Source organism: Pedobacter nutrimenti (assembly GCF_032678445.1).
Taxonomy (GTDB): Bacteria; Bacteroidota; Bacteroidia; order Sphingobacteriales; family Sphingobacteriaceae; genus Pedobacter; species Pedobacter nutrimenti_A.
Window position 1 is genome coordinate 403700 of sequence record NZ_JAVTSQ010000001.1, and the last position, 57671, is coordinate 461370.

Annotated in this window: 53 protein-coding genes (2 of these 53 running past the window's edge); 20 read left to right on the forward strand and 33 right to left on the reverse strand. The window is 40.4% G+C overall.

Going from position 1 to position 57671, the window contains the following annotated elements; translation table 11 throughout:
* The 3 genes in view from R2S08_RS01800 to R2S08_RS01810 are tightly spaced (at most 40 nt apart) and all read right to left on the reverse strand, a layout consistent with a single transcriptional unit that may run on beyond the window.
* Nucleotides 1-339 carry the 5' portion of a hypothetical protein gene (locus tag R2S08_RS01800; protein WP_316833594.1) on the reverse strand. It extends 51 nt beyond the left edge of the window, so the window shows 339 of its 390 coding nt (coding positions 1-339); it begins with the start codon at nt 337-339; its stop codon lies off the left edge, out of view.
* The gene (locus R2S08_RS01805) at nt 336-671 is read right to left on the reverse strand and encodes a hypothetical protein (protein WP_316833595.1); all 336 of its coding nucleotides are present in this window, start codon (nt 669-671) and stop codon (nt 336-338) included. The genes R2S08_RS01800 and R2S08_RS01805 overlap by 4 nt, the downstream gene beginning before the upstream one ends.
* Before the next feature lie 40 nt (nt 672-711).
* Complete coding sequence (locus R2S08_RS01810; protein ID WP_316833596.1) at nt 712-1242, reverse strand: hypothetical protein; 531 nt, start codon at nt 1240-1242, stop codon at nt 712-714.
* Nucleotides 1243-1363: 121 nt separating this feature from the next.
* Here R2S08_RS01810 and R2S08_RS01815 point away from each other — a divergent pair, with 121 nt between their 5' ends.
* Nucleotides 1364-3433, forward strand: coding sequence for a M13 family metallopeptidase (locus R2S08_RS01815; RefSeq protein ID WP_316833597.1), 2070 nt, complete (start codon nt 1364-1366; stop codon nt 3431-3433).
* A 76-nt stretch (nt 3434-3509) separates the two neighbouring features.
* Here R2S08_RS01815 and R2S08_RS01820 read toward each other — a convergent pair whose 3' ends face one another.
* Both R2S08_RS01820 and R2S08_RS01825 read right to left on the reverse strand, forming a co-directional pair.
* Nucleotides 3510-4838 (reverse strand): serine hydrolase domain-containing protein, encoded by a 1329-nt coding sequence (locus tag R2S08_RS01820; protein WP_316833598.1) that lies wholly within the window; start codon nt 4836-4838, stop codon nt 3510-3512.
* A gap of 27 nt (nt 4839-4865) precedes the next feature.
* Entirely contained in the window at nt 4866-5300 is a 435-nt protein-coding gene (locus R2S08_RS01825; RefSeq protein WP_316833599.1) for a DUF1810 domain-containing protein, read from the reverse strand.
* Nucleotides 5301-5410: 110 nt separating this feature from the next.
* Between R2S08_RS01825 and R2S08_RS01830 the strand changes: the two genes are divergently transcribed.
* Entirely contained in the window at nt 5411-6013 is a 603-nt protein-coding gene (locus R2S08_RS01830) for a class I SAM-dependent methyltransferase (RefSeq protein ID WP_316833600.1), read from the forward strand.
* Nucleotides 6014-6076: 63 nt separating this feature from the next.
* Here the strand turns inward: R2S08_RS01830 and R2S08_RS01835 are convergent, their stop codons facing one another.
* The 4 genes from R2S08_RS01835 to R2S08_RS01850 form a co-directional block, all read right to left on the reverse strand.
* Nucleotides 6077-7057, reverse strand: a complete 981-nt coding sequence (locus R2S08_RS01835) for a helix-turn-helix transcriptional regulator (protein ID WP_316833601.1) — start codon at nt 7055-7057, stop codon at nt 6077-6079.
* A complete protein-coding gene (locus R2S08_RS01840; protein WP_316833602.1) occupies nt 7011-7808 on the reverse strand; it encodes an SDR family oxidoreductase in 798 nt (265 codons plus the stop codon). The genes R2S08_RS01835 and R2S08_RS01840 overlap by 47 nt, the downstream gene beginning before the upstream one ends.
* Before the next feature lie 185 nt (nt 7809-7993).
* Complete coding sequence (locus R2S08_RS01845; protein WP_166643910.1) at nt 7994-8164, reverse strand: hypothetical protein; 171 nt, start codon at nt 8162-8164, stop codon at nt 7994-7996.
* Nucleotides 8165-8393: 229 nt separating this feature from the next.
* Nucleotides 8394-8555 carry a hypothetical protein gene (locus R2S08_RS01850; RefSeq protein WP_166643909.1) on the reverse strand — a complete coding sequence of 54 codons (162 nt, stop codon included), beginning with the start codon at nt 8553-8555 and terminating at the stop codon, nt 8394-8396.
* Nucleotides 8556-9156: 601 nt separating this feature from the next.
* Here R2S08_RS01850 and R2S08_RS01855 point away from each other — a divergent pair.
* The 4 genes from R2S08_RS01855 to R2S08_RS01870 all read left to right on the forward strand — a co-directional run bounded on the left by R2S08_RS01855 (nt 9157) and on the right by R2S08_RS01870 (nt 13768).
* Nucleotides 9157-10572, forward strand: a complete 1416-nt coding sequence (locus R2S08_RS01855) for an aldehyde dehydrogenase family protein (RefSeq protein WP_316833603.1) — start codon at nt 9157-9159, stop codon at nt 10570-10572.
* A gap of 33 nt (nt 10573-10605) precedes the next feature.
* On the forward strand, nt 10606-11409 hold the full coding sequence (locus R2S08_RS01860; protein WP_316833604.1) for an AraC family transcriptional regulator: 804 nt from the start codon (nt 10606-10608) through the stop codon (nt 11407-11409).
* A gap of 566 nt (nt 11410-11975) precedes the next feature.
* Nucleotides 11976-13007 carry a phosphotransferase gene (locus R2S08_RS01865; protein ID WP_316833605.1) on the forward strand — a complete coding sequence of 344 codons (1032 nt, stop codon included), beginning with the start codon at nt 11976-11978 and terminating at the stop codon, nt 13005-13007.
* A 74-nt stretch (nt 13008-13081) separates the two neighbouring features.
* Complete coding sequence (locus R2S08_RS01870) at nt 13082-13768, forward strand: hypothetical protein (RefSeq protein WP_316833606.1); 687 nt, start codon at nt 13082-13084, stop codon at nt 13766-13768.
* Nucleotides 13769-13771: 3 nt separating this feature from the next.
* On the opposite strand, the gene R2S08_RS01875 is transcribed toward R2S08_RS01870, so the two are convergent.
* The 15 genes from R2S08_RS01875 to R2S08_RS01945 all read right to left on the reverse strand — a co-directional run bounded on the left by R2S08_RS01875 (nt 13772) and on the right by R2S08_RS01945 (nt 32998).
* Nucleotides 13772-15049 (reverse strand): adenylosuccinate synthase, encoded by a 1278-nt coding sequence (locus tag R2S08_RS01875; RefSeq protein WP_316833607.1) that lies wholly within the window; start codon nt 15047-15049, stop codon nt 13772-13774.
* Nucleotides 15050-15161: 112 nt separating this feature from the next.
* Entirely contained in the window at nt 15162-15731 is a 570-nt protein-coding gene (locus R2S08_RS01880; RefSeq protein WP_316833608.1) for a Crp/Fnr family transcriptional regulator, read from the reverse strand.
* A gap of 185 nt (nt 15732-15916) precedes the next feature.
* The gene (locus R2S08_RS01885) at nt 15917-16660 is read right to left on the reverse strand and encodes an NUMOD1 domain-containing DNA-binding protein (protein ID WP_316833609.1); all 744 of its coding nucleotides are present in this window, start codon (nt 16658-16660) and stop codon (nt 15917-15919) included.
* 212 nt (nt 16661-16872) lie between these two features.
* Nucleotides 16873-18495: a hypothetical protein gene (locus R2S08_RS01890; protein WP_316833610.1), complete on the reverse strand. Its 1623-nt coding sequence runs from the start codon at nt 18493-18495 to the stop codon at nt 16873-16875.
* An 18-nt stretch (nt 18496-18513) separates the two neighbouring features.
* Nucleotides 18514-20304, reverse strand: coding sequence for a RagB/SusD family nutrient uptake outer membrane protein (locus R2S08_RS01895; RefSeq protein ID WP_316833611.1), 1791 nt, complete (start codon nt 20302-20304; stop codon nt 18514-18516).
* A 3-nt stretch (nt 20305-20307) separates the two neighbouring features.
* On the reverse strand, nt 20308-23424 hold the full coding sequence (locus tag R2S08_RS01900; protein WP_316833612.1) for a TonB-dependent receptor: 3117 nt from the start codon (nt 23422-23424) through the stop codon (nt 20308-20310).
* A gap of 81 nt (nt 23425-23505) precedes the next feature.
* A complete protein-coding gene (locus tag R2S08_RS01905) occupies nt 23506-24849 on the reverse strand; it encodes an aspartate aminotransferase family protein (RefSeq protein WP_316833613.1) in 1344 nt (447 codons plus the stop codon).
* A gap of 145 nt (nt 24850-24994) precedes the next feature.
* Nucleotides 24995-25786 carry an SDR family NAD(P)-dependent oxidoreductase gene (locus R2S08_RS01910; RefSeq protein WP_316833614.1) on the reverse strand — a complete coding sequence of 264 codons (792 nt, stop codon included), beginning with the start codon at nt 25784-25786 and terminating at the stop codon, nt 24995-24997.
* A gap of 10 nt (nt 25787-25796) precedes the next feature.
* Nucleotides 25797-26435 (reverse strand): GntR family transcriptional regulator, encoded by a 639-nt coding sequence (locus tag R2S08_RS01915; RefSeq protein WP_316833616.1) that lies wholly within the window; start codon nt 26433-26435, stop codon nt 25797-25799.
* A 46-nt stretch (nt 26436-26481) separates the two neighbouring features.
* Entirely contained in the window at nt 26482-28212 is a 1731-nt protein-coding gene (locus R2S08_RS01920) for a dihydroxy-acid dehydratase (RefSeq protein ID WP_316833617.1), read from the reverse strand.
* A complete protein-coding gene (locus tag R2S08_RS01925) occupies nt 28193-29185 on the reverse strand; it encodes a DMT family transporter (protein ID WP_316833618.1) in 993 nt (330 codons plus the stop codon). The genes R2S08_RS01920 and R2S08_RS01925 overlap by 20 nt, the downstream gene beginning before the upstream one ends.
* 476 nt (nt 29186-29661) lie before the next feature.
* Nucleotides 29662-30774: a hypothetical protein gene (locus R2S08_RS01930; RefSeq protein WP_316833619.1), complete on the reverse strand. Its 1113-nt coding sequence runs from the start codon at nt 30772-30774 to the stop codon at nt 29662-29664.
* Entirely contained in the window at nt 30774-31406 is a 633-nt protein-coding gene (locus R2S08_RS01935; protein WP_316833620.1) for an ABC transporter ATP-binding protein, read from the reverse strand. Before R2S08_RS01935 ends, R2S08_RS01930 begins: the two co-directional genes overlap by 1 nt.
* A gap of 59 nt (nt 31407-31465) precedes the next feature.
* Nucleotides 31466-31969 (reverse strand): hypothetical protein, encoded by a 504-nt coding sequence (locus R2S08_RS01940; RefSeq protein WP_316833621.1) that lies wholly within the window; start codon nt 31967-31969, stop codon nt 31466-31468.
* 138 nt (nt 31970-32107) lie between these two features.
* Nucleotides 32108-32998: a lysophospholipid acyltransferase family protein gene (locus tag R2S08_RS01945; RefSeq protein ID WP_316833622.1), complete on the reverse strand. Its 891-nt coding sequence runs from the start codon at nt 32996-32998 to the stop codon at nt 32108-32110.
* 172 nt (nt 32999-33170) lie between these two features.
* Here R2S08_RS01945 and R2S08_RS01950 point away from each other — a divergent pair, with 172 nt between their 5' ends.
* The 6 genes from R2S08_RS01950 to R2S08_RS01975 all read left to right on the forward strand — a co-directional run bounded on the left by R2S08_RS01950 (nt 33171) and on the right by R2S08_RS01975 (nt 41554).
* Nucleotides 33171-33710, forward strand: a complete 540-nt coding sequence (locus tag R2S08_RS01950; protein WP_316833623.1) for a lipocalin family protein — start codon at nt 33171-33173, stop codon at nt 33708-33710.
* A gap of 120 nt (nt 33711-33830) precedes the next feature.
* On the forward strand, nt 33831-34379 hold the full coding sequence (locus tag R2S08_RS01955) for an RNA polymerase sigma factor (protein WP_316833624.1): 549 nt from the start codon (nt 33831-33833) through the stop codon (nt 34377-34379).
* Between the two features lie 55 nt (nt 34380-34434).
* On the forward strand, nt 34435-35451 hold the full coding sequence (locus tag R2S08_RS01960) for a FecR family protein (protein ID WP_316833625.1): 1017 nt from the start codon (nt 34435-34437) through the stop codon (nt 35449-35451).
* 87 nt (nt 35452-35538) lie between these two features.
* Nucleotides 35539-38835 (forward strand): TonB-dependent receptor, encoded by a 3297-nt coding sequence (locus tag R2S08_RS01965; protein WP_316833626.1) that lies wholly within the window; start codon nt 35539-35541, stop codon nt 38833-38835.
* Between the two features lie 10 nt (nt 38836-38845).
* Complete coding sequence (locus R2S08_RS01970; protein WP_316833627.1) at nt 38846-40216, forward strand: RagB/SusD family nutrient uptake outer membrane protein; 1371 nt, start codon at nt 38846-38848, stop codon at nt 40214-40216.
* An 87-nt stretch (nt 40217-40303) separates the two neighbouring features.
* Nucleotides 40304-41554 (forward strand): YdcF family protein, encoded by a 1251-nt coding sequence (locus tag R2S08_RS01975; protein WP_316833628.1) that lies wholly within the window; start codon nt 40304-40306, stop codon nt 41552-41554.
* A 28-nt stretch (nt 41555-41582) separates the two neighbouring features.
* Here the strand turns inward: R2S08_RS01975 and R2S08_RS01980 are convergent, their stop codons facing one another.
* The 4 genes from R2S08_RS01980 to R2S08_RS01995 all read right to left on the reverse strand — a co-directional run bounded on the left by R2S08_RS01980 (nt 41583) and on the right by R2S08_RS01995 (nt 45271).
* The gene (locus R2S08_RS01980; RefSeq protein ID WP_316833629.1) at nt 41583-42227 is read right to left on the reverse strand and encodes an alpha/beta fold hydrolase; all 645 of its coding nucleotides are present in this window, start codon (nt 42225-42227) and stop codon (nt 41583-41585) included.
* Between the two features lie 131 nt (nt 42228-42358).
* Complete coding sequence (locus R2S08_RS01985; RefSeq protein WP_316833630.1) at nt 42359-43180, reverse strand: universal stress protein; 822 nt, start codon at nt 43178-43180, stop codon at nt 42359-42361.
* A gap of 18 nt (nt 43181-43198) precedes the next feature.
* Nucleotides 43199-44647 carry an inorganic phosphate transporter gene (locus R2S08_RS01990; protein ID WP_316833631.1) on the reverse strand — a complete coding sequence of 483 codons (1449 nt, stop codon included), beginning with the start codon at nt 44645-44647 and terminating at the stop codon, nt 43199-43201.
* 105 nt (nt 44648-44752) lie between these two features.
* Nucleotides 44753-45271 (reverse strand): GNAT family N-acetyltransferase, encoded by a 519-nt coding sequence (locus tag R2S08_RS01995; RefSeq protein WP_316833632.1) that lies wholly within the window; start codon nt 45269-45271, stop codon nt 44753-44755.
* 236 nt (nt 45272-45507) lie between these two features.
* Between R2S08_RS01995 and dnaA the strand changes: the two genes are divergently transcribed.
* Together dnaA and R2S08_RS02005 are read left to right on the forward strand one after the other, a co-directional pair.
* A complete protein-coding gene (gene dnaA, locus R2S08_RS02000; protein ID WP_108555147.1) occupies nt 45508-46920 on the forward strand; it encodes a chromosomal replication initiator protein DnaA in 1413 nt (470 codons plus the stop codon).
* A gap of 20 nt (nt 46921-46940) precedes the next feature.
* Nucleotides 46941-47357, forward strand: a complete 417-nt coding sequence (locus R2S08_RS02005) for a hypothetical protein (protein WP_316833633.1) — start codon at nt 46941-46943, stop codon at nt 47355-47357.
* Nucleotides 47358-47367: 10 nt separating this feature from the next.
* Here R2S08_RS02005 and R2S08_RS02010 read toward each other — a convergent pair whose 3' ends face one another.
* The gene (locus R2S08_RS02010; protein ID WP_316833634.1) at nt 47368-48285 is read right to left on the reverse strand and encodes a cation diffusion facilitator family transporter; all 918 of its coding nucleotides are present in this window, start codon (nt 48283-48285) and stop codon (nt 47368-47370) included.
* Nucleotides 48286-49307: 1022 nt separating this feature from the next.
* Between R2S08_RS02010 and R2S08_RS02015 the strand changes: the two genes are divergently transcribed.
* Entirely contained in the window at nt 49308-51353 is a 2046-nt protein-coding gene (locus tag R2S08_RS02015) for a response regulator (RefSeq protein ID WP_316833635.1), read from the forward strand.
* An 8-nt stretch (nt 51354-51361) separates the two neighbouring features.
* Here the strand turns inward: R2S08_RS02015 and R2S08_RS02020 are convergent, their stop codons facing one another.
* A complete protein-coding gene (locus tag R2S08_RS02020; RefSeq protein WP_316833636.1) occupies nt 51362-51889 on the reverse strand; it encodes a hypothetical protein in 528 nt (175 codons plus the stop codon).
* Nucleotides 51890-52218: 329 nt separating this feature from the next.
* On the opposite strand from R2S08_RS02020, the gene R2S08_RS02025 reads away from it, so the two are divergent.
* Together R2S08_RS02025 and R2S08_RS02030 are read left to right on the forward strand one after the other, a co-directional pair.
* A complete protein-coding gene (locus R2S08_RS02025; RefSeq protein WP_316833637.1) occupies nt 52219-52569 on the forward strand; it encodes a hypothetical protein in 351 nt (116 codons plus the stop codon).
* Nucleotides 52570-52609: 40 nt separating this feature from the next.
* Nucleotides 52610-52855 (forward strand): hypothetical protein, encoded by a 246-nt coding sequence (locus tag R2S08_RS02030; RefSeq protein WP_133777438.1) that lies wholly within the window; start codon nt 52610-52612, stop codon nt 52853-52855.
* A 52-nt stretch (nt 52856-52907) separates the two neighbouring features.
* On the opposite strand, the gene R2S08_RS02035 is transcribed toward R2S08_RS02030, so the two are convergent.
* Together R2S08_RS02035 and R2S08_RS02040 are read right to left on the reverse strand one after the other, a co-directional pair.
* Nucleotides 52908-54038 carry a S1/P1 nuclease gene (locus R2S08_RS02035; RefSeq protein ID WP_316833638.1) on the reverse strand — a complete coding sequence of 377 codons (1131 nt, stop codon included), beginning with the start codon at nt 54036-54038 and terminating at the stop codon, nt 52908-52910.
* Between the two features lie 120 nt (nt 54039-54158).
* Nucleotides 54159-54701, reverse strand: coding sequence for a MepB family protein (locus R2S08_RS02040; protein WP_316833639.1), 543 nt, complete (start codon nt 54699-54701; stop codon nt 54159-54161).
* A gap of 393 nt (nt 54702-55094) precedes the next feature.
* On the opposite strand from R2S08_RS02040, the gene R2S08_RS02045 reads away from it, so the two are divergent.
* Nucleotides 55095-56003 (forward strand): DUF5996 family protein, encoded by a 909-nt coding sequence (locus tag R2S08_RS02045; RefSeq protein WP_316833640.1) that lies wholly within the window; start codon nt 55095-55097, stop codon nt 56001-56003.
* A gap of 6 nt (nt 56004-56009) precedes the next feature.
* Here R2S08_RS02045 and R2S08_RS02050 read toward each other — a convergent pair whose 3' ends face one another.
* On the reverse strand, nt 56010-56285 hold the full coding sequence (locus R2S08_RS02050; RefSeq protein ID WP_316833641.1) for a UBP-type zinc finger domain-containing protein: 276 nt from the start codon (nt 56283-56285) through the stop codon (nt 56010-56012).
* 134 nt (nt 56286-56419) lie between these two features.
* Between R2S08_RS02050 and R2S08_RS02055 the strand changes: the two genes are divergently transcribed.
* Together R2S08_RS02055 and R2S08_RS02060 are read left to right on the forward strand one after the other, a co-directional pair.
* Nucleotides 56420-57001: an RNA polymerase sigma-70 factor gene (locus R2S08_RS02055; RefSeq protein WP_133777428.1), complete on the forward strand. Its 582-nt coding sequence runs from the start codon at nt 56420-56422 to the stop codon at nt 56999-57001.
* Between the two features lie 81 nt (nt 57002-57082).
* Nucleotides 57083-57671, forward strand: the 5' portion of a protein-coding gene (locus R2S08_RS02060) for a FecR domain-containing protein (RefSeq protein ID WP_316833642.1). The gene runs 554 nt beyond the window's last position; the window shows 589 of its 1143 coding nt (coding positions 1-589); its start codon is at nt 57083-57085; the stop codon falls past the right edge of the window.

A 57671-nucleotide genomic window follows, 5' to 3' on the forward strand; every position in this document is an offset into this window, starting at 1 on the left:
TGCATTGATAAATGCCGGAAGGGTATCGTAATACTCTGTGAGGTCGGTTAAGATAAAATAATCTGAAGATAGAAAAGGCGATGGTAAAGATCTATGAAATTTTAGCTTCTTATCCTCCCCAACATAACCTAAGTCAGGAGAAAAAATTACTTTTTTGCCATTTTTGCTATTTGTCATTGTAATGGAAGACGCTCCGATATAACCATCGGCGAAACTTAGTTTTACCGGCTTCTTGTTCAATACACCTTTATAGGGAACAGCTTCATACGCCTTTTGTGCATAAGTAAAAAAGGGGAGAAGGATGATGAATAAGAAGATGTTTAATTGTTTATTTTTCATAATACCCTATAGATCGTAATCAAGACTATAATAACCATGATCATACTGTAGATCAGTTTGTTGTTCTTTGCCAGCCAATTGGGGAGATAGATGTCAAAATTGTCTTTCGTAGAATTTGAGTACCTCCTTGCTATGATGGTTATAGGGCAGAAAAATTTAAACGACAGCAATGTAATACACTCTATGCCAACCAGGCCATAACCGATCCATAGCCAGTGGTCAATTTTGCCTATAATAACTGCGTACAACATGTAGAAGATCACCACGCTGTAGAATACCCATATGACTGTATGTAGAAATTTCAGGAGTACTAATTTGTTTGCATTGGTCATAACTGCCACTATTAGTATCTGTAACTTAAGTTAGAAATGGTTAAAAACGATTGCCCTTATTAGAGTCTCTTAACGGCTCTGTTAAGATCAAGATTCCATAGTCTTTATCTTCAACACCAAAATCCTTTTTTAATGTTTTTTTATCCAGAATTCTGATCTCTTGGAGAGTTACATCATTTACAGAGGCCAGATCATAATCATAGCTGGTTTTTAATAATTTCTTATTTAGTATATATTGAAATGAACTGTCGCTATTTACGGTAGGCATTAACCGGGCATAATTATCAGATTTGCGTTTCAGATAATTCCACATCTTCTTCCTGGCAAATGTCTTTGTTTCGATATAGATTATACCGTTTTTTCCTTCTTCACCCAATCGCTCTATTGCATTGTTCTCTTTAACAACTTGTATAAAAGCAATATCTTTAGGATTTATGCTCCTAAAATAGTCAGGTTTAACCCTAACGCTATCTAAGAAGTAAACCGGATTTCTATTCTGGTTCTCTGTAGTTTGAGCAAAAGAAATTATTGTTATAAAATTGAAAAATAAAAGGCCTAATAATTTTTTCATCTTTTAAAGTTTAAGTATGCGAATTAGACTGCCCCTGACCTGTTATTTAAATATAAGAATTTATTCCTGAAAAAATTATGACCTTTGGCGATCTTACATTTGAGAAAATCATATTTAAACCATGATAAGAAATACAAAAACTGGCTTAATTGCCTATTCAGGACTTGCTCTGCTCTTTAGCACCGTCCTTACTTCCTGCAGCCATAAAAAATCGGAGGCATCCTATGCTGCAAGTGATCCTGTTTTTAAAAATATGGACACCACGGTGCATCCAGGGAACGACTTCTTTAGGTACGCCAATGGAGGCTGGATCAAGAAGAATCCAATTCCCGCTGCGTATTCCAGTTGGGGAATAGGAAACCTTGTGCAGGAAGAAATCCGGGAAAAGCTTAAAAAAATTAATGAAGATGCCCTGAAGGAAAACGCGGCGAAAGGGACCAACAGCCAGAAAATTGCTGATTTTTATTTCTCCGGGATGGATACGGTGGGTATTGAGAAGAGAGGGGCCAGTGACTTAAAGGCTGAACTGGACCGTATCGACCATATTAAAGATGTAAATGGTGTTTTAGACGTGTCAGCCCATCTTACCACCTATGGGATTGAAAATATGATAGGGCTTTACATTGGTCAGGATGAAAAAAATAGTGATAAAATAGCACTCCATATCAGTCAAAGTGGAATTGGCCTACCCAACAGGGACTATTATTTCAATACGGATACCCGCACTAAAAATATCAGGAATGATTACTCAGGAAAGCATTTGCCTGCTGTATTGAAACTTTCCGGAATGACGGATCAGGATGCTACAGCAGCAGCAAAGAATGTGTTTGCCATTGAGACAGCCCTTGCTGCCAGCTCACGCAAACTGGAAGACCTGCGAGATCCCTATCACAACTATAACAAGATGTCAATTGCCAAACTGAACCAGCTGACACCTGGAATGAACTGGACAGACATTTTTCAGAAATTGAAAATCAATAAAGCCGATACGGTTATCGTAGGCCAGCCCGAATATTACCAGGCCTTGAACAAGGCATTAAAAACTTTTCCAATCAAGGATTGGAAGGCATATTTACGCTGGCACCTGATTTCTGCCACTTCTCCTTATCTGAACAAAGATCTGGACAAAGAAAAATTTAGATTCTATGGGACAGTCATTGCAGGAAAAAAGGAGCAATTGCCAAGATGGAAACGTGTGCTTGACGCTGAAAATGCTTTAATGGGAGAGGTGCTGGGACAGTTGTTTGTTAAAGCCTATTTTCCGGAGACCGCTAAGAAACGCTATTCGGATATGGTTACCGCCATACGCAGCAGTTACAAAGAGCATATCGAAAAACTAGACTGGATGAGTGCTGAGACTAAGAAAAAGGCACTTGATAAGTTGGAGAAAATAAATCCAAAAGTTGGCTTCCCTGATAAATGGAAAGATTTTTCTACGCTGGAGATCGACCGTAAATCTTATGTGCTGAATGTACTGCGTGCTCAGGCCTGGTGGTATAATAGAGAGGTGAACAAATTAGGTAAACCCGTTGACCGTACCGAATGGGACATGACACCTCAAACCTATAATGCGTATTACAACCCGTCAAATAATGAAATTGTATTGCCTGCGGCGATATTTAGCATAGCTGGTGTAAAAGATGAAGACGTGGATGATGCTGTAGTGTATGGTTATGCAGCGGCATCTACTATTGGTCATGAAATTACACATGGTTTTGATGATGAGGGACGCCAGTTTGATGCAAAAGGAAATCTAAAAGCCTGGTGGACACCACAGGATTCTGTAAAATTCACAGAGAGGGCTCAGGTTCTTGTCAACCAGTTTAATAATTATAAAGTGCTGGACAGCATGCACGTGAACGGAAAAGCAACTCTCGGGGAGAACATTGCCGATTTAGGCGGGATTGTTCTCGGACTTGACGCATTTAAGAAAACCGAACAATACAAAGAGAATAAAAAGATCAACGGATTGACACCGCTGCAGCGTTACTTTTTAGGCTATGCCTTGGGTTGGCTGGGGCACCAAAGAGATGAACAATTGGCAAGTCAAATCCTGACAGACGTTCATTCACCTGCATTTTTAAGGGTAAATGGTCCATTTGCTGATGTGCCTGAATTCTATGAAGCCTTCAAAGTAAAGAAAGGTGATGCGATGTGGATTGACCCTGACAAAAGAGTTAAAATCTGGTAAATACATTTAACGACTGTACCATAAAAAAGGCTATTCTCTTAAGAGGGAATAGCCTTTTTTATGGTTATTTGAGTTATTATTCTCTTACAAAGATTGTAGTCCTTCCACTTTGTTTAAGGATCATTTCTTTTTTGTCCGTATTAAACTCAACGAAAATATCGTCAGCATTAAATTTGAATTTATCTTTTGATACTGTTTCCAGCGCGAATTTAGACTGTCCCGTAGCCTGTGCCATAAGTACTGTGCCTTGTTTGGTAAATGTTATCTTTAGAGGGATCTGTTTAGAGGCATAAATGCCAAGATGAGCATCAAGGTCTTCACTTTTAATCTCCACCGGTTTTAAGTCGGGAATGTTAAACGGCTGATGATAACAAATACTTAAAATAGCGATACTAATATCATTAACAGGATAATTTGCACCGTTTACACAGGATGAAAAGGAAAGATCATCATCAAATCTGGAGGTCACACTATGACTTCCATACGTGTCCCCACCATGTCCAATACCAATTTTTCCATAAAAAGGCACTTTTGTCAGTCCCATTCCAAATATATACTGATCTTCAGATGTTCTCATTTGATTGTAGCTTTCTGGCTTAACAAGTTTTCCTGTTGCCAGGGCATTGATAAAAGCAAGCATGTCTGTAGGCGTTGATAGGATGTCACCCACACCAATTACATTCGGAAAATAAATATCCTTGATCTTAACCCACGAAGTTGTACGTTGATAAGACCGGGCCTCCGTGTTTTCTGATTCGTTGGCTTTAGAAGAAAATGTATGTTGTAATCCTATTTTACCTGAAATGCGATTTTTAATCAGCTTGCTGTAAGGCTTGCCCGTTATTTCTTCCAAAATATAACTCAATAATAAATACCCTGAATTGCAATACAATTGCTTGGTACCTGGTTCAAAATGTACTTTCTTTCCTGCAATGTTCTGTAATAATTCTGCTTTAGTATGCGGGTTGGTGATCCAGGCCTTATTATCTGTATCATTCACGTAATCCGCCAAGCCACTGGTGTGATTGAGCAGGTTTTTAATGGTGATCTTCGCCGCATTTGGCATCTGCGGGAAATATTTATCAAGCTTAGTATCCAGAGACAATTTGCCTTCTTCAATAAGCTGAAAGATTAGCGTTGCAGTAAACATTTTGGTCATCGAGCCAATCCTGTAAAGTGTAACAGACGTGGCCGGAACCTTATTGTTGCCTTCCAATGAGCTGTAACCTATTGATTTTTGATATATCATTTTACCCTTTTGGGATATGGCAAAGCTCCCCATGCAACGATTATTCGCAGAGAGTGCATTAAAAAAACTGTCTAATTTTGCTGTGTTGATTTCCTGGGCCTGAGCGCTGACCAAAAGAATAAAAACTGCAAACAGAGAAGCGGTAATTTTTTTCATAATTGAGTATAATTTAGGTAGAAAGATCTAACCATGTTTATGAAGATTTAGGATTTTAATGGTAATATGATCTTGTAACCCACCAAAAAACTTCTTCAGTACCTTTTCAAATACCGGGTCTGCTCCAGGTACAGCTGCAAATAACGTCATGCAGGATTTTAGTTTTAAATCATCCGGACTGCCAAATATCTCATGGGCGTTATCATTTTTAAGGTCCAGAAGGGTGTTGCACACCAAAATCAACCTCGCACCCAGAACACGATGTGTAAGATATTCCTGAGCCTCTGCCAAATCCTCTATAGCATAAAGCTTTGAAGTTTCGGTAAATCCTAAGCCCTGAATTTGTGGAAAGATAAACCACATCCAGTGACTTTGTTTTTGGCCATTTTGAATCTCTGTTAGCGCTGTTTGGAAAACTGGTTTTTGCGCATTAATAAATCTCTCGAGGTTGTGCTGCTTCATCTCATTATCTTCAGGGAACGTGAATATATTGAATTAAATATCAAATTAATAGTTGCAGAGCAGTTTAATTTTTACAGGGGGACATATAGCAGAAATTTCTAGCTTTGAATATGGAAGATAAGAAGAACAAGGTTTTCGAAAGCTACAATATTATTGCTGGCTGGTTTGCCGAAAACCGTTACCAGGGATTGATGGAAAAAGCCTATCTCGATAAAATCATAGAGATTTTAGGTAAAGGTTCCAGCATACTGGATCTGGGCTGCGGAACTGGAATGCCCATGATGGGTTATCTTTTAAGCCAGGGCATGCAGGTTACCGGAGTTGATGCCAGCCATCGTATGTTGGAGATTGCAAAAAATAACCTTCCCTTCGCCGATTTCCGGCAGGCCGACATGCGGGAGCTTTCACTTGGTGAAAAATTTGATGCCATTATAGCCTGGCATAGCTTTTTCCATCTTCCTTCAGATGACCAGCCTGCCATGTTCGATGTTTTTAAAAAGCACCTTAATCCTGGGGGTATCTTAATGTTCACTTCAGGTAAAGAACTTGGAGAAGCCTGGGGAATGAATGGTGGAGAAAACCTCTTTCATGCCTCATTAGATAAAGACCAGTATCAATCACTGATGGAAATGAGTGGATTCCATGTTCTAAGATATAAGGAAGACGATCCGGATTGCGGTAACGCTACCGTATGGATGGCACAATTGCATTAGAAATTAGATCCTCCAGAACAACTCCTGGTTGTAAGTTCAGCCCCCTGTTCAGGACAGTAAAATTTAATTAAATGATTGTCTGAATTCCAGTGGAGAAAGACTGGTTTTGTTTTTAAATAGCTTATTAAAGGATTGAGGATGTTCAAAGCCGAGCTGATAAGCGATCTCTGCGACAGATGCCTTGCTGGTCGAAAGAACTTCTTTAGCTTTCTCAATAAGCTTTTGGTGGATATATTGCTGGGCATTTTGACCGATCAATGACCGTAGCATATCGCTTAAATAACGAGGGGAAACCAGCAATTGCTCCGCAAGAAACTGAACTGTTGGCAGGCCTTTATTCAAAGCAGTTTCCTTATTGAAATAATCATTCAGCAGGTTTTCCGCTTTGGAGAGTAAGTCATTGTTCACTGCTTTTCTGGTAATAAATTGCCGCTTATAAAAACGGTTGCTGTAATTGAGCAACAACTCAATTTGCGTGACAATAACATCCTGGCTGTAATCATCTATCGGCAACTGCAATTCCTCTTCAATATGATGGAATATACTTAAGATCGTCGATTTTTCTTTATCAGAGAGGTGCAAGGCTTCATGGATATCATAAGAAAAGAAGCCGTAGTTTTTAATGTTCCTTCCCAGAGAGTAATTTCTGATGAAGTCAGGATGAATGAGTAAAGTGTAGCCTACATACTCCGCATCATCTGTTGTGGCCAGCAATTGGTTGGGGGAAGTGAACACCAGTCCACCCTCATCAAAATCATAATAATTTTGCCCATATTTTATTTTTCCGTTAAGGCCTTTTTTATAAGAGATCTTATAAAAATTAAGGAGAAAAGAAGCCGGCAGCTGATCCTTATCTACAGAGATCAGCGTATTGTCGACCAGGCATACCAGCGGGTGCAAAGGCTTTGGCAAGCCCAGCACCCGGTGTAAATCGGATATCGAATTAAATTGATAGGGAATATGTTCTTCCTTCTTCATCAGTACAAAGATACGCGGTTTATTCTCCCAAAAATGTTTCTGCCATCTGTTTTCTAAAAGCTTCATCGCCAATTTGTATACGCTGCGCATAAAGTGCTTTTGCATCTTCACCGGCAACATATCTTAATTTGTCTTTTCCATCTGTGGCCGCCTCGTAAACGACATCAGCTATGCCCTCTGCAGATGTAAAATGATCCTCGTTAAAACCGGAGAACAACTGATCTACCCATTTTTGATAAGCAGGGTGGGTAGACATATCTGCTGAACGGCTCAGGAAATCTGTTTTAATTCCGCCCGGAGAAACTGTTTTAATACCTACACCAATTTTTCCCAATTCGAAAGCCATGCTCTCACTCCAGCCTTCCAAAGCCCATTTGGTGGCATGATAGACCGAACTGAAAGGGAAGGTAATCAATCCGCCTATAGAGGTGGTGGAAATAAAAAGGCCGGCTTTCTTTTCTCTGAAATAAGGAATAAATGCCTGCGTTACGCGAATCACTCCTAAAATATTGGTGTCTAACTGACGAACCAGCTGCTCATCTGTAGTGGATTCCAGAGGCCCCATTAATCCGTAACCTGCATTGTTAAATACCACATCAACCGGACCTGAAGCAATGGCTTTTTTAACAGTATCTGCAATCTGGTCCGGATTGGTTACATCTAAAGGCAATAAACTGATGTTGTCTATCAGGCCCAACTCTTTTTCGTTTTCAGGTTTACGCATCGTTGCGATAACTTTCCAGCCTTTGGCTGCAAATAATTTAGCTGTTGCTTTTCCTAATCCGGTGGAGGCACCTGTAATGAATATTGTTTTCATGTTCTTTATCTATTTTGTACCACAAAGTTCCAGGAAAGGGTAGTCATCCAGGTATCCAAACTGGAATTTATTGTAGCCAAAATGGTATTCAGAAAAACGGAGGTTATGAAGGCATCCGCTATGGAGTTCCAGGTCTAAGGAGTCCAGGCAAATAACTGAGCAGACTTGGAGCGTCAGAAAATAATTTAAACTTTAGAAGGGCCGGGATGAAGTATTTCATCGGTCCTTTTTTTCAATTCGACCAATTTCTGCTGGATCTCAACATTCTTCTTTTTCAGTTCGGCAGCTTTTTTAAACAACTCTTCGTTGATCTTTTGTTGCGGGGCCAGGTTTTCTGTCTTTTGTCGATTTTCCATAGTGAGAGAGATTAGGGCAAGAGGAGCGGGTTCAACTAATTTATGATTGTTGTATGAATTCTATTTTAAATTCAGATTAACTCTTGCACTAAAGTTAGTTGTAATTATTTAGAATCATTAAATTTCAGTAAGTATCCAGGCGAAGCTAACGGAAATCAATGTAAAGCTCTTTGGCAAGGTTCTACTTATAGTTTTGAGGCTAAAAAGTAAGAGGAACGTTGCATCTTAATTATTTATTGATCCGTTTATTCAGTAATAAATAAGCAGTAAGTAAGCCACTCCCCACAAAAATAGCTATATTGGATAATGAAAATCCGGTTTTTATTAAAGTGAGCAGCGAGTAAACAACTAATGCAAAAGACAGGGCCAGCAATATTTTGATTTTAGACATTCAATGCAAAATTTAAAGTAGAACAGAAAGCCCGAAACTAAGGATATTTCCCCGAAGCCAGAGCCATTTTTCATAGCTACTTAAAATTGTTATTTAATTTTTCAGTTTTAAGGGCCGATACAAATTCAATTTAACAAGACGATATGTTTAGAATAGGGTAGACAAACTCCGGAAACGGTTCTATATTTGCTTTGTATGAATGCGCCATGAGTGCGCAGTGAGTGCGCCATGACTGCGCCTTTTTACTGAAAAAAGGCGCAGTCATGGCGCAAGGATTTTGACATCGTTGCGCATGCATATCAAACCAATATGCACTGGTTCCAGACCAGTGCTCCTTTAAGAAATTTACAAATTGAATATTCAGTGAGATCACGACCAAAAGGGCTAACGAGCATTAGTACTCCAATAGTCCTGATGGCAGTCATTAGCCCTATGGCCGTTTCGTTTTTTAAATATAACAATTTCAGCCTAAAAAACAGTCCTTTACATCTGTTGTTTATCGTATTTGCTGACCGTTTTAGCAAAGCAACTTTGACCGTTTTAACAAAACAATCTTCTGGATAATCACCTGATCTTTGTGTATATCAAAAACGATCAGACGATGAAACATATTAATCAGATTTACATTAATGGTGCATTTGTTACACCTCATGGAACAGAAACTTTCAATCTTATCAACCCCAGTAATAATCAAAAAATCGGAACGGTAAGGCTGGGTGATGAAGAAGATACGCGCATGGCGATTGCTGCTGCAAAGGAAGCGTTTAAAAGCTTTGCTCAAACGACCAAGGAAGAACGCATAAACTACCTGCAGAAGCTACAGGCTGCGGTGAGCAAAAGAGAAGAGGAACTGATAGACGTTATGGTGTTGGAGTATGGCGGTACTTTCCAGTTTTGCAAGGCCAGCACACAGCATGCAATACATGCTTTTTCTTCCATGATTGAAACCTTGCAGGAATTTGACTTCGAAAAAAAGGTTGGTCACTCTAAGGTGCGTTTAGAATCTTTGGGTGTTGCAGGTATCATCACGCCATGGAATGCTAGCAACAGTTTTATTTGCAACAAACTGGCCACTGCAATTGCGGCCGGCTGTACTGTGGTTATCAAACCAAGTGAAATGAGCGCATTGCAAACGCAACTTATTGCGGAATGTTTTCATGAAGCCGGTTTACCTGATGGTGTCTACAATATTGTAAATGGTCTGGGAAGTGTTGTGGGCGCTGAAATAACCAGTCATCCCGATATTGCCAAAATCTCCTTTACAGGTTCTACAGCAGTGGGCAAAACCATCGCTAAAGGTGCTGTTGACACGATGAAACGCGTTACATTGGAACTTGGTGGTAAATCACCGAATGTGATCCTGGATGACGCAGATTTGAATACAGTGATCCCTATGGCTGTTTTAGGTGCTTATATGAACAGTGGGCAAGCTTGTATTGCACCAACCCGTTTATTGGTTCCTGAACATAAACTGGAAGAGGTTAATGCAATTGCAAAAGCAACTGCTGAAAGCATAAAAGTAGGAAATCCGCAGGATGAAGATACACATGTAGGGCCTATGGTGAGTAAAAAGCAATATGAACGTGTGCAAACCTATATCAGGCTTGGGCAAGAGGAAGGGGCTACACTTCTGGTTGGCGGTGAGGGACAACCGGCTGGTTTGGAAGCAGGTAATTTTGTCAGAGCTACGATCTTTACAAATGTAAATAATGAGATGCGTATTGCCCGGGAGGAAATTTTTGGTCCGGTATTGTCTATTATTCCTTACAAATCTGAAGAGGATGCTATTGCAATAGCGAATGATACGACTTACGGTTTGGCGGCTTATATCAGTTCTTCGGATACCGTACGTGCAAATCGTGTTGCGGCGCGGATTTCAGCCGGGAGAATTAATATTAATGGTTTTTCTCATGATCCTCAAACGCCCTTTGGTGGTTTTAAACAATCGGGTATTGGCAGAGAATTTGGGGTATATGGTTTGGGCGCCTACCTGGAGCCTAAAGCAATCCTCGAATAATTACTAAATTTAGACGTTTTATTGCTAGAAAAAATGATAGAAAGAGATCTTTTTCCGATTAATTATTCCTGCCATTTCGCTGAATTTAGAGAAGGGGAGCAGTTTGTGCAAGGGCACAGCATGGGGATGGTTATTTCAGGAATCATGGAATTGAACGATGGACAACAGAAAGTTCAGTTTAAAAAGGGTGAATTGTACTCTGCAAGGAAAAACCATCTCTTGAAATTTGTTAAGTATCCACCTGATCAGGGAGAATTCAAGTCTCTTTCTATTTATTTCGATGATAAAATGCTGAGGGATTTTAGTTTAGAATACGGCTATAAAGCTGAAGAGAAAAAGCATACAACTGCGTTTATCCGTTTACCGAAAGATACGTCAATAATGGCTTTTATGAACTCCCTGATGGCTTATGAGTCTTTATTGAATGAGGATAATGCTGTTGAGCTTTTAAAGCTTAAGCAAAAGGAAGCGTTGCTGGTTTTATTGGGCTATGATCCCTCTTTGAAAAATGTCCTGTTTGATTTTTCGGAACCTTATAAAATAGATCTGGGCGCTTTTATGGAAAAGAATTTTCATTTTAATGTGAGCCTCGAAAGATTTTCTTATTTAACAGGCAGAAGCCTTTCTACATTTAAACGTGATTTTGAAAAGATATTTCAACTAACACCAAGCCGCTGGTTATTACAGCGCCGTTTGAAGGAAGCCTATTATTTGATTAAAGAAAAAAAGCGAATGCCTTCTGATGTCTACCTGGAATTGGGTTTTGAAGACTTGTCTCATTTTTCTTTTACGTTTAAAAAGCAGTTTGGAAAGTCACCCAGTGCATTTCTTGTCTAATGATCAGATCAGATCATCCGGTTTAGACTGATTACTGTTATTAGTCTCCAAAAACGGGGGGTTGGCCGCAAAATTTAACTGATTCGTCTCAATTAACAGTTGTTAACAGTTGCTTTTTTAAAATTCGCTTCTTAATGAATTAGGAGATGAACGATAAAATTGTAATGGAATGAAAAACGAAATTGTAGGATCGGATAAAATTATTGTGTGCAGCTTATTCTTAATTGTTGTCTTTAGACTTGTTGCTTTGTTGTTTAAGCTCATTGTGTAGAGCGTTTTCGATTAAGCTTTGAATTAATAGATCAATAGGCGCAGAAAATGCGGGTTTTACTTCAGAATTTGGCTCTTTGATACAAAAAACGCATGTAATGGTGGCCGGGGGTAGAAATACCGGTCAGCGACGCTTACAGGCTTATGTTCAGGAAAAAAACTTTTAATCCTTTGATTTGCTTTAGTTTTTGAATAGACCAAAGAATAGATCATCCGGTTTTTAACGTCAACAGAGTTAATGATTTATTGTAATTTTGTGTTATGGGACTAAAAACCTCGATTTAAAATTGATATAAATGTTGAATACGCTTATACCTGCTGAAAGAATAAGGGCAGTTGAAATTGCATTGTTAAAAGCTTTTAATACGACAGAAGTAACAGAGGTCATTTTATTGAATGGTGGACTTTCTTCAGCTGTTGTATATAAAATTGTTGTGGATGAACAGGCATATGTTTTGAAGCTGGATAGTCCATCAGTTCATGAAAATATGATCAGCAGCATGGAAATTGCTGCGGATGCAGATCTTGCTCCAGCGGTTTATTACCTAAACAGAACAGATGGAATTACGATTACCCGTTTTATTACGGGAATGCCTATGCAGTCTGTTTTTAAATCGCATAACGTGTTGTTGTCTAAACTGGCAAAGACAATTAAGTCTATCCATGAGTTGCCGCTTTTTTCTAAGGAGAATAGTTTATTGCACACAGTTGATGGACTTGTTGCTGCTTTTAAGGCATCAGGTACTTGGTCAGGCCAGGTCTTTGAGGAATGCTTTGCTCATTATGATCTGATCAGGAATCATTATCCCTGGGAAGATGCAGACAGGGTTTCAAGTCATAATGATCTGAATCCAAATAATATGGTTTTTGATGGGGAGAAAATCTGGATCATTGACTGGGACGCAGCTTTTCTAAATGATAGGTATGTAGATCTTGCCATTATGGCAAACTTTTATGTGACAACGGATGAACAGGAAAATATCTTTCTTGAGAGCTATTTTGGCAGAAATTCAAGTGATTATAACAAAGCACGCTTTTTTGTGATGCGTCAGGTTTGCCGTCTGGTTTATGCTGTACTGATGTTTAAACTGTCCGATACGACTAAGCCAGCTGATAAGGAACATGATCTTGTTATGGAAGGTGTAACTTTGAAAGATGTAAAAGACCAGCTGGGTAGTGGGAAAATAAATCTTGGAACTTATCAGGGGCAATTGCTGTTTGGCAAGGGATTATGGAATGAGGCACTGAATGGTATGCGGTCCGAAAGGTTTAATTTATCTATAGAACAGCTTGCTGAGGTTCATGAGGTAGGCTTGAGTGGTAAGTAGTTTTCAGAAAATTAAGTTTTCAGTATATAATGGTAATTTTACCTGGTTTAAGGAATAAAATCTAAACTATAGATATGATAAAAGACCTATTATCTGAAATTGGAATGTGCAGAAGGATGGTTTTTATAACGATGTTGAGTTTTACCTGTGCGGTTCTATTGTATTCCTGTAAGGGTGGGCAAGGGAAGAAATCTGAGGTAAATCAAAAGACCAGCCAGAACTCTTCGGCCGATGAACCTTCAGATCTGGAGCGTTTCGATGTAGCGAAATTCAATAAGGATTTGGTGGATAACGAGAGAAATCTGATCGACAATAATGGAAATATCCTGCACCAGTACAAAACGAAAGATGGTTTTCATGAAGATCTGACCAGGCCAAAGAGTTATTTTTTTCTTTCACGATCCTTTTATAAGGATGGTCGTTTGGAAGAAAAGGGAGAGCGGTTTCATGGCGACGGATTTCTTAAGGGGATTTGGACAAACTACAATGGAGCGGGGCATGTGATCAAGCAGGTAGATTATGATGCGCCGTTTAAGTTTAACTGGGATAATATATTGGTACTGATGAAGGAGAAAAATATTGATCCTGCTGATAATTTCACTTATGTAAACCGGGAAGTAAATGCTTCTGGTCCTGTCTGGATTATTAGCTGGGACACCAAAGCAGTTACTTCCGACGGTAAAAAAATACTGAAAGGTATCTTCGTTAATGGAGAAACCGGAAATACTTCAAAGGAAGAAACAGAAAATTTTGAGGAGTAGTTTCTATTTTAATACCAGAGTTTGCAGTCGGTCTGGCCCAACAGATAAGTACTTGACCGGCACCTCTAACTGCTCTTCTAAAAACCTGATATAGTCTTGTAATTGCGCAGGAATTTGGGCGCTGTGCTTAATTTGACTAATGTCCTGTTGCCAGCCAGGCATCTCTTTTAGGATGGGCTTAGGGGTAATAGTACTGATGTCGTAAGGCATATAGTCGATGATTTCACCATTGTAGTTGTATTGTGTGCAAATCTGTATGGTCTCAAAATTGCTTAAAACGTCGGCTTTGGTTAAAACCAATTGAGTTACACCATTAATCATGATGGCATACCTTAGTGCGGGCAGATCAATCCAGCCGGTGCGACGCGGCCTTCCGGTATTTGCCCCGTATTCACGGCCCTGATTTCGCAATTTATCCCCATTCTCGTCTTGTAATTCGGTAGGGAAGGGGCCGTTTCCTACACGGGTACTATAAGCTTTAAAAATGCCGATGACTTCCCCTATTTGTTTTGGGTTAATTCCTAAACCGGTACAGGCGCCAGCTGTTATTGTATTAGAGGAAGTAACGAAGGGGTAGGACCCAAAGTCTATATCCAGTAAAGTGCCCTGTGCACCTTCTGCCAAAACTTTTTTACCCTGTTTAAGGTAATCATTAATCATGTGCTCCGAATCTACAAGTGGAAATTGTTTAAGGAGTTCAATACCTTCAAAAAAAGCTTGTTCAAGTTCACTGAAATCAATAACGGTTCCATAAAATGCCTGCAATATGGATGCATGTTTACGAACAAGATTTTGATAACGTTCTTTAAAGTCGGGCAAGGTAATGTCGCCGATACGCAAACCGTTACGACCCGTTTTGTCCATATAGCAGGGGCCGATGCCTTTAAGGGTAGATCCAATTTTATTGTGGCCCATTTTTCCTTCTGAAGCGGTGTCCAGTACCGTATGGGTAGGTAACAGCAGATGTGCTTTTTTACTGATCAACAGATTCTTCTTCGCCAGCAAATCATAGCCTGCTTTTTTTAGCTGGCCCAGCTCTTTTTTTAATGCGATAGGATCAATGACTACACCATTGCCAATGAGATTCATGGTGTTTTTCAGAAATATACCCGAAGGGATGGTATTGAGTACAAATTTTTTGTTTTCAAATTCTAAAGTGTGTCCGGCATTGGGACCACCTTGAAAACGTGCGATTAAATCAAATTCAGGGCTTAAAACGTCAACAATTTTTCCTTTGCCTTCGTCGCCCCATTGTAAGCCTAATAAAACATCAACAGCCATGCTTGTTATTTTTAGTTTTTAAATTCAGCCTGTTTTTTAACTGACTGGTTTGTATGGCTGCAAAGTTGAATAATAGGTGTCGTTTGGCAATTGCCAAATGACAAGAACGTATTTAAGTGATGTTTTTTCTGATGCGGCTTAAGGAAGAGGGGGTGATTCCCAGATAGGAAGCGAGCATAGAAAGGGGGACGCGGTTGGCCAGACCAGGGTAATGTTCCAGGAAATGAATATAGCGGGTCTGTGCATCCTGAACCAGCATATTGCTGCTGGCTTTCATCTTGTTCTCTAATACATTAGAGGTGATTTTGGCAAATATGCTGTTCCAGGCAGGGATGCTGTTTGACAGTTCTGTAAAACTGTCCTTTGAAAATATCATAAGGCTGCAGTCCGTGATGGCTTCAATGTATTCTGAAGAAGGAAGTTGATCTCTGAAGCTATTGATATCAGCTACAAAGCGATTTTCATAGACGAAATAACGGGTAAAGCCCTCTCCAATGTTGTTGTAATAACAGACCCTGAGGATACCCTCGGTGACATAGCCTATTTGTCCTGCAATCTTTCCGGCCTCAGAGAAATAGGTTCCTTTTTCAATGGTTTTAGCTTCAGCTTTGGATTGAATTAATGCAATTTGCTCTGGATTAAGGTTGCCGTATTGAAGTAAGTAACGAATAAGTGCTTCCATATTCAAAATTAATATAAAAGGGCTGAAACGAAATTGTCATATGACAAAAACAACCTGTGTTTTATGATTTTTGGTCGATCAGCCTGGCTGATTTATTTTAAAAATCATGAAATTAAATCGGTGGAATTTTGTCCTTACTCTGAAATCCTTTGGGGAGAGAAGGCCATCTAAAATAGATTTAGCATTTACTTAAGTTCTTTTTGGGTCAGGGTAGCCGTGTTTAACTGCTTCTTCTTCCTGATATGCTTGTCCAGTTTGGAACCTGGATAGCGGGGATGTTTGCGAAGTTCACTCGTGTTGATTCTTAACTTTTCGCCCTTACGCCATAAATACCCACCAGCAGTTAGTAAATGGCCGTTGAGACAGTGATGAATCTGGCCATTGTCAATTTTAGTTTTTTGTGCAGCAGCCAGACAGCTGTCGTAAGACTTGACCCATCTGCCATCCAAATCGTATTGCGAGACTTTTTCAATTTTGGAAGTGATCTTAGAATCAACACGGATTTTTTTCTTTAATGTTTTATTCCAGATAAAGCCGCCGTAAGTGAGGCCACGACCTTTAATTACGTCGCGAATACCTTTGTGGTGTATGCCTACTGCTTTTCCTGCTTCTACCGTATTGGTATAGGTATTGATCAGGTTGCCCTGCAGGTCATACTGACCAATTGTCTTTTGATTCTTGCTTACAGGGGAGGCACCATACCATCTTTCCTTAAGCATGGGAGCCAGGTCCAGAACGGGTTCATTTCCGCGTCTCCATAAATATTTCCGTGCTGTCCATACCTTATTGTTGGTTCTGGCTGCTTTTGAAATGTAGGTTTGCGAGGTGCCTAACGCTTGTGCAGCTACTTTTGCATTTGGATAAGTTTCAAGTAATTGACCAGTTAAAGAATAACGGCTAATCATGTAGGTACTTTTTTCTTTCTGCATATTTATCACAAATATATCTGATATTTTAGAATGACACGATAAGCATGTCAGGAAATGAGTTTAAAATAACAATGAAGAGTCATTTTTGTTGTTATTTCCCCCTTTTTCTAATTTCTAATATAAGCAATCTTAACTTGAAAAGAAATACTTGTTCGGACTAATGGTATTTTAACAGAAAGGTCAGCCTGATTAGACTGACCTTTAGTTTATGGTTATTTTGTGATTTCAATCTTGTCGCCAAGTCTTTGCTGGAGACTGAGGATTCCTCCCTGGTCCAAAGGCTGCCAATACCATCCATCTTTATTTTTGTTATTTGCCTGAACAAGCGGTTTGCCGTTAACGCTGATTTTTACAGGTTTGCTGGTGAGTCTGAAAAGATCACTGGATGCTTTGTCGTAGATTTGATAAGAGATGGAGGACTTTTGATAATTGATGTGCTGCACGGTAGAGGAAGTCCTGAGCATATGGTCCGTATCGGATGGGGACAGCTGCGGTGCAATGGCCATAGATCTGATATAATGACGAACATAATCGCCATATCCGTCCGTCATCCAGACATCGTTGGTTGGATAATAGTTTTTGCCATCGGTGTCTACCGCATAAGTTGCCCATGTGAGCGCTCTTACCGCATTACGTGTTAATGTGGTGTCTCCCGTTAATGCCCAATATAGTAGCTCCATAGAAGCCTGGCGGGCAGAATGGCTGTTGCCCACAACCGGATAAGCGGTTTGCTCATTGGTTACCGTAACGCCGTACTTTGCCCAGTCTTTATTGTTGAAGGTTTTATGAACCCAGTCAAAGATACTGTTAACGGTTTTTTTCCAGTCTGCATATAAGTTTTTGTGTTCCATGACGTACATCGCGTAGGTCGTGGCATTGATCTGTGTTTTGGAATAGCCGGGTACGTCTTCAAAGAATGGCCCCCAGTCATTTGTCTTTTCAGGATAGTTTTTAAACCAGCTTAAGGTTTTGTTAAAAGCTTGCTGATACTGTGCTTTGTTTCCTTTGTTGAGTTTGATCAGTTCGCTGAACAGTTCCATGGTACCGGTCCAGTTGGTGGTATAAGAACCTTGTCTGAGTTCTTTATAGAAGTCATTTTTGCCAAGAGCAGCCACTTCTCCTGTGACTGCATTTACCTTGAATGGCCATGGCGAATGGTTTGCATCTCCAGGTTGAATATTGGCCGCCATGGTATTGGCGATTTTAACAGCTACATCCAGATATTTGGTTTCACCGGTCTTTTTGTATAGCCGCACCAGCTCAAAGCCTAAAGATCCGGCCTTGTCTGGTTGTAGTACACCTTCACCTGCCATCATATCTCCGTCGTATATGCCGGATTCTACATTTGTGTTGTAAGGATAAGGAAGATTGGGCCACTTGCAGTTTGACGAAGACATGGAATGTGCCAGGTAATAGTCGGCCTGGTATTTCATGTCATCAATAATGGTCTTGTCTCCCAGGTAGTTGTATAAGAGATCCCAGGAGGATATCCCCATAGCAACCTGGTCGCCACCAATGCCTCTTTTATCATGGCCTGCCTTCCATACCTGGTGGTTCATGTAATATTTTACCCCATTGGTATCGGTTTCCATATTGCTCCAGAACTTCCACACCAGTTTGATCATCTGGTCAAATGATGCCCCGTAATTGGTAGAATACCAGGGCAGGATATTTCCTGACCCATCTACTCTTACAGTATGATAAATGATGGAATCGGGCAGGATATGGTCTTGTTCAGCGCGAAGCAGATCCTTATTCAATATCGCATATTGGGCATGCGATGTGATGTTCAGAAAGAGCAGAGCTGCGGCCAGGAGAATGTGTTTTGTTTTCATTTATATGCAAGTTATTGATTAATAATTGGGGTTCTGAACTAGTAAAGCGTTTTTGTTCATTTCATCTCTGGAAATCGGAAATAAATAGGCCTTATCGAGCCATGCACTTTTTTGCACGACTATTGGCGTAATGGTTGGTATTGTTGCTGTAGTATGATCTGCATTTAATTTATAGACAACGCTGACCCCGCTAAACTGTTGATAAGCTTCGGGAGCAATAAGCCAGCGTCTTACATCATAGAAGCGATGTTCTTCAAAGGCAAGTTCCACCCTTCTTTCATTGCGGTAGCGGTTGCGCAATGCATTGCCAGAATCTGTGATATTGGGCATACCTGCTCTTTTTCTGATTTGGTTGAGCGCGGAACGTGCTTCGCTTTCTTCATTTAATTCTATGCAGGCTTCAGCATAGTTTAAAAGAACTTCTGCATAGCGCATATAACGCCACGGTGTGCCATTGGTGCTGAACTGACCATTGATTGCCGGATCGATAAATTTTCTCAGATAGTATCCTGTGTACCCTCCGTTGAAATTTTCCACCGGGCCTTTTCTGCTGTCCAGTCCGTAAACTTCCTCCATTGCATTGCTGGATGCATCCCATCGCTGCCAGGTGCCTACTTGTATCACACCAATGGGATCAAGGTTGGTGATGTCTGAGGGACGTGGTTTGAATTTAACCCCTTCATAAAGAATGGAAGCGTAAAATCTTGGGTCTCTTTTTTTATAGGGTTGACTGGCTTTTGAGGGATCGGACCAGCTGAAGGGGGTGCCATCGGACATTTCAAAATGATCTGCCATTTCACCTGAAGGGGTATCTTGTCCATATAAGTGGTAGCCATTGGGCCCTGAAACCAGAGAAAGTGAATTCAGATCTGGTGAACCATTAAGTGAGGTGGTTTTAAAATACCTTACCCAAATGTCTTCCTCTGTACCGTTACTGATAAAAATGTTTGCAAAATTCTGAGCAATAGAATCTCCGGGAGCAGGATCGGCTTTATACAGACGGTAGATGCCCAGATCAATCACTGCTTTTGCTGCATCTTTTGCTGCTCTCCATCTGTTGGCCTGGTTTCCGTCGGTATACCTGATCAGTTCCTGCTGGGCGTATCCTGAAAACACAGGCTTGTTGTGCAGGTCACTTGCAGCATAGAGTAGGGCTCTGGCTTTGAGGGCCAGTGCAGCTCCTTTGGTTACTCTGCCCTGATTGCTTCCGCTCTGAACAAGTGGGAGCAGCAGTGCAGCAGAATCACATTCTTTAGAGATAAAGTTAATACAATCACTGTAGCTGTCTCTTTTTACAGCAAACACATCATTTAGCCCATAGGCTTTTTTGATGATGGGAACGCCACCATAAAGACTCACCAGCTGGTGGTAAAGGTAGGCGCGCAGAAAATGTACTTCACCGGTCATCCGGTCTTTCAACTGAGCGTCGTCTATTTTTGCACCATTAATTTTACTGAAATAGATGTTGCAGGACCTGATGTTTTTATACAGCTTGTCCCAGTTTTCATGTGGCCACGAAGCGAGATTGTCTGGAGTGATCAGGCTGTTGTTGAATTCAAAGAAACTGAACCATTGGTCGTGCATTTCATCTACAAATTCTCCTTTCAATAAGCCATCTCCGCCGTTAGCGGGATTATCTACGTTTAAATAAATGCCGTTAACAAAGGCTTCAATCAGATTTGGGTCATTCCAAATATCGTCACCAGAAAATTCTGTTGAGGGCTTGGTGTCTAAAAAGTCTTTTTTGCAGGATGATGTCCATATCATAATGCACAAAATAAAGCTGCAGGTGATTAGAATATTTTTCATGGATTAAAAAGTTAAGTTAACGCCGGCATTGACAACTTTGTTGGATGGGTAGGGGTTGTCTGAACTGGATTCCGGATCATAGTTTTTTAGTTTCGTTAGGGTGACCAGGTTCAGACCGCTGAGGTATACCCTTAAGCCTTTAACGCCGATTTTATTGAGTAGCGGAGCAGGGAAGTTGTATCCGATTTCAACATTCTTCAGTCTTACATAATTGCTGTTTCTGAGGAAATAGGTGTTGTTGATATCATATTGTTTCATCCAATATTCTTCAGCAAAATTCCAGGTTCTGGGTTTTGTAGCATCTGGGTTTTCAATGGTCCATCTTCCCTGGGCATCATCCTGAAGGAAGTTGCCGCTTTCTCCTGAGAAAGTGAACTGTTTTCTCATAGCACCGGTTGCGCCCTGGATAAGGAGGGAAGCATAGAAGTTTTTGTATTGCAGATCTATATTTAAGCCTCCCGTAAAGGTTGGGAGATCGGTTTTGTCACTGCGTACCTGGTCCAATCCATCAATTTTGCCATCGTTGTTGACGTCTTTAAAAATAATATCGCCAGGTCTGGCATTTGCCCAGTGTGGGTAATTGTTTACCGCCTGCTGATCTCTGAAAATGCCGATGGCTTCATAATACAAAGAGGTGTTCATGGGGTGACCAGTAGATTGCTGGTAGGCCGGGGCACCAGGAACCTCGTCCCAGAATACAATCTTGTTCTTTTGATAGCCTCCATTAACAGATACGGTATACGTGAAATCGCCGGTTTTTCCGTTGGTACCTACCTGGAATTCAAACCCACGGTTGGCTACTTTTCCTATATTCTGACGTGGAAGGGTTAGACCTGTTGAAGCAGGCACGGATGCGTTGCGGTAAGCCAGGATATTTGTTCTTAGATTGTAGAAATAATCTGCAGAAAAGAAGATTCTTCCATTCAGCATTTTACCATCGATACCAATATTGGACTGGTTGGCAATTTCCCAGGTAATGTTAGGGTTGGCAATGCGTGTTTCATTAATGGCCTTGTGTTCTTCTGTACCATTAAAAATATAAGTAGTGGAGGTTGTTCCATCGCCTGCATAAGCATAGCCCTGAAGGTATTGGTAAGGATTAATGCGGTCATTTCCGGTACGTCCCCAGGAGCCCCGTATTTTAAGCTGGTTAAAAAACGAAAGGTTCTTTTTCCAGAAATCTTCTTCAGAGATGACCCAGCCAAGAGATACGCCTGGAAAGAAGCCAAATTGTTTGCCGTTGGCAGGGAAAATATAGGATCCATCATAGCGGAAAACGAATTCGGCCAGGTATTTTTCCTTGAAATTGTAGTTTAAACGTCCGAAATAGTTTAGACGTGCATCTACACTTGCAGAGCCGCCATTGGTTTGGTCTGTACCGTCACCGCCTGCGAAGAGCTGATCTGCAGCAGCAGAAATGTAATTCCTTCTGGCGGCGAAAAAGTTAAGGGAGTCGCCGGTAATGCGTTCTACACCGACCATGGCTTTAAGATGATGTACCTCTCCAATGGATGTGCTGTAATTGATCAGACCATTAAGGGTTGTTCTGTTTCCGTTGTTAAAGTCTTGTCTGAGTTGGGGTGTGGCATAGCCTTTTAAAGATTTGGTCAACTCAGGGAGCTTGTCTGCACCGTAGCTCTGGCCATCCCAGTAATACAGATACCATGGGGTTTGCCATAGTTTGTGGTTGTCCATGAGTTTATCAATAGAGGCATTACCTGTAACAGAGAGCCCTTTTACCCAGGGAATGTTGATGTCCAATTTGGCATTGCTTTCCAATATATAGCGGATGTCTTTATCATAACCGGTTTTATCTGTGGTCATCACCACCGGGTTGGCTCCACGTTCAATATCAGGACCGGGAAGTCCATTTGGCCATCTGGCAGCAACGGTTGGTTTTCCGCGCATGGTGGAGGAATAGATGTCTTCTGCGCTTAAGGTAGGATAGTTTCTGTTTTCCTGTCTTCCTGCCAGGTCGAAACTGAGTTTGATGTTGGAAGATACTTTGGCGTCAAGGTTGACACGAAAATTCCCTTGTGAATAATTGGTAGCGCTGTTTCTGTATATCGCATCCTGGTACCTGTATCCTGCCGACACCAGATATCGGATGGCGTCACTACCTCCTCTTAAAGAAAGATGGCTGTTTCTTTGAATAGATATCGGTTTATATACGGCGTTAAACCAGTCTGTATTCGGATGTCCCCAGGGGTCAGATCCGTCTTTATACTTCTGGATATCGTCTGCGGAATACACGAGATCTTTGTCTCTGTATTGTTCAATTTCATTAACCATTTGGGCGTAAGTGGCCGCATCGGCCATTTTGGGGATCACCGTTGGATGAACAAAGCCCTGGTCATAAGAGAAATTGATGGTCGGTTTTCCGGTTGTTCCCCGTTTGGTGGTGATCATAATCACTCCATTGGCTGCCCGGGCTCCGTATATAGCTGCGGAGGCATCTTTTAATACCGTTACACTTTCAATATCTGATGGGTCAATTCTTTCCAGTTGCCTTCCGGCGATTCCGTCAACGACGACCAGCGGGGTGTTGTCATTCAATGTATTTGACCCGCGGATCAGCAAGGTGCTTCCGTCATTTCCCGGTTCTCCGCTTCGGGTAACTGCAGTTACGCCAGGAACCCTGCCCGCAAGGCTGTTGCTCAGGTTCATTGCCGGAGATTTTTCCAGGTCGGAACCTTTTACCGAAACGATAGCCCCGGTGAGGGTTGCTTTCTTTGCTGTTCCATAACCAACCACCACGACCTGACTGAGCGATTGAATTTCGCTGATCAGTTCTATATTGATGCGGTTGCGGCCATTAACAGGGATACTTTGTGAGGTATATCCAATGGAAGAGAAGATCAGTACATCTGTCGGAGCGGCCGGAATGGAATACTTGCCTTTAGCATCTGTCACCACGCTTGTTGAAGCTCCTTTTATAGTGACAGAAACAGAAGAAAGGGTAGAATCGCCAGATTTAACCACCCCGGTGACCGCTGATTTTTGCTGGCCATAGGAGAAACTGGAAAAAAAAGTGAGTATAAGAAACAGGGAGCGCATAAGGCAGGGTATTTTCCATCTCATGGAAGAACCTGCGATACCGGAGAAGAACAAAAATTTCATACAATGTTGGTTTAGAGGAAAATATTTGGTTGGTTTGTTAACGGTATTTGTTTGATTTTGTATACGGTTTTAATTTTGTGACTAAAGCTTCCTTAATACCCTTTTATTGGCTTCAAGCGTTTGGTAAATGTCTTCCTGGCTATGTGCATGGCTTACGGAGGATTGTTTACAGGCAACGGGAAGGAGGTAAATGCCTTCCTGGATCAGTGCTTTCCGGTATTTCAGGTCGAAGTTGAAATCGTGGTCTGTTAAAATATCATGTAGGTCAAACGGTGCCTTTTGTGCAAAGTAAGTGCAGGATGCAGATCCGTTTGTGGCTACAATTGCGGGAATACCCTTTTCCATAAAAAGTGATCTCAATCCGTCGTAAAGCACATTACATACCTTGTCCAGGTATTCGTATGTTTCTGGTTTCTGCAAGATTTGTAAAGTAGATATTGCAGCAGCTACATTCAAAGGGTGAGCATTATAGGTTCCTGCGATCAGTACCCTTTTTTTAGGGTCGGGTGCGTCAAATAACTCCATGATCTCTTTCTTGCCGCCTACAACACCCAGAGGATAGCCGTTTGCAATAGCCTTGCCAAATACGGATAAATGAGGTTTGACGCCTTCCAGGTGCTGATGTCCTCTTAGAGAAGAACGAAACCCGGTTTTTACTTCATCAAAAATGCATACACTATCGTATTGTTCACATAAACGGATCAGGCCTTGCAGGTAACCGGGCTGAGGAAGCACAATGCCTATGTTTTGCATTACAGGTTCCAAAAGTACACAGGCGACCGGGTATTTTTTAAGAACATATTCAATAGAGTCCAGGTCATTGAAGTTAACACAGTGTATTTTACTCCGTACAGATCGCGGAATGCCTGCCGATGATGGGAGGAAAGGGTATTCTCCGGGAGAATTCCGAGGGCCAATCTCTTTTAGTCCGGGCATTACTTTTCTTGCAACATCATTATGCCAGCCATTGTATCCGCCAGCGATCAGTATGATGTGTTCTTTTCCTGTATAGGCTCTGCTCAGTCTGATGGCATGAGCAGTTCCCTCACTTCCCGTATTGGTGATCTGAACCAGTTCGAGGGAGGGGATAAGGCTACACATGGTCTCCGCCAGTTTGATTTCCAGGTGATTTGTGCCGCTTCCTATTAAAGAATAGTCGTTTTTTAAAGTCCGGATTACAGCTTTATTCACTTCTTTGTTGTTGTGGCCCAGTAAATGAGCGGCAAAGGCAGAGTGATAATCTATATACTCCTTGTTGTTGATGTCAAAGATCCGGCTTCCCTTTCCTTTCTTGAAAATGATATGGGGCTCTACCTTTCGGTTTAAAGAAACCACACCACCGGCAATGAATTTGTTGGCTTCCTGGTGTACCTTCTGGAATTGACTTGCTTCCTGAAGCAGGATCTCATTTGATCGAAAAGACATAAGTACAGTTTTTATATTTGGTTTTGTAAATGTATACAAAATATTTATTTTTATGTATACAAAATATTCAAACAATTATATACGAAAAGAGGAAACAGATTTATTCTGTTTCCTCTTTGTATTTCTTAACTGTATTATAATTAGGTTACAGGGCTCCTGTAAGTTTTTGACCGGGCTTTTGACCTGCCAGCTGCCCACCATCGGCAACAAATACTTGTCCGGTAATGAAGCTGCTTTCTTCGCTGGCCAGGAATAAGAAGAGGGGCGCTATTTCCTGTGGTTTACCAACTCTGTTCATGGGAATATAGCTTTTTACAAAATTTGCAGTAAACTCGGGAGAGTCAATGGTTTGGGAAAGTGGGGTTTGGATATAGCCGGGTGCCACTGCATTGACCCGGATGTTTAAATGAGCAAGCTCCAGTGCCATGGTTTTGGTGAGCATAATGACACCAGCCTTTGACGCATTGTAATGTGCGTAGCCGAATTCTCCATCCTGACCATTTTTGCTGCTCATATTGACCACTACACCTTTCTTTCTTGCGGCCATAGAACGGCAAACAGATTGCGAAACGAGGAACATGCCTTTAAGGTTAACATCCATGATCTTTTGCCATTCGGTTTCTTCAATCTCAAGAAAAGGGGTCTCAAAGGCAATACCTGCATTATTAATCAATATGTCTATAGCTTGTATGCGTTCTGCTGCCGAAACAGCTTGTTCGACTTCTTCTTTAACCGAGATGTCTGTGCAATAGGTATAGACCCGGGTGCTCAGTTGTTTTATCTTTTCGGCTGCAATATCAAGCATGGCGGCATTGAAATCCAACAGGGAAAGCAGGGCGCCTTCTCTTGCAAAATGACAGGCGATCTCAAAACCTATGCCTTGTGCAGCACCTGTAATGACTACGTGTTGGTTGCTGAATCGTTTTCTTACATCCATTATACCTGTCTTAATTTAATCCTAGTGCTGAAGCTGAACCTCTGGCCAAATGACTATACAATGCCTCTTCGGCCAGTTTTAGGTTGTTTTCTTTGATATACTTCAGGATCTTGCGATGCTCCTCGTCGGTTTGCGCAAAGTCGTCCAGATAGGTGTGCACTTTCCCCAGTTTCAAATGAAACAACATAATATGACTGGTGTGATAAGCATGGTGCAGACGTTCATTGTCTGCAATTTCGAATAAGGTTTCGTGGAATTTCATGTCGGCTTCCATGGCACCGCTGTAATAGCCTTGTTCAACCATAGAACTGAAATCATCGCATATTTTTTGCAATCTGGAAAGGTGCGAATTGTTCATTTTTTTAAAGCAAAGCCGGAGCGCACCTATTTCAAGAATTTCCCGCAACTCGCGGATTTCGTGAATGTCTTCTTCGGTAATGGAGGTTACGAAATATCCTCCCTTTTCTCCAAATGTAACCAGGCGTTCACCCAACAGGCGGTTCAGAGCTTCCCTTACAGCCATTCTGCTCACCTCCATTTTCTTTGCCCATTCATCTTCTTTAAGCCGGGTATTGGGCATCAGCAGGTACAAATGGATCATCCTCCTGATTTCGTTGTAGACTTTAACCGCTTGTGAATCTGATTTCATTTTTTTGTTTTCTGGTTTTGTGTTCTCCTGATGCATATTCATTCTATTAAGATCTGCCTACTGTTGGGCTGATAAAAATTAATTCTTCTTCGTTCTTTGGTTTCAAAAAGTCAAAATCACAACCTTCATTTGCCTGCAATACTTCTCTGATGTACAATGCCGGGTATCCTCTTTTATGTATACGACCGGCCGGTTTCCATTGCTGTTGTCTGGTTTGGAGTTCCTGATCGCTGACCTCGAGTTTTATTTGCCTTGTAGCAATATCAATAGAAATGGTATCTCCATCTTGTACCAGGGCTAATGGACTTCCTAATGCAGCTTCGGGAGCAACGTGTAAAATCACCGTACCAAAGCTGGTTCCACTCATGCGCGCGTCACTTATTCTCACCATGTCCTTAACGCCTTTAAGCTGCAGCTTTTTTGGAATTGGAATCATTCCCCATTCAGGCATTCCAGGTACACCTTTAGGCCCGGCATTTCTTAAAACCAGAACACTTGTGGCATCGACAGATAGATCCGGTTCATCAATTCTGCCCAGCATATCCTCGTAAGAATTAAATACAACTGCCCGGCCACTGTGATGAAGGAGTTCGGGCGAAGCAGAAGCAACCTTGATTACAGCGCCATCTGGTGCCAGGTTGCCAGTCAGGATGGCGATAGGAGGAAGATAGCTAATGGCATCCGATAGCGGTTTTATGATCTTCTGGTCAAGGGATTTGCTGGTGAGGGTCAGTTCGCCCAGCGTTTTTCCAGTATAGGTTTGCACGGATGGGTCAATAAGATGTTCCAGGTTTTTTAATACTGCGGGAATGCCGCCCGCTTCATCGAACTCATCGATAAGATGGGTTCCAACGGGCTGTACATTAACAATACAGGGAACAGCCTCTGCAGTTTTATTAAAGATATCTGGATATAATGATATATTTAATCTTCCCGCCAGTGCAGTAAGGTGAATCATCGCATTTGTTGATCCTCCTAAAGCCATAAGCAGTGCTGTGGCATTTTTAAAGGCATTTAAGGTAAGGATGTCAGAAGGCTTAAGGTCCTCCCGGACCATTTCAACAATACGCTTTCCGGCTTCTTTAGATAAGCGGGATCTTTCCGGGCTATCAACAGGGAGCGTGCTTAAGCCCAGGGGCATCATTCCCAATCCTTCCAGCAGTCCATTCATTGTTGCGGCGGTTCCCATTGTATTACAGGATCCTGCACCGCAACTCAAACTCCTGCCAATGTTTTCCCATTCTTCCTGGTCAATGGTACCGGCTCTTAGTTCGTCCCAGTATTTCCAGAGATCGGTGCCGCTGCCCAGGCGCTTACCCTTATGTATACCCACTTTCTTAGGCCCTGCATTAAGTTGTATGCTTGGGAGATTGGCACTAATTGCCCCCATAAGCAGGCCGGGGACTGTTTTATCGCAATTACCAAGTAAAACCACTCCATCTAAAGGATAAGCACGCAAATTTTCTTCCACATCCATAGACAATAAATTCCTGTACAACATTGCGCTAGGCTTCATTAGTTCCTCTCCCAGGGTAATGACTGGAAATTCCAATGGAATACCGCCGGCTTCATAGATGCCTTGCTTTACCTGAGCCGCTACCTCTCTCAGACTGATGTTGCAATTGTTGAGTTCGGCCCAGGTGTTGGCAATGCCAATGATGGGTTGTCCGTGGTAAAGGTCCATGTCGATCCCACTGGAACGCAGCGCGCCTCTGTGCAACAGGCCTGTCTCATTGGTCCCATAAAACCATTGATGGCTACGTAACGGAGTTTTCATGTGAGGTATAGGTAAGGTTATTTAGGTGGTCAGCATGGATTTTATCAATAGATTTTCTTTTGTATTCCCAAACGGTTATCACTATAGTGCTGATTAATACGAGCAGACCTCCAGCTAAAGACATCAGGTTCAGCTTCTCATGGAGAAACAAAACAGCAATAGGAAGGCCGAAAAAAGTGATCAGAAAGTTTGATAAAGCAACTTGTATAGCCTCCAGGTTTTTTAATGCTTTAAAAAACAGGATCATCGATAAGAAATTATGAAAAATGGTCAACAGGGCAAGGCCAATCCATGTTCGTAAAGTGAAAACAGGAATGGTTTTCCATATATGGCCTTCATAATGCCACACCAATGGAAATAGCAAGATGACCATGAATATATAGGTGTAGAAAAGCATTTCAATTTCAGTGTAATCGGCAGCTATTTTTTTACATAAGGTATTGTAAAGGCCGCTGCCCAGTACACCGGTGAAAATAAGCAGATTACCAATGGTGTACCGGAGGTTCAGGTTCAGGCCTGTCATGTCTTTCATGGAGCAGAGAATTACCCCGGTAATGGCTATGGCAAAACTAACCCAGCGGAGTGGGTTCATCTTTTCTTTTAACAACCATACGGCAAATAGGGTAGAAACAACAGGTAGAGTAAGATTTATAATGGACGTTGTACTCGCGGTAGACCGCTGTGTGCCGAAGGTCATGAGCACCTGTGCGGGAAACTGCCCTGCAATAGCGAGCAATATAAAAATCTTCAAGTCACTGAACCTTCTGTTCTTATTTGCTTTTACATCCTTGTATACAAAAGGCAGCATAAAAACAGAAGACAATAACATTGGGATAAAAACGGTGCTAAAAGCACCCACCTGATCCTGGACCAATTTAATAGAGGTAAATTGAAGGGACCACATGAGGTTACATGCGAAAAGAGCGCTCCAGGAAATAAGTGATCGTTTCATACGCGGTTCTAATGTAAACATTTTTGCAGTTTTTTGTAAACAATATTGTTTGTGCCTGTTGCACAACCCGGAATATTTGATGTAAAGGGAGTACTGACGTGGATCTGGTCTGTTGTTAATGGAATATTAATTCTAAGTTATATTTGTGGTTTACAGATAGAAAACCTTATAATTCCTTGTATATTAGGTATACAAAAAAAAGCCCTGACATCCATCATGGCTTTTTATTATCAACTAAACCTAAACTTATAAATATTAACCAGATATTTATAATGCAAAGCTAAGGGCTTATTGTTAAGTTCTTGTTACCCCGTCGTTATCTTCTTTTTAAACTTGACAGATGTTTGTTCTGCAGTTGCATGGTTTGCGGGTACGGTATCGATTCAGGAACGGAGATGAAAAGGGCCTAAAAAATAAAAGGAAGTGTCTTTTCAGATGCTTCCCTTTAATCTTCATAGTATAGATGTATCTCTTTTATAGCAGTAATGATGCCAAAATCACAAATTTGGCTTGTAAAATCTGAAATAATAGATCAAAAAGGAGATGCTGAGGCACATAAGACTAAGGAATTCAGGTTTTAAGAGGAGAATGAGGTAAAAAAGAGATACAAACAGGCAAAAGATGAAGAGTAGATATTTAAAGACATTCATTCCTGTTAACAGGACAATGCTTCTGAAGAGAAATGAAATGCTTAAACCAAAAATGCAACTCATTAAGCTCAGTAAAAATGGGAATTTAGAAAAGAGCCAGAGTGTTTCAGGTAAAGTGATGAGGAAATAGACCGGGGCAAAAGAAAAAAATAATTTTATCCGGCTTAGGGGAAGATTTCGAAGTAAGCGTAAGCGACTTTCCTGGAAATGTTGTTCCTGGTAAATTAAAAAACTGTGTATGGTCGTTACGCCCAGTATAATCAAAGGAGCAATCTGCTGGTCAGCGGCATCAGGAAACAGACGGAATAAAGCGGTCATGGCCAGAAGAGAAAGTACTTTTATAAGGATATAAAGGAGTTTTCCCTGATCAAAAATGCGATAGATAAACAGCGTTGAAAAATGCTTTGTGTGTTTTCTGCTCAATCTAAGGAGTATAGAAGATGTACCAGACCTTTCGGCACGGTTAACCAGGAAGAGATACAACCTGGCGCTCATGAGTGCCAGCAAAAAGATGTAAAGGAGTGTGAGTAGTGGTATGAGCCAGGAGTGGTAGATGATGCCCAGAACGGAGGCAAAGAGCCAATATCCAATTAAAGGAAGAGAGATGGCGAGTTGCGTCATCAGCCAGGCCTTATATTGTTTGGCCCGGCTATAGGAGGTCATACTGTAAAATAGAAAACGATTTTCATTCTGCTTTAACTGTCTGGCTACAAACTGCCAGCTTTTAATGGTGTACAGAAGCCATAAAGTAAATACCATCAGCATCACCAAAGGAGAGGTGATGAAAGTCATCATGAGCATCAGGTGATAAAAAACAGATTCTTCCTGGCGATAAACGCCGGCGGTTTTAATAAAAAAACAATAACTGATGATACTGACAAAAAAGAAGAGCAAGAGGCCGGAGTTTTCTTTGTAAAACTTCCAGGCGAAACTTTTGAGCAGGATGTTTAACAGCGGCATCAATTAAATTTAAGAGATTTAGTTTCTATTAAAATTTCTCTTGTGACAGGGATTCCGGAATTTTCCAGAGGTTGATGTGAAGCCAGAATAAAATTAGTCCCGTAATGTTGATAATGTGCTGTGATCCATTTGTATAATATTTCCAGGGATGCGGTATCTACGGTAATCAGCGGTTCATCTAATAAGATCAATTTGGGTTTGCCCAGAAATGCAAGTGCAAGTGATAGCTTTTTAAGCATACCACTGGAATAGGTACCTATAGGTTGATCTATATAAGCCAGCATGTCCATACTTTCTAAGTAATGGTTTTGCTGACCAGGTTCGGCATCTTTCGCCTCGGCAAACATGGTAACCAACTCATTTCCGGTTAGAAATTCAGGAAAAACAGGCTCTGCTTCTGCAAAATTTACCAGCCTTCTGTACGTTCTTGGGTTCTTTTTCAGGTTAATCTGTTTATTCAGTAGAATGTCTCCGTCAAAGTGAATCAGACCTGCTAAAGATTTCAGTAAAGTGCTCTTTCCTGTGCCATTTCCTCCTTTTAACCAGTAGATCCCGGGATCCACATTGAAATCTGGGATGTTTAAAACTGTATTGTCCTGATATTTTTTTTGAAAGTTGATAAATGTCAGCATAGATTTTAGAGGTGAAGCAGGAAGATTTGTTACAATGTTCCGCCTTCACCTCTCAAGAATCAGGAGAATTTATGGTCTGCAACCGTTTTTGAAACCTTGTTTTGAGGTCTTAAATATTGGTTCAGTTTCTCAAAAATAGATTCATAGGCAACCAGATCCGGAAATCCGAGCCCCATCCTGATCCCATAAACCGGTTGCTGTTTGTTTAAGTTCCAGTTTACCTCACTGTGGTAGATATTCAGCTCCTTTAAATAAGGTATGATCTCACTGATGATAGAAGGCTTATTTAACCTTAATACGGCAGCGAGTGCGGGATATTGAGTTTCTATTGTAGCAAGCTCTGACAGGTGTTTTGTGCAAAGTACTTTTAATATACGGAATTTCTCCATATAGTAAAGGTTGAGTTTCTCTCTGCTGATGATATAATTATATACAGGAAGATTTTGAACAGTGATGATGAGTTGTTCATCCAGATTAAGTTCGTGGTCTGGAATGATGCTGTTTTCAGTTAAAACTGGGTTGTTGTAATTGGGGAGTTCTGTCCCGATGATCAGCGTATTCATGATGCTGTGTTTTTAAAGGGTGATTTAATTTCCATTGTATAAATGTTAATTAAAACTACCACTTCTTATACTCCTGGAGAATGGGGAGTGGGTAGAAAGGCAAAAGGTATAGACGAATGACAGAGATGGGTGGCTGGTCTAAATCTCCTGCCCGGCTTTGGGTTGGTATTTCCATCTTCTGTGACTCCAAAGCCAGTAAGCTGGTTCCTCCCGAATGATATTTTCGAGCATTCTGGTATGTAATTCTGTGATTTCAAATTCTGCGGTTTCGGCAGGTTTTAAACAAAGCGGAATACAATCAACCGTATAATAGCCTCTTTTGATATAATTGATTCTGAAATAGAATATGGGCTGGTTTGTTTTTCTGGCAATTTTCTCAATGCCCAGCTGAACGGATGTTTGCTGATGCATGAAGGTTGTCCAGTAGTGGGATTCATCTTTCGACGGGGCCTGATCATTTCCAAAACTAAACATGCTTGGTGAATTTTTGCTCTGCTGCAAAGCCCGCAAGGTTTGGCGCATGGCAATTAATTTGTTTCCAAATCTGCTGCGTACTTTTTTAAACCAATTGTCATAAACCAGATTGCTCAAGGGTTTATAAATAGGGTAATGGTCGGCGGAAAAATTTAAACCGATGCCAAGCGTACCCCATTCCCAGTTGCCGTAATGGGCCGAGCAGATCAGGATACTTTGTCCGTTATTTAAGTAAGCTTCCACTTGCTCCTTATTTTTAAAAACAAAGCGTTTCTCAATTTCTTTTTTCGAGATATTGTTCATTTTGACAATCTCGAAAATCAGGTCTGACAGATATTGGTAAAAACGTTTCTCTATCGCGTTAATTTCTGCTGCTGTCTTATCCGGAAGCGCTTTAATCAGATTTTCTCTAACGACCTTTCTTCTGTAACCAAAGATGGAATACAACAGAACGTAAACAACATCAGACAAAATATATAAGACCGATAAAGGAAGAAGAGAGAAAAGACTGAGGAAAAATACACCTACATGGGAAAAACACTTTTTTATCATCATAAGCATGAGTTGTGTTGCAAAATTAGCAACCGACCCAAAGAAATATGCCATTAAAATGTAGATTTTTATTTTCAGGAGTGGAAAGCGCAAGCCTGTTGATGACCAGAGCTAATGTGGAATAAGGAATATTTATTAAGTACAAACTTTATGGTTATCTACTGGTTTAATAAGTATGAAAACGAATAAAGTTTACTTGTCACTTGCATTGGGAGCGGGCGCACTGGCACTTTTATCAGCTTCCTGCAGGGTATCTATTCCAAGAGGTGCTGAAGCAGTTAAACCTTTTGATAAAGCAAAATATCTGGGGAAATGGTACGAAATTGCCCGTCTGGATTTTAAATATGAAAAAAACCTGAACCATGTAACGGCAATTTATACGGAGGATGAAGAAGGGCTGATTAAAGTAGATAACAGGGGTTTTGATGTGGTAAAAGGGAGATGGAAAAATAGTGTTGGAACGGCCAGACCTGTGAAAGATCCTGAAGAGGGTAGGTTGAAGGTGTCTTTTTTTGGTCCGTTTTATGCCGGCTATAATGTTATTGCAATTGATCCGGATTACCGTTATGCACTTGTAGTGGGAAATAATTTAAAATATATGTGGATTCTTTCCAGAGAGAAAACCATACCAGAAACGGTTAGACTAGCGTATTTGAACAAAGCTAAAGCTTTAGGTTATGATATCGACGCCCTGGTCTGGACGAAACAGGATTAGCGTAACTATATGCAGGTTATGACCCGGATGTATTGTTGAATATCATGTTAATTGTTTTTTTGTTGGAATTAACACTATATTTAATTTCAGCTAACATTAACCAAATATTTTTGAGCAGAAATGCTAAACTACATCCGGGATATAAAAGAAGGAGATCATGTGTCTTTTGAAATAGCTTTTAAGTTATGGCATAAGAAGGTATTTGCCTTTTTTTTAAAAAAAACAGCTTCTGAAGATCAGGCACAGGAGCTTACCCAACTGGCTTTTATAAAGCTATGGAACTTTAGACATACGCTGTCTGAAGAACACGAATTTGATCTGCAGCTATTCAGGATTGCGAAAACGACGCTGCTCGATTATTTTAAAAAAATGGCCTGTGAGGAGCGTAACCTTAAACGGTATTATGATGAGGCTGAAGAAGAAAAGGCAGCGCATAGTGATGTTTTTGAGGCTCGTCAGGAATTAGAACTTGCTTTAAGTGTACTTCCTCCAACCAGAAAAAAGGTTTTTCTCTTAAGCCGTTTACACGGCTATTCGTATAAAGAGATTTCTGAACAGCTTTCTATTTCGCCAAGGACGGTAGAAAAGCACATTTCTTTAGCCATTAAACAGTTAAGTGGTTATTCCTATGTTCCTGCCATTATTTTCCTCGCAGAATATCTTCGTTAATTTTTTTTGCCCATTACGGGTTTATCCCTAAACCAATCGTATTAGTAGTATGAGCATGTCAAAAGAGCTTCTGGATAAATATTTTAAAGGGCAGTGCAGCCCTGAAGAGAAGCTTGTGGTCAATAAATTTTTAAAACAAGCAAATGATCTTCCTGAATATTTATTAGACAAAAATGAATGGGATGAGGTTACTGCATCAAACATTTCTTCTGAAAAAACCGAAGAGATGTTTGATGCAGTAAAAAAACAGATACAACCACATGCGTATAAATTAGGTTGGATGAAAAAGATTTCTGCTGCGGCAGTTATTCTTGCTCTGCTAAGTATTGGCTTATGGAAAGTAAATCAAAATTCTACAGATTTCTCACCGGTCAATATTCAGGTTCAACCCCTTCAGAAAACGGCTTCAGTTTATTGGAAATCAATTGTGAATTATACGGATTACAGCCAGGAAATTAAGCTGCCAGACCATTCGATCGTAAAAATATATCCGGGAGGCGAGTTGAGGTATACCTTACCTTTTGGAAAAGACAAACGTGAACTTTATTTGAAAGGAAAAAGCTTTTTCCAGGTAACCAAAGATAAGGTACATCCATTTGTTGTTTATGCTAATGGAATATCTACCACTGCTTTGGGAACATCTTTTACGATAACCGCATTGGAAAAGGGTAAGTTTATTAAGGTTCAGTTGCATACCGGAAAAGTGTGGGTGAAAAATATAGATTCTGCTCATCAGATAATGCATTTTAGCAAGATACTCCTGCCAGGTAATGAATTGGTCTATAACCTTAGGCTGAACAAAGTAAAAGTGAGTGAGAGCAGAATTGAAATTAGACAGGATGATAAAATTAAGGAGCTGAATTTTACCCAGGCTTCTTTGGTTGATGTTTTTGCCAGATTAGAAGAGCATTATAGAGTTAAGATTAAATACCGCGCTGATGATTTGAAAGAGATGTCATTTACAGGAAGTTTGAAATTAACAACATCCATAGACACTATACTCGAAGAAATAGCTGAATTAAATAAACTAAAACAAACAAAAACAAACGACGGCTACCTGATTAGTAAGTAAATCCAGAACCATATGATTATAATTTATTCTGCTCCAATAGCGGACAGGGAATATTTTGTCAAAAAAACAACCAAATCACCACATATTATGCATAGAAAATTTACTACACATTTGTTTTTTTGCCTGCTGCTCATGGCAGTATCGGCGAAAACCTGGGCTCAGCAAACTTCTGAGATAACCGGGATTGTTAAGGATGAAACAGGACAGCCCCTGCTTGGAGCGTCTGTCTTTTTAACGAACACAAAAACCAGTGAGAAAAAAGGAGTTATTGTCAATAAGGACGGTAAGTTTTTAATTAATGGCCTTTCTGCAGGGGTGCCTTACAACATTAGTGCTTCTTATATTGGATATACAACGAAAACAATTGAAAACTATGTGCTCAAAGCGGGGGAACAAGCAACACTGCTTATCCAGCTGAATCCTTCTTCAGCCTCTTTGTCTGATGTGGTTATTGTTGGGTATGGCAGCCAGAAAAAGAAGGATGTAACGACTGCAATTGCAAGCTTGAAATCTTCAGATCTGGAGAACCAGCCGATTAACAATGTTGCAGAAGCAATGGTGGGTAAAATGGCCGGGGTACAGGTTTCACAAGGTGCAGGGACACCTGGTGGCGCATTGTCTGTTAAAGTTAGGGGAGTAGGTACCATTACAGCCGGTTCAAATCCTTTATATGTAATTGATGGGGTACCTATTTCTAATGATAACATCAACAATTTAAATACAAATGATATTGCCTCTGTTGAGGTACTGAAGGATGCTTCGTCTGCGGCTATTTATGGTTCCAGAGGTTCAAATGGGGTGGTGTTGATTACCACCAAGCAAGGGAAGAACGGCGTGTCGACTATCAATGTAAACAGTTATACAGGATGGCAGTCTATCTCTCATAAGATCAAAATGATGGATGCTTATCAGTACGCACAAATGGTGCTAGAATCCAGAAATAATACCTATGCCGATGCTATGGAAGCTATAAACCGTAAAAATATAGCTTTAGGACTTCCGGTTGTCCCTTATAATTTAAGCGATAACAACAGCACCCGTTTGCTGAAAGCCGGAGCTGGGAATACCAGTGCCGTAATGCCTTTGGAAGTACTTCCTTATTTGCAGGGACAGCAAGGATTAACCAATACAGACTGGCAGGACCAGATTTTTAGAGTAGCTCCAATTCAAAGCCATTCTATTTCTGCTGCAGGTGGGAGTGAGCTGTTAAAGTATTACGCGTCAATGGAGTATTTTGATCAGGATGGGATTATCCTGAACAGTGGATTTAAACGCTACAGCGGAAGATTAAATTTAGAAGGAAAAAAAGGGGCGTTCAGATATGGTGTGAACCTTTCACCATCGGTGATCAATGAAAAAAGAGTGAATGCAAATGGCGCCTATTCCGCAGGCGGAATTGTAGCTTCAGCCTTACATTATTCGCCTATCTTCCCGGTATACAACAGCGATGGGAGCTATAACTTTGGACAAAACTCCTGGAGTACAGGTACCAATACGGTTGTTCCAGGTGTAGATAAGCCAATAGGGGGGAATGGTGAAACACAAGCATGGAATCCAGTTGCACTTGCTAGGCTTCAAAAAGATGATGTCGGATCAAACAGGTTAACTGGTAGCGCCTTTGTTGAAGCCGCTATATTTAAAGATCTGAAATATAAAATCCAGCTGGGAATAGATCTTTTTAACAGTTCGGAAGATACCTTCAGTCCTTCAACTATTCCAAAATCAAATAGTGCGGTAAATGAGCCTTCAGATGCTTCCGGTTCTTCCAGAACAATAAAGGAAACCAATTGGTTATTGGAACAGACTTTAAACTACAACAAGATGATAGGTGACCATAGCATCAGCGCTTTGCTGGGCTGGTCTGCTCAGAAGGATGATCTGAGTGGAAATTATGCTTTGGCAACAAAAGGCTTTATCAGCGATCAGATCAGTTATTTAAATGCAGGTTTAGTGACCAGTGGAACAGCAACAAGGCAACAATGGTCTCTGGCCTCCGGTATTGCCAGATTACAATACAGTTATAAGGGTAAATACTTGTTTACGGGTTCATTAAGGGCGGATGGCTCTTCGAAATTTGGTTCAAACAACAAATGGGGGTATTTCCCTTCTGCATCCATTGGATGGAGGATGTCTGAGGAGAGCTTCCTTAAGAATGTAGAATCTATTTCTGACCTTAAGTTAAGGGCCAGCTATGGACTTACCGGTAATTTTAATATCCCTGCTTACGGAGCACAGGGTGCAATGACCAACTATGGATATGTTCTGGGAGGAGCGACACCGGGTGTTGTGAACGGCGCAGCGCCTTATGCGACTCCAAATGATGATCTGAGATGGGAAAAAACAGCGCAGTTGAATATAGGTTTCGATGCTTCGTTTTTCAAAAATCAGCTCACTTTGTCTGTTGATGTCTACAATAGTAACACCAAAGATCTATTGCTGGATGTACCGGTTCCTTTAACCACGGGCTTTGCAACGGAACTGAAAAATATCGGAAAAGTGAACAACAAGGGGATAGATATAAATTTAGGTACACAGCAGCAATTTGGTGGCGTAAAGTGGACTGCAAGTGCCAATTTTTCCAAAAACATCAACAAAGTAGTGGAGTTGGGGCCTGGAAATGCAGATATCATCAAAACCGGATCTGTGGCCAATGCTTACTTTTTAACCCGGGTTGGAGAACCGATCGGATCCTATTATTTACCGGTCGTTTTAGGTGTGTTTAAAAACCAGGCAGAAGTAGATGCCTATCCTCATTATAAAGATACACAAGGAAACTACGATTTAAATACGTCTAAACCAGGTGATTTTAAATTTAAAGATGTAGATGGCGACGGCGTGATCGATTTAACAAAAGACAGGGAAATTGTGGGTAATTATTTGCCAAAGTTTACTTATGGTTTTGCAACATCGGCCGAATATAAGGGGATAGATTTAAGTGTTGCCCTGCAAGGCGTTTATGGAAATAAGATTTTGAACCTGTCGAGAAGGTATTTTGCAAATAAAGAGGGGAATATGAACAATATGATCAGTTCTTTAGATCGGTGGGTATCTGAAAGTAATCCTGGAAGCGGACAAGATGTGCGGGCAAACCGGGTTGCCAAGGGAAGTAATGGTACTACCTCTACCTGGCATATTGAAGATGGATCTTATTTGAGAATCCGCAATATTGCACTAGGTTATACTTTTCCTTCCGATCTGGTCAAGAAAATGTATTTATCTAAGCTGAGGTTATATGTCTCCGCACAAAATCCTTTTACATTTACCAAATACACCGGTTATAATCCCGAGGTAACCAACAGGTCTAATGCCACAACAAATGGTGAAGACTATGGTGTTTATCCGACTTCCAAAACCATATCAATAGGTGTTAACATTACTTTATAAACTAAGAACCATGAAAAAATATATTATACTCTCACTGACCTGTGGTTTAATGATAATGGCCACATCTTGTAAGAAATTCCTTGACTTAAAACCCCTTGATTCTTATACTGAAAATACATTCTATGTTGACGAAAAAGGTTTACAGGGTGGTTTAATCAGTTGTTATGATGCTTTGCAGACGGATAGTCTTTATGGGAATAATCTGCTCACCCTTGGTGAGATACGCGGAGACAATGTGACCGACAATGACCCCGGTTCTGGTGCTGGTGTTCGTAATCAGATAGAAGTTTTTTCAGAAACCCCGGCCAACAATATTCTCGCGGCTTCCTGGCAGGGGCATTACAAAGCGGTTTACCGAAGTAATCTTATCTTAGACCGTGCACCTGGTATTAACATGAACGAGGGCGCTAAAAATCAGATCATTGGACAGGCTAAATTTATCAGGGCCCTTAGTTATTTTAATCTGACCCGTTTATGGGGGGATGTTCCCCTGGTTCTGAAGGTGCAGAAAACAGAAGAGGCCAGAGCAAACAGCAGGACAAGTTCTGCTCAGATTTATCAGCAGATCATTGCTGATTTGACTGATGCTGCTGTAAAATTACCAGTTTCCTGGCCTGATGCACAAAGAGGAAGGGCAACAAGCTATGCGGCTTCTGCTTTGCTGGCTAAGGTCTATCTGTATCAGAAGAAATATGATCTGGTCAGTTCTACATTACAGCCCGTAGTTGCTGCAATCTATGCAGGTACTGTGTTGTCAACCGTGCCACAACCAGCTACATTTCCGAACAGTTTGAAAACGAGTAAGGATATTATTTTTGCTGTGCAATATCTTGCTGGCGGAGTTAAAGAGGCTGTTAACCAGGATAACCGTTATAGAAATAACAGCAATACCAATACGATTACTTTGCCGCAGAGTTTATTTGAAGCGAGTGATAACCGTAAGGCATTGGTTGCTCCAACAAATATTGGAAACCGTCCTGGAAAATTCAATAATCCAGTATCCAACAATACGGAGACCAGCAGTGATTTTCCGGTGATCCGCTGTGCGGATGTATTGCTGATGTATGCAGAGGCCTTAAATGAGCTTGCTTATGGTAATGCTGATGCTTTTACTGCACTGAATGCAGTGAGAACAAATGCAGGCATTCCGATAAAAACTCCAGCAATGCTTTCACTTCAAAGCGATTTCAGGAAAGAGGTATATTTACAACGCAGGCTGGAACTGGCTCTGGAAGCTGATAGATGGTTTGATATGGTGAGAACCAATCAAATGGCAGCAGTTTTTCCAGGTATACCTGCGTTTAGAAGCTTGTATCCTGTTCCTCAACCGGAGATTGACAACATTAACAATAAAGCCGGCTGGCAAAATACCGGGTATTAAACGCCACAAATAAATTTGGAGGCCCGGAATGTGTAAATTCCGGGCGCTCTTTAATTTTAAATATATTTGAATGATAAATCAAAATCTATGAGAATTTTGCCTTTCCTGATCTGTTGTGGGTTTTTGTCTTTGCATGCTCTGGCTCAAAAGGCGGGGCCCGATAAAGCATACGTTTTACAAAGTACCTATAACCCGGTTCAATATAAAAATTACTATTTGTTTACGTTATGGCAGAAAGACCAGGCTGTAAAGAAAATGATCCAGGATGATCAGGCTCTGCATGCTGTCTTAAAAGATAAACAGGTAAAGATCAATAATGCCCTGAAAACTTGTACAGGGGATATATCCTGTTTTACCTCAGCAGTTAAATTTAGTGATGATGAAATCCGCATTGTGGGAGAACGTTTAAATAGTCTGTTCAAAACAGGCAATGCTTTAGATCTTCTTGTTAAGCATGAACTGATCCCCTCCGGATGCTATAACAGCTATGTAGATCTTGACTCCAAAGACCTGTTGATTAAAGCATGGGAACAGGATGCTAAAGCTGTTAACTATGCAATTGATGTGTATGTTGAAGGCCGGAAGCCCAATTATCCGGCAATAGATTCTATAGGTTTCAATGTGAAAGATAAAAGCTATCCGGAACTTGTTAAAACCAATGCTTTGTTAAGTTTGGGTACAGAAAACACCTTGTTTTTTGAACCAGCAATGCAGTTTGCTTTGGTTGCCCTGGAAATTAACGAAAGAAACGACGCTGCGGATTATGAACCGATGGTCAGCACGGTCAATAAAGAAGCGTTGTTTTCTATTCAAAAAACAAATTTTACTCATTATAAATACAGTTTGATCCTGGTGCCCGGCGAAGGCCCTGAGGAACGCGACACCGAATTGAGTGCCGGTGGAATGTTGCGGTGCCGTCTGGCAGCAGAACAATATCGGAAAGGTGTTGCGCCTTTCATTATGGTCTCCGGAGGAAGGGTTCATCCATATAAGACCAAGTATAGCGAGGCTTATGAGATGAAAAAGTTTCTAAGAAATACCTTGCAAATACCGGAGGAAGCCATCTTAATGGAGCCGCATGCAAGGCATACCACTACAAATATGCGTAATGCTTCCCGGATCATGTTCCGGTATGGTATTCCGATGGATAAACCAGCTCTGGTGGTGACGGTAAAATCTCAAAGTATGTACATCAGTGGGGTTATGCCTCAGCGTTGTGTGCAGGAACTTGGATATGTACCTTACCGTATAGGAAATCGTTTATCTGATCAGGAACTGGAATTTTATCCGAATACGATGTCACTGCAGATTGATTTTGATGAGCCATTAGATCCATAGCTTCTTTAAAAAAATCATCATTGGGCCGTCAGATATGCTCAATGATGATTTTTAAAATTTCTCCCGCGTTGCTGTAAACCATAAAATGTCCACCTCCTTCAATCAGAAGGTCAGGCTTTGTGTATTTAGCAGGCAATACATTGTCGTTTGTACCGTGAATACGGGTGAGGTGCGCAGGTATTTCTTTGTTTCTCCAGTTTAGGATGCAGGTTAAAGCCCATTTCATAAAATAAGGGTCGCTGTCTGCAACCAATTGTTTTAATAAAGAAAGTTCTTCGGTTGTTTTACCGCCAATGAACCTTAAACCTATAGAATTACTTTGTTTCATCAGGCGAACCGGAACCATCTTTTCAAGATGAAGGAAACCCGCAGTTCTGTAATACCAGGGCAAGTGGGTATAAACAGGGATGCTGGAAATAAGAAAAGTATGTACAGGTTTAAGTTTCTTAGCGATTTCTGTGGCCAGCATACCACCAAAGGAAAGACCAATCAGATAAAATGGAACAGAAGGATCGATCCCTTCAGACAGTCTTGCTGCATAGCGCTCCAGTGACTCTTTAGGTTGAGGTTCAATCCAGTCAAGATAGATCAATTCAACATCTGCTGGAAAAATCAACCTTCTGAAAGCCCTCCGGTCCGCTCCTAAGCCACTAATGAGGTATATTCTTCGCATTTCTTATTCCTTGTATACTATGTAATACGGCTACTTCGAGGATCATATTCATAAATGTATAAATAACGATCCATAAAAAAGGATTGAAAAAGAAAGAATCCGCTAAGTGAAATTCGCAAATAATCTACAGCTTATTCGTGCAGAACCAGAATGGCCTTAATCGATTTATTCATCACCTGGTTTACGGTGCTTCTGTTAAAGATGCGGTACAACATATTATGGTGATGTTTAACCACACAAAGTATGTCTGTTTTATTGTTGACAACAAAATCCATGATGCCATCAGTTGTACTGCTGTGACTAATGTAATTAAACTGCAGTGCGACAAGTTTGAAATAGTCTTTAAGCAACCTTTCTCCTGTAATAGCCGGGGAAATGTCTAATTTATCCATCACGTTTAATACATGAAGTACATCAGTTTCGAATGCCTGTATCACTTCTTTTAAGATGTTTACATCTGTTGCTGATAGTTCTGTGGAGAAATCTGTAGCGAGTGTAATAACCGGTTTTTTAGAAGGTTTGCTTTCCAGTGGAACGATCAATGTTGGTAATTTAAGTTTGGAAACGATCATGTTTGCTGTACTGCCTACAATACCAGAAATACCTGTTGATCCAGTAATTCCCATGATCAGCAGTTCGGCAGGATGATCTGCAATATGGTTGGCAATAACTGCATTTAAAAACCCAACTGCACATAGGGTAGTTACTTTCACCTGAGTGTACTCCTTCTGATCACTGAGGTTTTTTGCCCAGTGCGCCAGCGCCTGCCTTTTTGAATTATAGTAGTTTTCTATGTAGATCGCATTATATATCGAATTGTCAATGCCTTCGGTGGGGTGTATGGCATGTATGGCACATATCTCAAAATGGAGGATGCTGGCCAGTTCCAGAGCGTATTCCATGGCATTGCTGGCACAATTTGAGAAGTCAGTAGCAACAAGTATCTGTTTCATGGGGAGGGATTAAGAGGATTAAAGGAATAAGCGAAAGAGAGCGAACAAAGCTAATGCCAATGCAATGCATACAGGAAGGGTAAGTACCCAGGCCATAGCAATATTTTTTAATGTTCCATTGTTCAGATTACTTGCCCCACCCTGGGCAACCATAGCACCGGCAATTCCACTAGACAGGACATGTGTCGTACTTACCGGCAGGCCAAGTCCGGTACTTAAGCCAATTGTTGCAGCCCCAACAATCTCTGCGGTTGCACCTTGGGCATAATTCAAATGCTCGTTGCCAATTTTTTCACCAATGGTTACCACAATCCTCTTCCAGCCAATCATGGTACCCAGGCCCAGCGAAATGGAAATTGCTGCAATTACCCATATTGGTGAAAAGTCTGTCACCTTATTTAAGGCCTTATAGGAATCTGTGAGGCTTGAGAGGTCTTCTTCGGAGATTTGAATGGCGGGATTCTTACTCAGCTCTTTCAGTTCTCGGGTTACTTTTTCAATATCCTTTCTGAATTTAAAAATCTCCGCGGTACTTCCTTTAGCGTTCCCGCCAATTTCCTGTTTGGTTTGTTCAATCAATTTCTTTGCAGACAGGATAGGGGCAGCGTTTGTTGTATTGGTTGTTAGCAGATGTTGCAAAGGTTGCTCTGCAGTATTAAGTGTATTCAGTATCTGCTGGTTGGTGATGGAATGATCTATAGCGAATTTTGCGGGGAGAAAGGTAATCAGGATCAGCATCAATAAACCTACACCTTTTTGTCCGTCATTACTTCCATGAAAGAAGCTCACCAGGGTGCAGGTTGTGATCAGTAATAACCTGACAAATACCGGTGGTTTATCATCATCGCCCTGGGGGATATGAAAAAGCTTTTTCGCTTTAAGTATATTCTTTATAAAATACATCAGGAGTACAGAAGCACCAAATCCAAATATCGGGGAGAGAATAAGAGACAGACCTATTTCTTCAGCTTTATTCCAATTCACACTGCCACCGTAGTAATAGGTAAAACCAATACTGCCGCCGATCAGCGCACCAATCAGGGTATGAGAACTGGAACAGGGGATACCAAGATACCATGTTCCTAAATTCCAGAGTATGGACGAAATCAATACCGCCAATACCAGGCAGGCACCTACCTGTACAGGGAGATTCATCAATTCATCCAGGGGGACTAGTTTTAAGATTCCCATGGCTACAGCTACTCCTCCCGCAAAAACACCAAGGAAATTCCAGATTCCAGACCAGGGCACGGCAATCTGAGGTTTTAAAGCCTTGGTGTAAATAACGGTTGCCACGGCGTTTGCAGTGTCATGAAAGCCGTTTACAAATTCAAAAGCCAGTACTGTGGCAAGACAAATAAAAAAGACGATTAAAACCGGATGGCTTAAATCAATTTCTCCAAGTAGTGGAAGCGTAAGGAGACTAAGCGTAGATAACATGTGTTCTTTGAATAGTTCGTTTGCCAAACATCTGGTTTTTAGACGGGTTACGATGCTACTTAAAGTTAAATTATTGTTATGCTATTGTTGTCTGACCGGGCTGTATAAACGAGTAAAAAAATGGCCTGATATTTAGAGTTCAAATTTCATTAAAATATCCAGTTGCTCATCATCGCCAAATCTGAAGATGTGTGTAGCGAAATCTTTAAACCGATTCTTTTTGTAGAAGGCAATAGCCTTAATATTCTTTTCCCACACCCCAAGCCAAAGGTTATCCACATGATTTTTTCTGGCAATTTCAATGGCGTTATTGAGCAAAAACTGACCCGCTTTTTGACCCTGGAATTCTTGAAGTATGTAGATGCGTTCCACTTCCATTGTGTTCTGATCCTGTAAATCCGTTTGCGCAGTCCTGAAATTCACTTTTATATACCCAATATGCTTGTTTTCAGTGTTTAATGCGCTATAAAAAACTGAATCAGGATTTGATAACTCTTCTTTTAATTTCTTAATACTAAAATTTGTATCTAAATATTGCTGCATATTTTCTGCAGAATTGTAAGGGGCGTAGGTCTCGAAAAAGGTTTTTTGGGCAAGTTTTTGAAGTGTTGAAACAGCAGAAATATCCAGATGTACAAGGGTGAAATTCATGCCCAAATTTAGGTCAAACCGCGGTAATTAACAAAACCTGTGGATAAGCGAGAGTTATCCACATTTTACCGGAAAAACGCCTTTTAAAGGATTGCTTTTTAGTGGCTTAATGATTAGGATAAGTTTATGTTTTTTTGTTGGTAATATTCTTGATCTTCGCAATCCCAAAAAAGAAGGAAGCTTTTTTTAGGGGCGAATAAAGAATAAATAACAACAACAAATTAATTAGAATGTCTATGCAGAATACTTGTACCGCAGTGTGGAATAACTCACTTCAAACAATTAAAGCCAGCATCCCAAGCCAAAGTTATAAGACCTGGTTTGAGCCCATCTCTGCTTTAAAATTAGAAGGAAACGTTTTAACTGTACAAGTACCAAGTTTATTCTTTTACGAGTGGTTGGAAGAGCATTATGTAGGTCTTTTACGCAAAACGGTAAAGCAGGAACTTGGAGAGGAAGGACGTTTGGAATACAATATCGTTGTAGACGATAAGACATCCAAAAACAATTCTGTATCTACAAAAGCACAGACAGTACCTGCTTCAACACCGGCAACAACCTCCTCAACAGGTAAAGATCTGAGAAACCCTTTTGTTGTACAGGGTGTAAAAAGATTAAATGTTAATCCGCAACTTAATCCTAATTATACTTTAGAGAATTACATCGAGGGAGACTGTAATCGTCTGGCGCGCTCTGCGGCTTTCGCTGTTGCAGCAAAACCAGGAGGGACATCCTTCAATCCTCTTATGATTTACGGTTCGGTAGGACTGGGCAAAACACACCTGGCGCAGGCTATCGGAAATGAAATCAAAAGTGTATACCCTGAAAAGCTGGTTATTTTTGTTTCCTGTGAAAAGTTCTGCCAGCAGTTTGTCGAATCGTTGAAAAACAATACCATCAATGATTTCGTGAATTTCTATCAGGCCATGGATGTGATCATTATGGATGATATCCACAACTTTGCAGGAAAAGAAAAGACACAGGACATCTTCTTTCATGTTTTTAACCACTTGCACCAGTCTGGTAAACAAATTATCATTACCTCTGATAAAGCACCAAAAGATTTATCCGGATTGGAAGAGCGTTTGCTGAGCAGATTCAAATGGGGGCTTTCTGCCGATCTGCAAATCCCTGATCTGGAAACCAGAATGGCTATTCTAAGAAAAAAGACAGCTCAGGATGGTGTTAATGTACCTTCGGAAGTTGTTGAATATGTTGCTCATAATATCGACAACAATGTTCGTGAACTGGAGGGCGCCATGGTTTCCCTGCTCGCTCAGGCAACCTTGACTAAAAAGGAAATTGATCTGCCTTTGGCTAAATCGTTATTGAGAAATTTCATCAAAAATACCAGTAAAGAAATTTCTCTGGAATATATTCAGAAGGTGGTTTGTGAGTATTTCGAAGTACCTTTTGATCTGGTGAAATCGCCAACACGGAAACGTGAAGTGGTACAAGCCAGACAGATTTCTATGTACCTCTCTAAGAGCCTGACTAAATCTTCTTTAAAGAGCATCGGTGCTTTTTACGGAGGTCGTGACCATTCTACCGTAATCTATGCCTGCCAGACTGTTGAAGATCTGATTGACAGCGATAAAAAATTCAAAGGATATGTAACAGATATCCAGAAAAAACTAAGCATGAGCTAATTCAAACGACAATAAAAATCATGACTATAAATGCTATTACGATAACCACCACTCTGGTGGTTATCCTTTTTGTTCCTTATCTGATCAGTATCATTAGAAAAGTTCAAAATCATCAGATTCCTTTATTAAAAGCACTCCATCCTTTTTATACTAAAGAAATGAATGAGGCTGCTCTTTTGAAAGAGCGTTTATCTCCAATTGTTCGCGAAATGGAAACCCAGACCATGGCTAAGTTTGTAAAGTACTGGACTTTAAAATTTGAAACCACAGGACTCTCGGAGCAGGATGTTCTGGAACTCAACGCAAAGATAGAGGCTGGAGAACAAAATCAGGTTGATGGCATATTAGCATTGCATCCTGAGGGCAGAAAACAGTTTGAGCAAATCAATGCACAGTTAATGGAAAACGCTACACAGGAAACTGAAGTGATGGCCTAGTCCATTAACTTTAACATTTGTGGTTATTGATTTTAATTTCAATTTCCAGTGTTGCATGCTGGATATTCTGATGTTCAAGTTCGTGCTTTAGAATTCCTTTAATTTTTTGTGCCTGTTCAAGGCTGGTGTGTTCCTCAACAATAATATGGGCAGTTAATGCATTTTGAGTTGTACTGATGGCCCAAACATGAATATGATGAATTCCTGTTAAGCCTTCTATTTTCAAGGCAGCCTCTTTGACTTTTTCTATATCAACATTTTCTGGTACACCATCAAGTGACAGGCGCAGGCTTCCTTTCAATAAATTCCATGTACTGGCGATGATCACGGTACAAACAATTAGGCTCAAGACTGGGTCTATCCAGTAAATATGTGTGTAATGCATGATAATACCCCCGGCAACAAGCCCAAAGGAGACGAGTGCGTCTGCAGCGAGGTGCAGGAAAGCGCTTTTTACATTCAGATCTTTTTCTTTATCTCTAAAGAACATAAAAGCTGATACTCCGTTGATCACAATCCCAATGGCCGAAACAATTGCAATGGTTAGCCCTGGCAGTGGTTGCGGATTATTGAAGCGTAGAATGGCTTCGTATCCAATTGCACCAATGGAAATCAATAGTACAATGGCATTGAAAAGTGAAATCAGAATGGAAGATTTTTTGTAGCCGTAAGTGTATTTACTGGTGGGTTTTGACTGGTGAAGTTTGTAGGCGAGCAGGGATAAAGCCAATGCGCCAACATCCAGAAAGTTGTGCCCGGCATCAGATAGCAGTGCGAGGGAATTGATCTTGAAACCAATGATGACCTGTACAATTACATAGACCAGGTTTAGCACGATACCGGTAATGAAGGCAGTACCTACATTTGATAATTTAACTACAGCACCGTGGTGATGATCATGTGCATGTTCGTGGTGGTGTTCGCCCATTCTTTTTATTTATAAAGATATCAAAAACAAAAGGGTAAATAAAATAGGGAGCAAACCCAATAATATATAAATCAGATTGATCAAATGGCTTATTTTTAGAATTAAATATGGTTTAATTGCTCTTCTTCTATAAAGTTTATGGATTTTAAGGTCAACCATTTTTATGTACAAATGCAAATAGGATATTTGAAGTTCTTAGTACAACATACAGTTCGCTCTGTTACTATTAAACGTGCTTCATAACCTGAAAAGTAGTAATAAGTTGAAAGCATGGTGATTTCCGGATGGAAATGCCATGCTTATTTTTTGTTATTAACGCCCGACTGAAGGGCTAAAATGTGCATAGCAGTAAATAGAAAAGGGACCAAAGTCTAACGACCCGGTCCCTTTTTCATTAAATTAACGCTCTCGATTCAAATATAGTTTTATTATTTTATGAAACAAATTTTTTGTTATTTCTTTCATTCTTTCTGTGCTTTGGTTTATACCTTTGGCGACATTATGATTTTTAAGGTAAAAACGATAATATATAATACGTTGAACTTGCATAAGGAGGTTGAGATCGTTCTTTTGGAGGAGAGCAGTAACCAGCTTATTTTGTCATCCGATTGCGGCGGTACGGAGGTTAGGATTGAGTTGTCAGATTTGGAGAGGTCAATGATTTGTTTAAAAGAAAATTTTACTTTTTTTAGTTTACCAGATCAAATCGTACTAAGGCCAGGCAATAGTATCAGAAGTAAAGGCATGCATGCTGAACCTATTGTTCTGGATCTTCTTCCGGAGTTGGATACAGTGCAATTGAATAAAACATTAAAGTTATTATTGCTTAAATGATCTGGTTAAATTTCCTTACATAGATGGGAAAACTTGCAATTTGGTATGTAAATAAAAAACGGTAAGATATTGGCCTGATTTTTTCAGTGTAAGACGATGAACATTTAAATCAATAATTCAATGTCTTTAGTACTTCAAAATAGATTTTTTGTGTACTTTAACTAAAGATCTGTAGAGTACTGTATAATATGGAATACTTAACCAATACGTCCGAAGATTATTCGCTGCAATCAAACCTGGTATTTGCAGACAAACTAATACATTTACTCGATAGCTATTATCATAGTGATTTGAAAATCGATATAATGGAAGCTCTTGTATTGGAGCTTTGCCGGCAGACCGATTCTTCAGGGGTGGCAATATTTCATCATCAGGATGCTAGGCTGGATGTTATTGTTCTGCAACCAAAAGAAAATCCGGATACCATTTTATTCAACAATAGGATAATAATGACTGAGGAGCAGCGCTCTATCAGATACGAACAGGATATTGAACAAATTTCATGGGGCATAAAAGATGCAAAGGAGATCTGCTGGACGCTATCTCTCCTGGGAAGTAAGGACGGTAACATAGATAAGAAATGTGAACTCATCAGGTTGAGTATTCCTGTTTTAAGGAGTATGCTTGTAGATCAGGAGCAACAAAGAAACAGAAGTATAGAGCTTAACCGAAACCTTAGTAAAATGGTGAGTTTGCAATGTTTGATTGAATCTCTGGATGATATTGTGCTGGAGCTTAACGACCAGATGGTCATCAGAAGGGTTTGGGTAAAGGATAAGACTAAATTGTTCATTCCTCCAGAACAATTTATGAATAAAACCCTTAAAGAAGTGTTCGGTGAATTTGGAAACAGATTTATTGGTTGCATTGAAAAACTGATCCTTACAGGAGAAAGGCAAGAGTGTATATATCCCGATTTTGATCAAAAAAAACACCATTGGTTTTGTGCTAAATTTCAAAAGATAGATACTGAACATGGAGAGGCAAGAATTGTTTGTGTTATAGAAGATATTACTTCCAAAAAGGACATGAGTGACCAGCTGGAACAAAATGCGCTGGAATTGAGACGAATGAATCTGGAACTCATTGAATCTAAAAACCTGGCCGAACAGATTGCCAGAAAACGGACAGAAATCCTTTCTATTATGAGCCATGAAATCCGAACGCCTTTAAATGGGATCATCGGTATCTGTAATTTATTAAATCAGTCGCTATTTTCAGATCCGAAGACTATCGAATATATAGACCATTTGAATTTTTCTTCCAATCATCTTTTGCATCTGGTTAATGATATTCTGGATCTGGAAAAAATAGAAAGCCGTAAGATGGAATTAAGTGAGAAGGAAACAGACTTAATTTCCCTGGTGAGGAATATAGGCAAACAGTTTACACCCATGGCAGAGGCGAAAGGTTTGAAACTGGAATTTTTTCACAATGAAGGGATTCCAAAGTGTTTAATGATTGATGACCTTAGACTGAGCAGGATTTTAAATAATCTGATCGGAAATGCGATTAAATTTACAGATGTCGGAGGGGTATCCATCAGCTTGGAAAAGGTTAAACTAGACGCTGAATGGGTTGGGATTCTCTTCAAGGTTTCCGATACGGGAATTGGAATTCCAGAGCACCTTCATTATTTGGTGTTTGATAAATTTCATCAGGTGCAGCAGGCTTCTCACCGGGAACAGCAAGGCACAGGTCTTGGGTTGAGTATCACTAAGGGCTTGATCAATCTTTTTAAAAGTGAAATCTATTTGAGAAGTAAACCATTTGAGGGAACAACTTTCGAATTCCAGATTGATTTTAAAATCGGTGGGGTTTTCGCGGAGAAAACGCCAGATATTACGTGGGTTGGCCATAGAAGCTTGCCAGATTTTGATTTACTTATTGTAGATGATAATCCGGTTAATTTATTGGTCGCTTCGCATCAGCTGGACAGGTTTGGAATCAAGGCTGATCAGGCAAGCAGTGGTTACGCAGCTTTAAAAAGGATGGAGGAAAAGAAGTTTGATGTTGTGCTGGTGGACTTGCATATGCCGGGTATGGATGGATATGAACTGTCTAAGAGAATTCAACTTGAATATCCCCAAACTAAGGTGATTGTTTTTACTGCGGATATTTTGGAGGAAGTGCGAACCCGGTTAGGACAAATTGGGGTATTGCATATTTTGTCAAAGCCCTTTAAACCTGAAGAGATGCATGAATTGCTTTTGAGGGTATTGGAAGAGCAATAGGACTAGTCCTATTGCTCTTGATCGTAGGTATAGGTCATGGTTTGACCTGCGATTTTTTTCGCGGTAATCCGCTTGATGTGATCTTGATACAGGCTGTGGTCTGTTGAAGATACAGCACTAAGGGCCGCTTTTTTGTATTGTTCTTTTGCAGTTTGTAAATCTTGCTGCTCTTCTGCATATAGGCCCAGATTTTCATAAATCTGAGCTTTATTTGCTCCGGGAACTGCTAAAGCTTTTTCTGCAATCTGTTCCACCAGTTTGTGCATTTTAAGCGTTACGACCAATTTTAGGTAGTGTTCATACACGTCTGGAAATTCAGGTTCCAGTTCTACGCATTTTTGGTAATGGTAACCTGCGGTTTGGAAGTTCTTAAATTGATAATGATAGAAGCAACCTAGCTGATAATGTGCTCTTGCATAATCAGGTTCTGCATTGATGATTTCATTAAAATAGTGAAGCGCCTTTGGCAGCTCACCATAGTTAAGTTCTTCTATGGCCTGCAGATACTTTTCTTCTACAGTGTATAAAATGTCCATAAGGATATATATTGTATTTGTTAAGTCGTTTGAAACGATCTTAGCAAAGAATGGTTAATAAATAAATTCTAAAAGCTCGTCTATTTTAAATAGTGCGCTAGTGGCCAGGAAGAAATTTTAAGCTCATATCCAAGCCCATCAGCCGGGAAAGCAGGCTAAGGTGATTCAGATGGATATGTTGGATGCGTAGCATGATATTATTTTTTTACAAATATATAGTTTTTTACAGATATGTGTAAATTATCTGTTTCTTCTTTAAGAATCTGGATGTTTATTCGCTTTTAGTATAACGGATATAATGTATCTTAGTCCCCGGAACCAAACTCTTCATGAAACATCTTTATAAATCGCAGCTGCAGCTTAACCTGAAACAATATTATGCCAACCGCAACTGGAGGTCTATCTCTTATTTTGACTCCAAAAGGGATGAAATTTTATTTGTGTTGCCAGAAACGGACGATATACGCGAAGTATTTAACGGACTTTATAGTGTGCTTTCAGCCTTGCCTGAGATTGACTATCCCAAAGAACGTACAGTGATTAGTTTTTGTTATGAAGACGGAACTTCCTATTGTTCCCGGTTAATTAATCCGAATACGCAGGATGAAATCAATCTGGCTTTGATTGGTTATCGCCCTGAGCGGAGAATCAAACCTGAAGAATTGCAAGAATTGTCTTAAGGTTTGAGGGAATTAAAACATTAATTATACATCATATGTTATGAATGTAGAAACTAATGCTATGGAACCTTTTGAGATCACCGTGTTAACTGGCGGCAGAGAAGAACAGTTAGTTGTATTGGTAGACCCGAATGACAGCAAATACCAGGTATTTGAAGAAAAATCCTTTTTAGGGAAAATTTGGGCGGATATTGATGAAGTTGGGATCATCTGGAGTAGTGCAGATTTGATTGCTCCGGAATTGGTGCAGCAGATTGGAGAGCAAATAGAGATTTACGATCAGTAATAAGGGTAACACCTAAAAAAGAAAGAGGCTAGCTCTGCTAACCTCTTTCTTTTTATTTAGATGCCTGGAAGCTTATACTTCCTGCCTGATCAGTTTCAATTTCTGGTTTGCCTTTAAAAAGCTTTGGTATTCCTGAAACCGATATTTTTTTACCTTTCCAATCCGTAGCACCAGAGGGTCCTTTAATCGCAATCGTAAGGATCTGATTAGGGTATTTGCCGCCAAGGTTGAGAAGGGTAAGATTGTTGCTGATTACTTTAAAATCATAAACAACATCTGTTACAGTGACATACTTTCCAAGGTAATTTACTACTTCAGCCGTATTCTTTAAAACGATTGGATTTGTGTTTTGGCGAGTTTCAGCGTTTAGGTTTTCCTGTGGTCTATCTGCCGAAGGTTTGTAGTTTTTAAAGATCTGGTTCAGAACACCGGCAAGTCTTATGCCACCCATTTCGATCCGGCTCTGAATTTCGGGAAGATGTCTGGTGTAGTAGTCATCAGATAATCTATTCTCCTTTTCAACTTCCGTATACAACTTATTGCTCAACTGATAACTTTCATAAAGCCATTGAACTGGTGCCGTTGCTTGCCATTGTTTGATTTGCGCAGGGCTGGCCTGATTACATTTTTCTGCAAGTTCAACGGAACTCAGGTGAAGGCGGTCAATCATTCTGCTGTCCCATAATGAATGTAAATTGGTTCCTTTTCCATCAAACTGAACTTGTATTGTATTCCCTCCTTTATCTTCTGCGCGGCTTACATGCATTGGTTGGTGGGCATCACCAACGAGGTGGACCACAAATTTTAGTGCCTCTGTTCTTTTGTCCTTAGAATTGTTAGGGTCAGAGAGTACTTTTTCGTACTGTAAAAGTACAGAATAGAGATTGTCTTTTTTTAAAGATTTTACTTGATCTTCGAATGCTTTATAAGGAAGTCCGGAAGGCAGGTTTACAAAATGGTACGGGCCTGTGGCTCTATATGCTGGCTCAGACCTGACCTGGTCTGCCCAGCTACTGATTCCTGGAAGAGTTTCGTTCCCCAACAGATCTTTGACTGCCAGTTTTGCTTCTGGTGTCAAATGATATTCTGCTACTCTGGCTACGGTTTGGTGACCAATTGCACCCCATGAGCCTATTAGGATGCCCAACGGGAATAAAAGGTAAATTAATATTCTTTTTTTCATACGGCCGCAAATCTACGGTAGTAGGATTAGAAATATTAGCAATAGTTGTAACAAATTAAAAATTGCTACAAATTTTTGAAAAGAAATGAAATAATTGATCAGGATGTCGGCTAATGAGCTCTAGTTTTCATCTTTTTGGAGGAGACTTTTAGCGAGTTGCAGATCAGCAGGATGATTTCCCTTGACTTCTATGAAATATTTTAATTGCCATTGTTGCGTTTTTCGTGCCTGATTATTAGTTGGGTGATCCCAGGGAGGATAAACTCTGAGTGCACGTTTACCCTCTTTAAAGTCATCAGAAAGTACGCCTCGCTCGTAAAGGACAGATTTTGGAAATATGAACTGTCCAAAATGGTCCGCATTTTTGGTATTAACGATAAAGAGGTCAACGGGATCTGAAATATGGAATGGTTGTATGGGGCCTTCTTTACTTCTTTTCCATAAGGTCACAAATTGTCCGGTTTTGGTGGGTGTAATTTTTGCTACACGGTATTGAACATGGAGTCCGTTAATTTGGAAGGTATAAGCGCCGTAATCCGTACTTTCTGCTTCTGCTATTACCGAGGCATATAGAAGGTTACATGGAGTATACAGGTGTTTCTGTGCCAAAATGAGATCGGAGTGAATGGTATTTGCCGTAGTGCGGGGCTCTTTAGGAATCATTATTTATGGCTTGTGCGATCCAAAATTAACTTCTTTTTTGAATCAATTGTATTGCATCACAATATTTAAAAATTTTGAGCGTATATATATGTGAGAGCGTTAATTTAGATGAGCGGGACCAACCAGGGATAGGGAGGTCCCGCTTTAATTATAAACCTTGTATGTGTCGCTGGCCATTAATTCCAAAAGAGATTTCAACTTTTCTCTGGTCTCCAAAGATCTAACTTATAGTTTTTGAGGTTTTTTTAATTGTCATAAATACTTCTGTAATCAAAATTTCCGTAAATAAATGAAATATATTTTATGCGGGTGACGAATCCTGCACACAAATCCGATGTTCATTTGTTTTGTGCTTAGGTATTGAAGCATTAAGACCCAATAACTATAATACTGATGAAAACACAATGGCCAGTACTTTCTTACGAAAAAGGCAAATCTACTTATGAGACTTTGCAGTTGTGGACCCAGATTGTTGGGAAAATAAAATTGGCAACATTGCCCTGGGTAAATCACTCCTGGCATATTACTTTACACATTACGCCAACTGGATTGACAACACAAAATATGCCATACAAGGAACTGAATTTTCAGATAGATTTCGATTTTGTAAGTCATGAGTTGAAAATAACCACCAGTAGTGGGGCTTCCAGGAAGTTTAGTTTGCATGGACTTTCTGTATCGGCTTTTTACAAAAAGATCTTTGACGACTTGAAAAGTTTAGGTATTGAGTTGGAAATTAAATCTATGCCGGTGGAGATCGCTGATCCCATAGATTTTGAGTCAGATACGGTTCATCATACTTACGAAGTGAATGAGGTGATCGATTTTCACCGGGCATTACTTTCCATTCAAAATGTATTTATGCAGTTTAGAAGTGAATTTAAGGGAAAATGTAGTCCTATTCATTTCTTTTGGGGAAGTTTTGATATGGCGCTTTCTTTCTTCTCCGGACGTAAAGCACCTAAACATCCTGGTGGAGTGCCTGGTTTACCCGATTGGGTTGCAGAGGAGGCTTATTGCCGGGAGGTGAGCAGTGCAGGTTTCTGGCCTGGAAGTGAAGCGCTTCCGGAAGCCGCATTTTATTGCTATTTGTATCCTGAACCTCAGGGATATAAAGATGGTGAAGTTAAGCCGTCAGGAGCATATTACCATCCGGAATTACGGGAGTTCGTATTGCCTTATGCGATAGTTCAGCGGGCGGAAAATCCGGAAGTTCAATTGCTTGACTTTTTAAGAAGCACTTATAGAATTGGATCGGGGCTGGCCAAATGGGGAGAGGATCTATGGGAAGGTCCTCAATAGGAGTAATTATTGATAGTCTGCAAAGACTTCATCTTTATAACACCATAGCCATTTTTCGCCGGGTTCTGCAGAAATAACCACAGGATGATGCGTGGTATGGTAATGATGGGTCATGTGGGCATGGGCAGACTGATCACAGCAAAGTGTGGTGCTGCAGGTTTGGCAGGTTCTCAAGTGCACCCAGTCGCTGCCAATTTTAATACATTCTTCGCATACCAGTTCTTTAGCAAGCTTCAGGCTTTTGATTTCCTGGATATGATTACAGATTTCAGTGCTTTCCATAAGGTGGCTTATTTTGATGCCTAATAAAAATAGGGAATAATTATTAAATAGTTTGGAGATTTAGTATTTTTACTCAAAATCAACCCCTCAACTTTTTTTAACATTGTTCCAAATAGCGGTCCGGTATTATTAAGATGACGAATCTATATAGCAGACTTGATGATCATCAGTTAGCTGACTTATTGAAGTCTGGTGATCAGGTTGCGTTCACGGAAATCTATAATCGGTACAAATACCTTTTGTATCTGCATGCTTATAAGCGCATTAGAAATGCGGATGAAGCTGAAGATCTGGTGCATGATCTTTTTGCCGTACTATGGAACAATAGAGAGAATTTTGTTTTGAAGACGCACTTGTCTGGCTATTTGTATGCTGCGGTTAGGAACAGAATCTTCAAATTGCTTTCCCATAAGGATATCGAGTCTGTTTATCTCTCGTCTTTTTTTGAGGCCGGTGAACGGGCTGTGAATGTAACAGACCATCTGGTCAGAGAAAATCAACTTATGGTCCAGATAGAAAAGGAAATTGCATCACTTCCTGTTAAAATGAGGCAAATATTTGAGATGAGCCGCAAAGAACATCTTTCTCATAAAGAAATAGCAGACCAACTTCATCTTTCTGAGCAAACCGTTTCAAAGCAAGTTACCAATGCTTTGAAAATTTTAAGAACCAAACTGGGTTTATTGACTTTTTTGATCTTTTTGATCAGGCATTAAAATTTTTTTAAAAATTATCTACCTGTTGGGCTGAAGTTAAGGGTCTATGTATTTAAGCGACCGATTAGCGTCTCATTAAAGATGAATAAAGAAGAATTAAAGACATTACTGGAAAAATTCGATGCAGGACAATGCACTGCTGAGGAAATTGGTATGCTGGAAAGCTGGTACCTGGTATGGAGATCTGAGGAGACGATAGATTTTGAGGAAGCAGAGGCGGAGCGTAGAGTAGATCAGATTTGGGACAGATTGAAGCTGGACGTTGAAGTAAAGAAAAAAATAGTGTTATGGCCGCGTATTGCTGCTGCTGCGGTGCTGCTGCTCAGCCTGAGTTTGGGATTATATTTTTATCAAAGTCATTCTTTAGCCTGGAAGCAGGAACTTGTTCAGCAGGATGTTGCTCCGGGAGGAAACAAAGCTTATCTGACTCTGGCAGATGGAAAGAGAATTACCTTAACGGATGTGGCTAATGGTGAATTGGCTAAACAAGCGGGGGTGGCCATACGGAAATCTGCAGACGGTCAATTGATATACCAGCTGTCTGACCGGGGGACTGCGAGCGATAAGCCTGTATATAATACGATAGAAACGCCCAATGGCGGGCAATATCAGGTCATTTTGCCTGATGGGACTAAAGTGTGGCTGAATGCAGCATCAGTCCTTAAATTTC

Bases quoted from the DNA above. Each gene is read 5' to 3' on its own strand.
- R2S08_RS01895 (WP_316833611.1), bottom strand. From the start codon at position 20,304: ATGAAAAATATTCTAATCACCTGCAGCTTTATTTTGTGCATTATGATA.
- R2S08_RS01885 (WP_316833609.1), bottom strand. From the start codon at position 16,660: ATGCAGAAAGAAAAAAGTACCTACATGATTAGCCGTTATTCTTTAACT.
- R2S08_RS02035 (WP_316833638.1), bottom strand. From the start codon at position 54,038: ATGAAAAAAAGAATATTAATTTACCTTTTATTCCCGTTGGGCATCCTA.
- R2S08_RS02025 (WP_316833637.1), top strand. From the start codon at position 52,219: ATGAAACATCTTTATAAATCGCAGCTGCAGCTTAACCTGAAACAATAT.
- R2S08_RS01860 (WP_316833604.1), top strand. From the start codon at position 10,606: ATGATAGAAAGAGATCTTTTTCCGATTAATTATTCCTGCCATTTCGCT.
- R2S08_RS01835 (WP_316833601.1), bottom strand. From the start codon at position 7,057: ATGAAGCTTTTAGAAAACAGATGGCAGAAACATTTTTGGGAGAATAAA.
- R2S08_RS01825 (WP_316833599.1), bottom strand. From the start codon at position 5,300: ATGAAGCAGCACAACCTCGAGAGATTTATTAATGCGCAAAAACCAGTT.
- R2S08_RS02030 (WP_133777438.1), top strand. From the start codon at position 52,610: ATGAATGTAGAAACTAATGCTATGGAACCTTTTGAGATCACCGTGTTA.
- R2S08_RS01925 (WP_316833618.1), bottom strand. From the start codon at position 29,185: ATGTTTACATTAGAACCGCGTATGAAACGATCACTTATTTCCTGGAGC.
- R2S08_RS02050 (WP_316833641.1), bottom strand. From the start codon at position 56,285: ATGGAAAGCACTGAAATCTGTAATCATATCCAGGAAATCAAAAGCCTG.
- R2S08_RS01985 (WP_316833630.1), bottom strand. From the start codon at position 43,180: ATGAAACAGATACTTGTTGCTACTGACTTCTCAAATTGTGCCAGCAAT.
- R2S08_RS01920 (WP_316833617.1), bottom strand. From the start codon at position 28,212: ATGAAAACTCCGTTACGTAGCCATCAATGGTTTTATGGGACCAATGAG.
- R2S08_RS01980 (WP_316833629.1), bottom strand. From the start codon at position 42,227: ATGCGAAGAATATACCTCATTAGTGGCTTAGGAGCGGACCGGAGGGCT.
- R2S08_RS01855 (WP_316833603.1), top strand. From the start codon at position 9,157: ATGAAACATATTAATCAGATTTACATTAATGGTGCATTTGTTACACCT.
- R2S08_RS02005 (WP_316833633.1), top strand. From the start codon at position 46,941: ATGACTATAAATGCTATTACGATAACCACCACTCTGGTGGTTATCCTT.
- R2S08_RS01910 (WP_316833614.1), bottom strand. From the start codon at position 25,786: ATGGATGTAAGAAAACGATTCAGCAACCAACACGTAGTCATTACAGGT.
- R2S08_RS02040 (WP_316833639.1), bottom strand. From the start codon at position 54,701: ATGATTCCTAAAGAGCCCCGCACTACGGCAAATACCATTCACTCCGAT.
- R2S08_RS01940 (WP_316833621.1), bottom strand. From the start codon at position 31,969: ATGAATACGCTGATCATCGGGACAGAACTCCCCAATTACAACAACCCA.
- R2S08_RS01915 (WP_316833616.1), bottom strand. From the start codon at position 26,435: ATGAAATCAGATTCACAAGCGGTTAAAGTCTACAACGAAATCAGGAGG.
- R2S08_RS01975 (WP_316833628.1), top strand. From the start codon at position 40,304: ATGAGAATTTTGCCTTTCCTGATCTGTTGTGGGTTTTTGTCTTTGCAT.
- R2S08_RS01880 (WP_316833608.1), bottom strand. From the start codon at position 15,731: ATGGAAGCACTTATTCGTTACTTACTTCAATACGGCAACCTTAATCCA.
- R2S08_RS01995 (WP_316833632.1), bottom strand. From the start codon at position 45,271: ATGAATTTCACCCTTGTACATCTGGATATTTCTGCTGTTTCAACACTT.
- R2S08_RS01875 (WP_316833607.1), bottom strand. From the start codon at position 15,049: ATGGCTGTTGATGTTTTATTAGGCTTACAATGGGGCGACGAAGGCAAA.
- R2S08_RS02055 (WP_133777428.1), top strand. From the start codon at position 56,420: ATGACGAATCTATATAGCAGACTTGATGATCATCAGTTAGCTGACTTA.
- R2S08_RS01955 (WP_316833624.1), top strand. From the start codon at position 33,831: ATGCTAAACTACATCCGGGATATAAAAGAAGGAGATCATGTGTCTTTT.
- R2S08_RS01840 (WP_316833602.1), bottom strand. From the start codon at position 7,808: ATGAAAACAATATTCATTACAGGTGCCTCCACCGGATTAGGAAAAGCA.
- R2S08_RS01900 (WP_316833612.1), bottom strand. From the start codon at position 23,424: ATGAAATTTTTGTTCTTCTCCGGTATCGCAGGTTCTTCCATGAGATGG.
- dnaA (WP_108555147.1), top strand. From the start codon at position 45,508: ATGCAGAATACTTGTACCGCAGTGTGGAATAACTCACTTCAAACAATT.
- R2S08_RS02010 (WP_316833634.1), bottom strand. From the start codon at position 48,285: ATGGGCGAACACCACCACGAACATGCACATGATCATCACCACGGTGCT.
- R2S08_RS01820 (WP_316833598.1), bottom strand. From the start codon at position 4,838: ATGAAAAAAATTACCGCTTCTCTGTTTGCAGTTTTTATTCTTTTGGTC.
- R2S08_RS02020 (WP_316833636.1), bottom strand. From the start codon at position 51,889: ATGGACATTTTATACACTGTAGAAGAAAAGTATCTGCAGGCCATAGAA.
- R2S08_RS01805 (WP_316833595.1), bottom strand. From the start codon at position 671: ATGACCAATGCAAACAAATTAGTACTCCTGAAATTTCTACATACAGTC.
- R2S08_RS01890 (WP_316833610.1), bottom strand. From the start codon at position 18,495: ATGAAAACAAAACACATTCTCCTGGCCGCAGCTCTGCTCTTTCTGAAC.
- R2S08_RS01930 (WP_316833619.1), bottom strand. From the start codon at position 30,774: ATGCCGCTGTTAAACATCCTGCTCAAAAGTTTCGCCTGGAAGTTTTAC.
- R2S08_RS01850 (WP_166643909.1), bottom strand. From the start codon at position 8,555: ATGTCTAAAATCAAAATATTGCTGGCCCTGTCTTTTGCATTAGTTGTT.
- R2S08_RS01865 (WP_316833605.1), top strand. From the start codon at position 11,976: ATGTTGAATACGCTTATACCTGCTGAAAGAATAAGGGCAGTTGAAATT.
- R2S08_RS01965 (WP_316833626.1), top strand. From the start codon at position 35,539: ATGCATAGAAAATTTACTACACATTTGTTTTTTTGCCTGCTGCTCATG.
- R2S08_RS01950 (WP_316833623.1), top strand. From the start codon at position 33,171: ATGAAAACGAATAAAGTTTACTTGTCACTTGCATTGGGAGCGGGCGCA.
- R2S08_RS01870 (WP_316833606.1), top strand. From the start codon at position 13,082: ATGATAAAAGACCTATTATCTGAAATTGGAATGTGCAGAAGGATGGTT.
- R2S08_RS01935 (WP_316833620.1), bottom strand. From the start codon at position 31,406: ATGCTGACATTTATCAACTTTCAAAAAAAATATCAGGACAATACAGTT.
- R2S08_RS01830 (WP_316833600.1), top strand. From the start codon at position 5,411: ATGGAAGATAAGAAGAACAAGGTTTTCGAAAGCTACAATATTATTGCT.
- R2S08_RS02045 (WP_316833640.1), top strand. From the start codon at position 55,095: ATGAAAACACAATGGCCAGTACTTTCTTACGAAAAAGGCAAATCTACT.
- R2S08_RS01905 (WP_316833613.1), bottom strand. From the start codon at position 24,849: ATGTCTTTTCGATCAAATGAGATCCTGCTTCAGGAAGCAAGTCAATTC.
- R2S08_RS01960 (WP_316833625.1), top strand. From the start codon at position 34,435: ATGTCAAAAGAGCTTCTGGATAAATATTTTAAAGGGCAGTGCAGCCCT.
- R2S08_RS01845 (WP_166643910.1), bottom strand. From the start codon at position 8,164: ATGGAAAATCGACAAAAGACAGAAAACCTGGCCCCGCAACAAAAGATC.
- R2S08_RS01810 (WP_316833596.1), bottom strand. From the start codon at position 1,242: ATGAAAAAATTATTAGGCCTTTTATTTTTCAATTTTATAACAATAATT.
- R2S08_RS01815 (WP_316833597.1), top strand. From the start codon at position 1,364: ATGATAAGAAATACAAAAACTGGCTTAATTGCCTATTCAGGACTTGCT.
- R2S08_RS02015 (WP_316833635.1), top strand. From the start codon at position 49,308: ATGGAATACTTAACCAATACGTCCGAAGATTATTCGCTGCAATCAAAC.
- R2S08_RS01970 (WP_316833627.1), top strand. From the start codon at position 38,846: ATGAAAAAATATATTATACTCTCACTGACCTGTGGTTTAATGATAATG.
- R2S08_RS01945 (WP_316833622.1), bottom strand. From the start codon at position 32,998: ATGATGATAAAAAAGTGTTTTTCCCATGTAGGTGTATTTTTCCTCAGT.